The 57,671-nt window shown below is 60.7% G+C and carries 49 protein-coding genes, 1 tRNA gene and 2 rRNA genes (1 of these 52 running past the window's edge); 18 read left to right on the top strand and 34 right to left on the bottom strand.

The genetic code is table 11. The features are described 5' to 3' along the window. The 3 genes in view from KQI84_11455 to KQI84_11445 are tightly spaced (at most 10 nt apart) and all read left to right on the top strand, a layout consistent with a single transcriptional unit that may run on beyond the window. Positions 1-355: the 3' portion of a rhodanese-like domain-containing protein gene (locus tag KQI84_11455; protein MCB2155492.1), read on the top strand. 185 nt of this gene lie to the left of the window's left edge; 355 of the gene's 540 nt are visible here — the last part of the coding sequence; the start codon falls outside the window, past its left edge; it ends in the stop codon at positions 353-355. Next, positions 355-900: a DoxX family membrane protein gene (locus KQI84_11450; GenBank protein ID MCB2155491.1), complete on the top strand. Its 546-nt coding sequence runs from the start codon at positions 355-357 to the stop codon at positions 898-900. The genes KQI84_11455 and KQI84_11450 overlap by 1 nt, the downstream gene beginning before the upstream one ends. Before the next feature lie 10 nt (positions 901-910). Beyond that, positions 911-1,513 (top strand): hypothetical protein, encoded by a 603-nt coding sequence (locus KQI84_11445; GenBank protein ID MCB2155490.1) that lies wholly within the window; start codon positions 911-913, stop codon positions 1,511-1,513. Between the two features lies 1 nt (position 1,514). On the opposite strand, the gene KQI84_11440 is transcribed toward KQI84_11445, so the two are convergent. Beyond that, positions 1,515-2,810 (bottom strand): hypothetical protein, encoded by a 1,296-nt coding sequence (locus KQI84_11440; GenBank protein ID MCB2155489.1) that lies wholly within the window; start codon positions 2,808-2,810, stop codon positions 1,515-1,517. A 234-nt stretch (positions 2,811-3,044) separates the two neighbouring features. Between KQI84_11440 and KQI84_11435 the strand changes: the two genes are divergently transcribed. Continuing rightward, entirely contained in the window at positions 3,045-4,070 is a 1,026-nt protein-coding gene (locus KQI84_11435; protein ID MCB2155488.1) for a bifunctional oligoribonuclease/PAP phosphatase NrnA, read from the top strand. Positions 4,071-4,152: 82 nt separating this feature from the next. On the opposite strand, the gene KQI84_11430 is transcribed toward KQI84_11435, so the two are convergent. The 3 genes from KQI84_11430 to KQI84_11420 all read right to left on the bottom strand — a co-directional run bounded on the left by KQI84_11430 (position 4,153) and on the right by KQI84_11420 (position 6,900). Then, entirely contained in the window at positions 4,153-5,295 is a 1,143-nt protein-coding gene (locus tag KQI84_11430; GenBank protein ID MCB2155487.1) for an aminopeptidase, read from the bottom strand. 195 nt (positions 5,296-5,490) lie between these two features. Beyond that, positions 5,491-5,826 carry a hypothetical protein gene (locus tag KQI84_11425; protein MCB2155486.1) on the bottom strand — a complete coding sequence of 112 codons (336 nt, stop codon included), beginning with the start codon at positions 5,824-5,826 and terminating at the stop codon, positions 5,491-5,493. Positions 5,827-6,084: 258 nt separating this feature from the next. Then, the gene (locus KQI84_11420; GenBank protein ID MCB2155485.1) at positions 6,085-6,900 is read right to left on the bottom strand and encodes a dihydrofolate reductase family protein; all 816 of its coding nucleotides are present in this window, start codon (positions 6,898-6,900) and stop codon (positions 6,085-6,087) included. A gap of 321 nt (positions 6,901-7,221) precedes the next feature. On the opposite strand from KQI84_11420, the gene KQI84_11415 reads away from it, so the two are divergent. Together KQI84_11415 and dnaX are read left to right on the top strand one after the other, a co-directional pair. Further along, a complete protein-coding gene (locus KQI84_11415) occupies positions 7,222-8,076 on the top strand; it encodes a hypothetical protein (protein ID MCB2155484.1) in 855 nt (284 codons plus the stop codon). Positions 8,077-8,147: 71 nt separating this feature from the next. After that, positions 8,148-10,037, top strand: a complete 1,890-nt coding sequence (dnaX, locus tag KQI84_11410; GenBank protein ID MCB2155483.1) for a DNA polymerase III subunit gamma/tau — start codon at positions 8,148-8,150, stop codon at positions 10,035-10,037. A gap of 15 nt (positions 10,038-10,052) precedes the next feature. Here the strand turns inward: dnaX and KQI84_11405 are convergent, their stop codons facing one another. The 4 genes from KQI84_11405 to KQI84_11390 all read right to left on the bottom strand — a co-directional run bounded on the left by KQI84_11405 (position 10,053) and on the right by KQI84_11390 (position 14,753). Then, on the bottom strand, positions 10,053-10,481 hold the full coding sequence (locus KQI84_11405) for a hypothetical protein (GenBank protein ID MCB2155482.1): 429 nt from the start codon (positions 10,479-10,481) through the stop codon (positions 10,053-10,055). A gap of 77 nt (positions 10,482-10,558) precedes the next feature. Continuing rightward, complete coding sequence (locus tag KQI84_11400) at positions 10,559-12,388, bottom strand: peptidyl-prolyl cis-trans isomerase (protein ID MCB2155481.1); 1,830 nt, start codon at positions 12,386-12,388, stop codon at positions 10,559-10,561. A gap of 6 nt (positions 12,389-12,394) precedes the next feature. Next, positions 12,395-13,849 carry a glycosyltransferase gene (locus KQI84_11395; GenBank protein MCB2155480.1) on the bottom strand — a complete coding sequence of 485 codons (1,455 nt, stop codon included), beginning with the start codon at positions 13,847-13,849 and terminating at the stop codon, positions 12,395-12,397. Then, a complete protein-coding gene (locus tag KQI84_11390) occupies positions 13,842-14,753 on the bottom strand; it encodes a glycosyltransferase family 2 protein (GenBank protein MCB2155479.1) in 912 nt (303 codons plus the stop codon). Before KQI84_11390 ends, KQI84_11395 begins: the two co-directional genes overlap by 8 nt. A gap of 131 nt (positions 14,754-14,884) precedes the next feature. Here KQI84_11390 and KQI84_11385 point away from each other — a divergent pair, with 131 nt between their 5' ends. Both KQI84_11385 and KQI84_11380 read left to right on the top strand, forming a co-directional pair. Further along, positions 14,885-15,112 (top strand): hypothetical protein, encoded by a 228-nt coding sequence (locus KQI84_11385; GenBank protein MCB2155478.1) that lies wholly within the window; start codon positions 14,885-14,887, stop codon positions 15,110-15,112. Between the two features lie 24 nt (positions 15,113-15,136). After that, a complete protein-coding gene (locus KQI84_11380; GenBank protein ID MCB2155477.1) occupies positions 15,137-15,685 on the top strand; it encodes a DJ-1/PfpI family protein in 549 nt (182 codons plus the stop codon). 6 nt (positions 15,686-15,691) lie between these two features. Here KQI84_11380 and KQI84_11375 read toward each other — a convergent pair whose 3' ends face one another. Next, on the bottom strand, positions 15,692-16,573 hold the full coding sequence (locus KQI84_11375) for an AraC family transcriptional regulator (GenBank protein MCB2155476.1): 882 nt from the start codon (positions 16,571-16,573) through the stop codon (positions 15,692-15,694). 145 nt (positions 16,574-16,718) lie between these two features. Here KQI84_11375 and hslU point away from each other — a divergent pair, with 145 nt between their 5' ends. From hslU to KQI84_11350, 5 genes are all read left to right on the top strand, one after another. Then, complete coding sequence (hslU, locus tag KQI84_11370; GenBank protein ID MCB2155475.1) at positions 16,719-18,155, top strand: ATP-dependent protease ATPase subunit HslU; 1,437 nt, start codon at positions 16,719-16,721, stop codon at positions 18,153-18,155. A 20-nt stretch (positions 18,156-18,175) separates the two neighbouring features. Then, on the top strand, positions 18,176-19,183 hold the full coding sequence (pdxA, locus tag KQI84_11365; protein MCB2155474.1) for a 4-hydroxythreonine-4-phosphate dehydrogenase PdxA: 1,008 nt from the start codon (positions 18,176-18,178) through the stop codon (positions 19,181-19,183). Next, a complete protein-coding gene (gene rsmA, locus KQI84_11360; GenBank protein ID MCB2155473.1) occupies positions 19,176-20,042 on the top strand; it encodes a 16S rRNA (adenine(1518)-N(6)/adenine(1519)-N(6))-dimethyltransferase RsmA in 867 nt (288 codons plus the stop codon). The genes pdxA and rsmA overlap by 8 nt, the downstream gene beginning before the upstream one ends. After that, positions 20,039-21,313: an ABC transporter ATP-binding protein gene (locus KQI84_11355; protein MCB2155472.1), complete on the top strand. Its 1,275-nt coding sequence runs from the start codon at positions 20,039-20,041 to the stop codon at positions 21,311-21,313. Before rsmA ends, KQI84_11355 begins: the two co-directional genes overlap by 4 nt. Before the next feature lie 114 nt (positions 21,314-21,427). Then, positions 21,428-23,536, top strand: a complete 2,109-nt coding sequence (locus KQI84_11350) for a lamin tail domain-containing protein (GenBank protein MCB2155471.1) — start codon at positions 21,428-21,430, stop codon at positions 23,534-23,536. A 53-nt stretch (positions 23,537-23,589) separates the two neighbouring features. Here the strand turns inward: KQI84_11350 and phoU are convergent, their stop codons facing one another. The 8 genes from phoU to KQI84_11310 all read right to left on the bottom strand — a co-directional run bounded on the left by phoU (position 23,590) and on the right by KQI84_11310 (position 30,367). Continuing rightward, positions 23,590-24,276 carry a phosphate signaling complex protein PhoU gene (gene phoU / locus KQI84_11345; GenBank protein ID MCB2155470.1) on the bottom strand — a complete coding sequence of 229 codons (687 nt, stop codon included), beginning with the start codon at positions 24,274-24,276 and terminating at the stop codon, positions 23,590-23,592. A gap of 131 nt (positions 24,277-24,407) precedes the next feature. Further along, a complete protein-coding gene (locus tag KQI84_11340) occupies positions 24,408-25,178 on the bottom strand; it encodes a phosphate ABC transporter ATP-binding protein (protein MCB2155469.1) in 771 nt (256 codons plus the stop codon). Between the two features lie 7 nt (positions 25,179-25,185). Next, on the bottom strand, positions 25,186-26,037 hold the full coding sequence (pstA, locus tag KQI84_11335; protein MCB2155468.1) for a phosphate ABC transporter permease PstA: 852 nt from the start codon (positions 26,035-26,037) through the stop codon (positions 25,186-25,188). Further along, positions 26,034-26,924 carry a phosphate ABC transporter permease subunit PstC gene (gene pstC, locus KQI84_11330; protein ID MCB2155467.1) on the bottom strand — a complete coding sequence of 297 codons (891 nt, stop codon included), beginning with the start codon at positions 26,922-26,924 and terminating at the stop codon, positions 26,034-26,036. Before pstC ends, pstA begins: the two co-directional genes overlap by 4 nt. A gap of 43 nt (positions 26,925-26,967) precedes the next feature. Continuing rightward, entirely contained in the window at positions 26,968-27,852 is an 885-nt protein-coding gene (locus tag KQI84_11325; GenBank protein ID MCB2155466.1) for a phosphate ABC transporter substrate-binding protein, read from the bottom strand. 111 nt (positions 27,853-27,963) lie between these two features. After that, positions 27,964-29,325 carry a PAS domain-containing protein gene (locus KQI84_11320; protein MCB2155465.1) on the bottom strand — a complete coding sequence of 454 codons (1,362 nt, stop codon included), beginning with the start codon at positions 29,323-29,325 and terminating at the stop codon, positions 27,964-27,966. Continuing rightward, positions 29,322-30,020, bottom strand: a complete 699-nt coding sequence (locus tag KQI84_11315) for a response regulator transcription factor (GenBank protein ID MCB2155464.1) — start codon at positions 30,018-30,020, stop codon at positions 29,322-29,324. Before KQI84_11315 ends, KQI84_11320 begins: the two co-directional genes overlap by 4 nt. Positions 30,021-30,290: 270 nt before the next feature. Then, positions 30,291-30,367: transfer RNA gene (locus KQI84_11310), tRNA-Ile, on the bottom strand. A 212-nt stretch (positions 30,368-30,579) separates the two neighbouring features. Between KQI84_11310 and KQI84_11305 the strand changes: the two genes are divergently transcribed. Then, positions 30,580-32,145, top strand: a complete 1,566-nt coding sequence (locus tag KQI84_11305; protein MCB2155463.1) for a lamin tail domain-containing protein — start codon at positions 30,580-30,582, stop codon at positions 32,143-32,145. A gap of 817 nt (positions 32,146-32,962) precedes the next feature. Here KQI84_11305 and KQI84_11300 read toward each other — a convergent pair. Next, a complete protein-coding gene (locus KQI84_11300; GenBank protein MCB2155462.1) occupies positions 32,963-35,104 on the bottom strand; it encodes a DUF1926 domain-containing protein in 2,142 nt (713 codons plus the stop codon). Between the two features lie 32 nt (positions 35,105-35,136). Then, the gene (gene hprK / locus KQI84_11295) at positions 35,137-36,081 is read right to left on the bottom strand and encodes an HPr(Ser) kinase/phosphatase (protein MCB2155461.1); all 945 of its coding nucleotides are present in this window, start codon (positions 36,079-36,081) and stop codon (positions 35,137-35,139) included. Positions 36,082-36,493: 412 nt separating this feature from the next. Here hprK and KQI84_11290 point away from each other — a divergent pair, with 412 nt between their 5' ends. Beyond that, positions 36,494-37,729, top strand: a complete 1,236-nt coding sequence (locus tag KQI84_11290) for a 2,3-bisphosphoglycerate-independent phosphoglycerate mutase (GenBank protein MCB2155460.1) — start codon at positions 36,494-36,496, stop codon at positions 37,727-37,729. Positions 37,730-37,793: 64 nt separating this feature from the next. On the opposite strand, the gene KQI84_11285 is transcribed toward KQI84_11290, so the two are convergent. After that, positions 37,794-38,429 carry an arylesterase gene (locus KQI84_11285; GenBank protein ID MCB2155459.1) on the bottom strand — a complete coding sequence of 212 codons (636 nt, stop codon included), beginning with the start codon at positions 38,427-38,429 and terminating at the stop codon, positions 37,794-37,796. 181 nt (positions 38,430-38,610) lie between these two features. Between KQI84_11285 and smc the strand changes: the two genes are divergently transcribed. Beyond that, positions 38,611-42,471: a chromosome segregation protein SMC gene (gene smc, locus KQI84_11280; GenBank protein ID MCB2155458.1), complete on the top strand. Its 3,861-nt coding sequence runs from the start codon at positions 38,611-38,613 to the stop codon at positions 42,469-42,471. Between the two features lie 11 nt (positions 42,472-42,482). Beyond that, positions 42,483-43,376 (top strand): S1/P1 nuclease, encoded by an 894-nt coding sequence (locus tag KQI84_11275; GenBank protein ID MCB2155457.1) that lies wholly within the window; start codon positions 42,483-42,485, stop codon positions 43,374-43,376. Positions 43,377-43,385: 9 nt separating this feature from the next. On the opposite strand, the gene KQI84_11270 is transcribed toward KQI84_11275, so the two are convergent. Then, on the bottom strand, positions 43,386-44,846 hold the full coding sequence (locus KQI84_11270) for an oligosaccharide flippase family protein (protein MCB2155456.1): 1,461 nt from the start codon (positions 44,844-44,846) through the stop codon (positions 43,386-43,388). Between the two features lie 44 nt (positions 44,847-44,890). Between KQI84_11270 and KQI84_11265 the strand changes: the two genes are divergently transcribed. Continuing rightward, positions 44,891-45,712 (top strand): hypothetical protein, encoded by an 822-nt coding sequence (locus tag KQI84_11265; GenBank protein MCB2155455.1) that lies wholly within the window; start codon positions 44,891-44,893, stop codon positions 45,710-45,712. Here the strand turns inward: KQI84_11265 and KQI84_11260 are convergent, their stop codons facing one another. The 13 genes from KQI84_11260 to KQI84_11200 all read right to left on the bottom strand — a co-directional run. Continuing rightward, positions 45,713-46,966, bottom strand: coding sequence for a L,D-transpeptidase family protein (locus KQI84_11260; protein ID MCB2155454.1), 1,254 nt, complete (start codon positions 46,964-46,966; stop codon positions 45,713-45,715). Between the two features lie 136 nt (positions 46,967-47,102). After that, the gene (locus KQI84_11255; protein ID MCB2155453.1) at positions 47,103-47,654 is read right to left on the bottom strand and encodes a DUF2878 domain-containing protein; all 552 of its coding nucleotides are present in this window, start codon (positions 47,652-47,654) and stop codon (positions 47,103-47,105) included. Then, the gene (locus KQI84_11250) at positions 47,651-48,922 is read right to left on the bottom strand and encodes a cyclopropane-fatty-acyl-phospholipid synthase family protein (GenBank protein MCB2155452.1); all 1,272 of its coding nucleotides are present in this window, start codon (positions 48,920-48,922) and stop codon (positions 47,651-47,653) included. Before KQI84_11250 ends, KQI84_11255 begins: the two co-directional genes overlap by 4 nt. Further along, the gene (locus tag KQI84_11245; protein MCB2155451.1) at positions 48,919-49,695 is read right to left on the bottom strand and encodes a DUF1365 domain-containing protein; all 777 of its coding nucleotides are present in this window, start codon (positions 49,693-49,695) and stop codon (positions 48,919-48,921) included. The genes KQI84_11250 and KQI84_11245 overlap by 4 nt, the downstream gene beginning before the upstream one ends. Further along, positions 49,695-50,942: an FAD-dependent oxidoreductase gene (locus KQI84_11240; GenBank protein ID MCB2155450.1), complete on the bottom strand. Its 1,248-nt coding sequence runs from the start codon at positions 50,940-50,942 to the stop codon at positions 49,695-49,697. Before KQI84_11240 ends, KQI84_11245 begins: the two co-directional genes overlap by 1 nt. Beyond that, the gene (locus KQI84_11235) at positions 50,939-51,706 is read right to left on the bottom strand and encodes an SDR family NAD(P)-dependent oxidoreductase (protein ID MCB2155449.1); all 768 of its coding nucleotides are present in this window, start codon (positions 51,704-51,706) and stop codon (positions 50,939-50,941) included. The genes KQI84_11240 and KQI84_11235 overlap by 4 nt, the downstream gene beginning before the upstream one ends. Then, on the bottom strand, positions 51,703-52,656 hold the full coding sequence (locus tag KQI84_11230) for an acyl-CoA desaturase (protein ID MCB2155448.1): 954 nt from the start codon (positions 52,654-52,656) through the stop codon (positions 51,703-51,705). The genes KQI84_11235 and KQI84_11230 overlap by 4 nt, the downstream gene beginning before the upstream one ends. After that, a complete protein-coding gene (locus KQI84_11225) occupies positions 52,646-53,590 on the bottom strand; it encodes a helix-turn-helix domain-containing protein (GenBank protein ID MCB2155447.1) in 945 nt (314 codons plus the stop codon). Before KQI84_11225 ends, KQI84_11230 begins: the two co-directional genes overlap by 11 nt. 215 nt (positions 53,591-53,805) lie before the next feature. Continuing rightward, positions 53,806-55,254 carry an aldehyde dehydrogenase EutE gene (locus KQI84_11220; protein MCB2155446.1) on the bottom strand — a complete coding sequence of 483 codons (1,449 nt, stop codon included), beginning with the start codon at positions 55,252-55,254 and terminating at the stop codon, positions 53,806-53,808. Positions 55,255-55,400: 146 nt separating this feature from the next. Further along, complete coding sequence (locus KQI84_11215) at positions 55,401-56,327, bottom strand: SGNH/GDSL hydrolase family protein (GenBank protein MCB2155445.1); 927 nt, start codon at positions 56,325-56,327, stop codon at positions 55,401-55,403. After that, a complete protein-coding gene (locus KQI84_11210) occupies positions 56,320-56,838 on the bottom strand; it encodes an adenine phosphoribosyltransferase (protein MCB2155444.1) in 519 nt (172 codons plus the stop codon). The genes KQI84_11215 and KQI84_11210 overlap by 8 nt, the downstream gene beginning before the upstream one ends. 192 nt (positions 56,839-57,030) lie before the next feature. Beyond that, positions 57,031-57,146: ribosomal RNA gene (gene rrf, locus KQI84_11205) — 5S ribosomal RNA — on the bottom strand. Positions 57,147-57,247: 101 nt separating this feature from the next. Further along, positions 57,248-57,671 (bottom strand): 23S ribosomal RNA (locus KQI84_11200); the annotation flags it as partial.

Here is a 57,671-nt window from a genome sequence, read left to right as displayed (position 1 = left end):
CCCGGACGACGGGATGGGAATGACGTCGGTCCAGTTGCGCGACGCCATGCAAGCCGGCGACGTCATCGTGATCGATGCGCGCCCCGTGGAACTTTACACCGAGGGGCACCTGCCCGGCGCGTACAGCATCCCCTACCAGGCCTTCTCCGGCGGCAGTACGCCGGAAATCGTGAACATTCTGGATCCGATGCAGACCTACGTTGTCTATTGCGAAGGCGGCGACTGCCACTCCTCGCACATGGTCGCATCGATGTTGAAGCAATATGGCTTTGAGAGCGTTGCCGTGTTCGAGCGCGGCTATCCGGCCTGGGTGGATGCGGGATTCGAGGTGGAAGAAGGAGAGCCGTACCTGTGATGGCTGCCGCTGATTCTTACAAGATTCGCCGCTGGGCGTTCATTGCATTTACCTGTCGCTTTGTGGCGGGGGGTGCATTCCTGTTTGCCGCATTTCAGAAGTTGGCCGGCCCGCAGAAGTTCGCGCTCGATATCAACGCGCTGGGCCTCGTTCCGGAAGCCACCGTGCCAATCTTCGCCTTCCTGGTCCCATGGACCGAGATCGTGATCGGCATCTGTCTGCTGTACGGAATCTGGTCGCGATCTGCCGGCTGGCTGGCAACGATCGTCTATGCAGGTTTCACTGCGGTGCTGGCGTCGGCGATGATTCGCGGGCTGGATGCGTCCTGCGGATGCTTTGGCGATTCCTTCGGCGGCGGCGTCATCAACGTGTATTCGCTGCTTCGAAATTCCGTCTTCATCGCCGCCTCGCTGGTCGTTGCCTTGGGCGGCGGAGGTCCGGCTTCCCTGGATGCCGTGCTGGAATCGACGCGATCGGCGGAGCCCGAAAAGGTTGACGAAGACGAGCACGGAACGCTTGCCCACCCGGCGCCTTCCGCGGAGTAATCGTCTCACTATGGCACCCATCGGCTCTCGCGAAATTTGGTTCGACACGTTTCCCCAACTGGCTGTCCGGTGGTTCCGCCGCCAGCCCAAGTCGCTGCAGGAGGAGATCGGCTCCTCTGCGGAAGCCTCGCTGCGCGCGGAGGAGCGCGTTCGCACGCTGATCCGCTACGGCCGCATCAAGCCCAGCCGCGCCCTGAAGACCCCCCGCGAGTGGGAAGTCTGGTGGGATGCGTCCGAAGAATGGGCGCGCCTGCGCCGGATCCTGACCGGATTCGGCTGGGGCGTCGTGCGCCACCGCGGCGATGCGTCCCGTACCGAGGTTCTCCTCGATGCCCAGGAAGAAAGCGATCTGCCGGTTGTCGTGATCGTCGAACGCATCCTGCAGGAACAGGCCCGGATTGCGGTCGATGGGGGGCTGAATCTGCCGCTGAAGGCCGACGACCTGGCGCCGATGGCGCTGTCTCGGGAGCTCTTCCAGGTCATCGCCGAGAAGATCGGCTCGGCGCCCAGCCCCTGGGTCGACGAACTGGCGCAATTCGAGTTCAGCCGAGTCGTCCTCGGCCTGCCATTCCATCCGATGGTTCTGTGGTTGTTGAAGGACGGCGAGAAGTAGCCTAGAACAGCCGCTCGGGCTCCGCCGGCAGGTTTGCCCAGCGGGGCAGCAGCCCGTCGCCCTTGTCCGCGGGGAAATGCTGCGGATTCTCCACCCAATCCAAAACCGGCCGCAGTGTTTCGTGGAACGTGCATCCGCCGAGCCACGCACAGCCCTGGCGCGCCAGGCGGTTGCGATCCAGCGCCGTCGCCCGCAGCGAATGCCGCATCTCCGCGACGATCTCCTCCACATTGTCCGGGTCGACGCCACCGGCCAGACCCTCGGTGACAAGTTCCTGTGCCAGCATACTGCGCGGCGAGACGATCGGGCGAATTCCCCATCGAATCCAGGACAGCAATCGATTGCGCGACCCCAGGTAGGATTCCGGGATATCCCGATCGAGGAGCAGTGCCGTGCCGGCGTGGGCCAGGATCGCCGCCTCGCTGCCCTCGCCGGGCTCCAGGCGCACGACGCGCTTGGGCGGAACGTCACCGAGTTGCTCGAAAAAGCGGTCGGCGACGGCTTTGCTCGAGCCATCCTCCACGCCGCCGCGGATCACGATGCGGACGCGGTCGTTGACCTCGAGCAGTCGCCGCAACGCTCGCCCCATCGCGCCCTCCTTCATCCAGGGCGTCCAACTGCCACCGAGGAAGACGTACGGCGTACCGGAAACGATGCCGCGATCCCGCAGCGCCTTCGGGAAGGGCTGCACCGCGTACCCGAAGGACCATTCGCGCGGCACGCCAACGGGGATGGTCTCGATCCGATGGTGAAGCGGACCGGGTGCGGAAATCCGACCCAGGAGTGTGAGTTGGCCCAGGATGGCGTCGCGCTGGTGGTCGGACACGGCCGAGAACGCGTCGCCGGCCATCAGCGACTCGCGCAGGAACTTCCAGATCTGATCGCGGGCAATGTAGTTGGGTTCGCCGGGACGACAGACATCGCCGTGCCACTCCGCCAGCGGATCGCCGAACAGGTCCACCCAAGACGGGCAGCCAACCTTGCGCGCCACGCGGGTTCCAGCGGCCACGGGCATGATCGACCCCACGCCCAGAACGGCGTCGTACTTCGCGTCGCCGAGACCCCTGAGGACTTCGACCGGATCGCAGAGCTGATCTGGGGTAAAGGCCGCCGCTCGTGCCACGTCCGGCAGATTGACACTCCGCCGTGCGGCAGGCTCCAGGAGCGCCGCGTGTACCTCGTGTCCATCCTCGACCAGAGGCTCGATGAACTGGCGCAGCCGAATGGTCGGGCCACTGATGGCCGCGTTGGCTTCCAAGGGGTGAGGTCCGATTCCGAGAACCAGCAGCCGGGTCATTGCTCCCAGGGCCTTTCCAAGAATGTGCAAGGGCGTAGCACGGAGGGCTTTGCAAGCCAACCCCGAATCTGACTCCAGAGCCCGCCACGGAAAATCGGTTCGGCCCAAATTCAGGAGAGTTTCACGCTTGACGTCCGCCCCCGCCGCATCCCTAATGGGAGGTTTCAGCCGCGGCGAGAGGACTCCGCCTCGCGCCCCCGCTGGCGACAATTGGAAGTACCTAGAGGAGCCATCGTGAGTGCAAATTCGAGCTTCGACCCGATCGAAGCCCCGGAAAAACGAATGGGCTCGGCCGCCGATGTGGCCGAAGTCCTTAGGAACAGCGACAACATTCTGATCGTCAGCCATGTTCGGCCCGACGGCGACTGCCTTGGCTCCGCCACGGCGCTGTCGATGGCGTTAGAGCAACTCGGCAAGCGCGTCATCAGCTACAACCCCTCGCCGACGCCCGAGCGTCTGATGTTCCTGCCCTCCATCGAGAGCGTGCGGCAGCAACTGCCGGACTGGGAAGTCGAGCTCACGGTGTTCGTCGATTGCGGCGGACCGGGCCGCGTGACCCCGGACTTCAAGCCCCTCGGCAAGTCCTGTATCAACATCGACCACCACGCGACAAACGAAGTCTTTGCCGATCTGAACTACATCGACATCAAGGCCACGGCCGTCGGCGAGCAGATCTACTACATCGTGCAAGAACTCGGCGCGGAGATGACTCCCGAGATCGCGACCTCGATCTACACATCGATCGTCGCCGACACGGGCAGCTTCAAGTATCCAAACACAAACCAGCGCACATTTGAAGTCGCAGCGGAGTTGGCCAATGCCGGCGTGAATCCGTCTTTCGTTTGCCGCAACCTATACGAAACGCGTCCGCGCGAGGAAATCGTCCTGACCGCGAAGGTGCTGAATCGGTTGAACTACGAAACCGAAGGGCGCCTGATCTGGAGCCAACTCATGTGGGCCGATTACGCGGAAGTCGGTGGTGACGACTTCGAGCCCGAAGGCCTCGTCAGCGAAATCCGCGCAATCAACGGCGTTGAAGTTTCCGTGCTCTTCCACGAACTGGAAAACGGCGGCCTGCGCGCGGGATTCCGCGGCAAGGGCGACGTCGATTGCGCAGCAATCGCTCAGCAGTTCGGCGGCGGCGGGCATTTCAACGCGGCCGGTTGCTTCATGGACGGCGTCGACTTCGAGAAGGCCAAGGCCGACATCATCAAGGCTTCCATCGCCGAGATCGAGCGAGTCTTCGACGGGAAGAGCTGATCACCCACACAGACAGGCAAAAAACAAGGGACGGAGCAGACCAACTGCTCCGTCCCTCTTTTTTCTGGTGTCGCGTGCAGTCTTACAACCCGAATGCGTCCGGGTTCAAGCCCTTCAGTTCATCGACCACAAACACGCCATCCTTGCGGATCAGCACGTCATCGAAGTAAATCTCGCCGCCGCCGTATTCCGGCCGCTGGATACAGACGAGATCCCAGTGGATCATCGAATCGTTGCCGTTCGGAGCGTCGTCGTAGCACTGGCCAAGAGCCATGTGGAAGCTGCCGCCAATCTTCTCGTCGAATAGAATGTCGCGCATGGGCTCGCGCACGCCGGGGTTGAAACCGATGGCGAACTCGCCCACGTAGCGCGCGCCCGGATCCTGGTCCAGAACGTCGTTCAGCTTCTTCGTCTGCGCCGCATCCATGCCGCTCGCCTCGACCGCCTTGCCGTTCTCGAAACGAAGCCGGATGTTATCCATCGGGATGCCGTTCTTGACTGTCGGCGTGTTGAACTGCACGACGCCGTTGATACTGTCGCGGACGGGCGCCGTGAAGCACTCGCCGTCCGGGATGTTGTGGCTTCCGCAGCAATCGACGACGGGGATGTCCTTAATCGAGAGCGAGAAATCCGTCTCGCCCGGGCCCTTGATGCGCACCTTGTCGGTCTTCTCCATCAGCGCACGCAACGGCTTCACCGCCTCCGCCATCTTAGCGTAATCGACGCAACAAACCTTGTAGTAGAAGTCCGCAAACGCCGAGCGCGACGTCTTTGCCAACTGTGCCATGGCCTGGTTCGGGTAGCGCAACACGCACCAGCGCGTCTCGTTCACGCGAATGTCCAGGTGAACGGGCTTATAGACGATGCGCTGGAACAGGTCGACCTGCTCGATGGGCACATCCGACGTCTCGAAGATATTCCCCGAGCCGCGAATGCCGATGTAGCAATCGGCGTCCTTCATCTGGGCCGTTTCGTACTGGGCCAGACGCTTCAGCACGCCTTCATCGGCCCTCATGAGGAACTCGCGCTGGATTTCGTCGTCCTGGTAATGCAGCGCCGGCGCCGCGCCGGCTGCGATCGTCTCTTCGACCAGCGCCGCGCCCAGGCGCAGCGTGTCTCCGCCAATGCAATGAATGAAAACGAGTTCTCCCTTACCGGCCTTCACCGAGTGATTGATCAGCAGGTGAGCCAGCTCACGATCCCGCGGGTCGATAGTTCCAAGCATATGTCAGCCTTTCCGTATATTTATGACAAGTCACCACAGCCGCAGAGCCTTGCCCCTCCGCCTGCGGATTGCAAGGGAGAAGCGCAACGGGGGGAAGACTCCGCCGCCCGTTCGTGCTCGTGCTCGTTATCGCCCCGCGATCCTCGCCAACTCGAGGTGACTTGGACATCCTTGTCCAAGAGCAGTCCTGCTCGCCTAGTATTCGTGCCGCCACTCATCGCCATCAAGCCAGGCGATCTCGGATATCACGCCCCCGCCCTTCTGCGCCAGAATGATGCGATCGTCGCAGAATATGAATTCGAGACGCTCCTGAAAACGTGGGTCCGAATCATACACACTTTGCAGACACTCAGGCGTCGGGGAATTGCAGCGCTCCCTGACGGTATCGAAGAAATCGTTACGAACGCGGCGTTGAATCGCCGATTCACGCCTCGACTTCTGTGATTCTGCGGTCTGAACGGTGAACCAGATTCCCGGCGTCACGAATATCAGTAGTATCAGCACCCAGAATGTTCGAGAGAAGCGAATCATGCCGAAGGTATTGCATGATGCGGGCCTCAAAGCGGCCCCTGCCGCCTCTCGTGCTCGTAATCGTCCTCGATCCTCGCCCACTCGAGGTGACTTGGACATCCTTGTCCAAGAGCAGTCCTGCCAACCTCCGCCCTTGTCCTTCGCCCCCAGAAAAAGCGAACCCTGTGGCAGCCTCGAGCAACGGGGGCAGACTGCCCCATCACCCTCGGTCCACAGGGTCCACCGAGTTTCTTGTGCTCACCCGACTTGCGGGCGGTGTTACTTCGCGCCGGCCGCGGCCAGTGCTTCTTCCGCGATCTCCGGGTGCTGGACGCCGAGAACTTCGTAGCGCAGCCGCACGCGGCCGCCATCCTCGGGATCTGCCCCGATCAGACGCAGCATGAACGGACGCTCGTCTTCCTGGAGATCCTCTGCCCGCACCACCGTCGGTGTTTCCGGACCGCCGAGAATCGTCGGCAACACCACGATGCTGATCTCGTCGACGAGTCCCGAGTGCAGCAAGTGCCCGGGCAGTTTCGTGCACGTGGCGCACACGACGCATTCTGCGCCCAACTTACTGCGCAGCTTCTTCAGTGCGCGGCCCAAGTGCACGTGACGCTCGCCCGCCATCAGGTACGGGATGCGTTCGTGGTGCAGGAACTCCAGGTACTCCGCCTGAACGCTGTGGCTGACGATATGAATAGCGCGCCAGCCCGGCCAGCCGGGGGGTTCCTTCATCCCATCCCGCAGACGCCCGCCACTGTCGACGGCGGCGAACCACCCCTTGTGATCGGGGGCGTTCATCACCTCTTCGGGCAGGAAATCGCGATAGAGATCGGTGAGTTTGGACGTCGACGGCTTCAGCGGCCGTGGCGGACGCTCCTCGTCGACAAACAGGCTGCAGCACTCCAGCAGAACCTGAGGTTGGAACTTGGCCACCAGACGGGCCATGCACTCCTCGCGGCTCCCATTGGGGTGCCAGATGCGCGTCCATTTCGGATCGTCCGGTTCTCCCGACCCGGGCCGACCCGTTTCGGGCGGCACCCGGCCATCCACAGACGCCACGGTATGCACGATTACGCGCGGTCTTTCCATATTGCTCCCTCCGAGCAGATATCCTGGTTTGTGGACCTCCTCCTCCGGCTAGAAAAAACTCGGACCAAGCACGCGTAAAGATCTTCTGTATCTTTACCAAGTAGTCTGCCACTCGATTTGGACCATGTCTAGCAGAGATGGGCGTTTATGGCAGTATTTCCACAAGGGGATGGGGGAATCGAGTGCCGGAAAGAAGACTCTCTACTTCCTCAGACATATCCCACCCCGGATGGATGATTGTTGAATCCGATTGCACCTCCTGCAAACTGACACGATCTTCACTCCAGAGGAACTGCCAGACAAAGGAGAGAAGACGATCCCGTGTTTGAGAGACTATCTCGTTCACTGAACTTGGATGCAGGCACTGTTGAAAAACCGCTGCAATTACTTGCTGCCGTGCAGATATTCAGCGTGATCAGCGTAGTTGCGTTTCTCATCACTGCATGCCAGATACGATCGCCATCCTTGTCGAATATTCTGGTTTGGGCATCGGTGGGCATCGCGATTTTGGACCCTATCGGCACTATCGTGGCCTTGGTTCGGTTTCGAGGTCAGTTTTCAACGGATGAGCACTTCAACACTTACGAAAACAGAGTAGAGGAAGTCACAGGAGACATACGAGGGGCCCCTCAATTAGCTACTGCAGAAGGCACCACCCGTTCAATCAAGTCATCCATGTCACCTCGAGATGAGATCACAAGGCTGCCAGAATCCCTACTAACTGTGGCGAAGCAGGAAATAGGAATCCACGTAAATGATCTTCTTGAATCGCATGATCAAATTCGGCAAATGCTGTTGGACACAGGCTTATCAGTTGCCAGTTCGTTTGGTTCGACATCAACTTACGGCGGCAGGCCTCAGGAGTTCGTGATCTCGTTTTCTGAGAACACAAATGTCCGAGTCCTGCAGACTGTCTTACGAATCGGGATTCACTCTGGAGCAAAGTGGGTATCTCTCTCTGAAAAACCCAAGTCGCCTGACAAGCAAAGCATTCACATAGGCGCGTACACGTACCGAAGGAGAGACTCCAGAACAATACCATTAGACGAAGGAATTCGAACTGTACTCCTGTCTCCACTCTTGGACAGGGAGAGGCTCCTTCTTACCTTCGGCGTCCCGATTGAGAGATCAGTCCACGATCTCGACGATCCCGAAAAGGGCGAAGAAAAAACATAAACAATGCCGTTGACCATCCCGGGCCCGCTGCGCACACTGGCCGTTAGCTCGTTCCCGGGAGTCCCCTTCTCATGGCTGATGGTTCTCGTTCGGATTATGTCGTCATCGCACGCCGGTATCGGCCCCAGGTCTTCAAGGACGTGGTGGGCCAGCGCGCCGTTGTGCAGGTGCTGCACAACGAAATCGAGGATGGCCGCATCGGGCACGGGTACCTCTTCTGCGGGCCGCGCGGGACGGGCAAGACGTCCATGGCGCGCATCTTCGCGAAGGCGCTGAATTGCGAGCACGGCCCAACGACGGCGCCTTGCGGCAAGTGCCATCATTGCCTGGAAATCGCCGAAGGCACCGCGCTGGATGTGATCGAGGTCGACGCCGCCACCTACACGAAGGTCGAACAGACGCGCGAGTTGCTCGAAGGCCTGCGCCGTGCGCCCTTCAGCGCGCGCTACAAGGTCTACATCATCGACGAAGTCCACATGCTGTCGAACCACTCCTTCAACGCGCTGCTGAAGAGCCTGGAGGAGCCGCCGCCGCATGTCGTCTTCATTCTGGCCACGACCAACCCGGAGAAGTTGCCGGATACGGTGATTTCGCGCTGTCGGCGCTGCAACTTCGAGCGCATCAGCGTGCCGGACATCGTGGCAAACCTGGGTGAGATTCTCGATCGCGAGAAGGTGACGGTGCGCGAGGACGAGCGCGTGCAGGTGCTGACGGCGATCGCGCTGGCGTGCGAGGGCGGTCTGCGCGACGCGCAGGTGTTGCTGGACCAGTTGATCTCGCTGTCGCCGGAGGAAGTGACACTGGAGGACGTGCGGTCGCTGCTGGGCGTGGTCGAGAGCGATCTGTTCACGCGACTGATCACGGCGCTGATCGAACGCGACACAAAGGCGTGCCTGGAGATCGTCGGCGACCTGGTGGATCGCGGCCGCGATCTGAGCCGGTTCGTGAAGATGTTCCTGAGTTTCCTGCGCGATGCGATGCTGATGAAAGTCGGCGGCACCGGCGAACTGGTGCGCGTGGCGGATGCGCAATCGGAAGAATTGAAGAAGCTGCTGGAGAAAGCGAGCCTGCAGTACCTGCTGAATTGCATCCAGCAGTTCCTCGACCTGGAAGAACGGATGCGTGGCGCGGCGCCGCCGCGATTCCTGTTGGAGTTTGTGCTGATCAAGCTGACGGCGATCGATCCTCGGCTGGTGATCGACGCGCGGCTAGGCGGCGACCCGGACGGTCCCGATGGCAGTGGCGGTGGAGGCGGCGCGTCTGCCCGACGCGGCACGGCTGCTCCGAGCCGGCCGGGCTCGACGGCGCCCGGCAAGTCGACATCTCCGCAGCAACCCCGCGCGCAGCGCAGCTCCCAGCCCGCCGCGGCGCTGATGCGCGAAGCCGCGCCGGAGCTCGAACCCGAGTATCCGGAACCGGAAGCCATTCCGACGACCGACGGCGATCGCTGGACGGCGCTGGTGGAGCGGCTCGGGAAAGTCGCGCCGACAATCCAGGGGGTGATTCGCAACGCGCGCCTAGTCGAAGTCACCGAGAGCAAGCTCTTCATCGAACTGAGCGCCGGCGATCGCGCCATGCGCCAGCAGATGGAACGGCCGGAGATCTTTGGCGGAGTTCGCGAAGCCGCGCGCGCAATCTGGCGCCGCGGGCTTGTGCCGCATATCAGCGTGGAAGAAGTCGCCCCCGCACCCACGCCGGTTTCCGTGATGGAGCCCGACGCTCCCCCGCCGATCGAAGAGGATTACTACGAAGAGTACGAAGAAGAGCCGGTCGATCTTGCGATGCAGACGACGCTCAATGCTCCGCCGGAGCCCGTTGCGGCGCCGGCGCTGTCGAAGCCGATGACGCTCGACGAAGCGCGCGAGAAGTTCCCCGAGTTCCGCGAAGCATGCGAACTGGTCGAGCGCCACTTCAACGTGCAGCCCACGCACTTCAACGGCGAAAAAGTCGCCGAGGCGTAGTCTCTTTCAAAATGTCTACGGGATCGTTAGAACCGTGGTGTGCGTAACATGCCATTCGCCTTTGCGGCGTTCGAGCGTGTTCATCAACTTGATGGGCTCGACGACAGTCGGGTCTTTCGGCAACTGCGTCTCCAGATAGATCTTCACCCAGACCTGTTTGCCAGTGAGTGAACGGCGATATTCGCTGCGCGACAAGTGCGCAACGAGCCGGCCGCGCGAGTTGTAGCGAATGACTTCCTCATCGAGCGCCGCCGTCTCGGACGAAGGCGCCGCGCCCTCCCCGACGAGAACGATCGAGTAGGGCGTCAGGCTCGCCGCATCGCGTTCCGCCCACAGGTTATACGCGATGTATCGCCACGTTGCGAGCCCGGCGGCGAGCACAACAACCGCCAGCCCCGCCAGGGCCAGCAGCTTCACTCGGCGATTCGCGAAATCTCGTGCCATGGTTGACATTCGTCAACGCAGGTCGAAGCGTCAAGCGGGGATGGTTCTCAAAACAGTCTTACGCAAGAGCGGTGAGATCAGGGCGTATTGTACACACCCTCGACGGGGATGTTCCATTTCAAGGCACCGCTTTGATCCATCTGACGAACGGCGGCGACGCCTGGTTCGCGCGCGGTTTCGAGGATGAAGTCGAGGCTTGCGCGTGCACGAAGTTGGTCGTTGTCGAGCGATGGCGGCATGTCGATGCGCTCGATGTAGAAGGCGCTGACGGTGCCGTCCGCCTGGGCACGCGGATCGGTGAAAACGCCGGCGCGCAATGACTGCGGATCCAATCCGAAGTCCCGCTTCACGGCCGACCCCTCCATCGCTTCGAGCTTGTTGTAGCGCAAGCGCAGACGCGAATCTTCCGGCTGGGGCACGCGACGCAGAACGACACTGGGCGTGGCGTAGATCGAGTCGCCGGTGATCGCGGCACGCTCGCTTAGTTGCTGCTCCGCGACAGTCAACTGCTCGCGCAGGTAGCTCATCATCTGCGGTGTGAGATTGCGAAGCGCGGAAGCGCGGATCGAGTCCTCGTTGCGCGGCGCGACATCGATGCGCCACAGGGTCACTTGCGGCTCCGGCAACAGCTCGGAACGGTGTGCCATCAGGTACTTGGTGATCTGTTCGTCCGTGGGTTGCACCAACGCGCGACGAACACGAAGTGCTTGTGCGGCCAGCGTCAGGTCCCTGCCCATTTCCTTCGCGATGCGATATGCCTCTTCACGTTCGAGTACCATCTCCTCGAGCCGCTGCGTGATCACTTCGCCCGTGACAATTTCCTGCACGTGAGGGAACAGCGCGCCGGGCACACGGCCTTCCGCTAGAACGCGTTCGGGGAAAAGGTCAGCGTACTCGCCCTTGTTCAGGAAGAACTGCCGCACGCGCAGGATTTCCGCTTCGTCGTCCATGTAGGGAAAACGCGCGGCACGATTGATCGGGTGAGCCTTCGCGCTCGCTTCGGCCAGTTGATACTGATACTGCTGTGGCAGGAACTGCGCGCGCAGTTTCTCGCGAATCTGATCCTGCACGTCGGTGATCGGCTGGGCTTTTCCTGCGCGACGTTCTACGATTTCCACCAACAGCAAACCGTTCGGCGTTTGGATCGGGGTGCTGATCTCTGCAGTTGCCAATTCGAAGATGCGTTCGCGAACACGCGGGTCCACTTCGCTGCCGGTCGCCGTCACCGTCTTCAACCCATCGACGGGACGATCGAGCTGATACTCGGGATACTCTCTCAGCAGAGGAAGCAATCCGCCCTGGCTGACCGCACGCTGACGCAATGATTGAGCGGTGCGGAAGATCTCCTGCCGCGCGGTTTCAGTCATGTTCTCCGGAAATGGAATGCGAAGGCGACGCACATCGACTTCAGCGGGGCGAAGGAATTCCGATTCGTGTGTGCGGTAGTAGTGCGCGATATCGATCGGTGAGATCTCTAGCGACAACATGATCAGTTCATCGGTCAGCACATACTTCGCGCCCGGCGCGGCATAGATGCGCGTGCCCTTTGCGAGTGTATCCGCACTGAGAGCCTTACGCCCTTCGGGCAGTTGCGCCAGCGCGCGGTACTCGATGATTTGACGAACGGCTCTCTCAATGTCTCGCAACTGATTCGTGCGGCCGGCGGTGATGGCTTCCTGCCAGTCCTTCACGATCAACGGATCGGCGGAGACGATGAGCTGCCACAAGTAGACGTCGAGTTCGCTGATCGCCCGATCGCTGGCCACGGCAATCACCGCATCCGGATCCGGACGCCACGTGTCCCTCAAGAATGCCAGGTCCGAATCCGCGGCAGGCGCCGTCGAAACCAGCAAAATGATCGCGGCCATCAGCGGCCAGATTGTTCGCAGTGTCGGGAACTTCTTCATCGTTCGTCAGCCTTTCAGGCGAGACTTGATCGAGCGCCACAGGCGCAAGGGCCACTTCGCGCGCAGCCGGCGCAGAGATTCACGGTCTGTCAGCAGCGGCCCAACCTGGCCTTCGACCTTCAGGCGCGCCCACAGCAGCGCCTCGACGTCTTCCGCCAGATCGGGACCAGCCTTGCGCGCCCCACGGCGCCGGGTCAACCGGGGGTCCCGGTCAGGAGCCCATTTCGGCTCTCCGCACCACTCCAGGAAATCCGCCAGCGTCTGCTGCGGGTCGAAGGCCTCGCGGACGCGTTTGCGGGCGCGCTGGGCGCGGCGCTGCCACCGATTCGGATCGGCAGCGCTGTCGATCAACGCATCGGCGAATGCCGCCACGTCGCCGCTGGCCACGACTTCGCCGGCGCGATTCTCCTCGATCCACTCGGCGATCTCGGTGCCGCGAGTTGTCAGGACCGGAAGGCCCGCGCCCATCATGTGCGTCAGTCGCGTGCGCGCGCCGAAGTGGGTTTCCGTGTTGCGGCAATCCACGTTGATCCCAACGTCCGCGCGGGCATGCAACGCGACGACCAGTTCGGTTTCCACCCAGCCCAGCAAATGAACTCGATCGGCAGGCAACTGCTCCGCCGCCAACTTCTGAAAGCGCACGTAAGACTTGTCGTCGTGCCCAACCACCGCGCCACCGGTCGCGACCAGGTGGATGTTGGGATTGGCCTCCATGGCGCTCCGGAAAGATTCCGCCAGCAAGTCCACGTCGGTCCAAGTATTGAAGCCGCCGCTCCACAGTATCATGTGCGCGTCGTCGGGCACCTTATCTGCCAGGGCCGGCGGCGTCTTGCGCGTGCGTTGCAGTTGATCGTAGATCGGCGAAGTCGCCGTCGGGATCGTCGTCGCAAACGGCCAATCGAACGTGTGGCGATTCAGCCGCCCCACCATTGCCAACTCGCCGTACAGCGCATTGCCCTGGCGTGCGCTTGCCGTCGAGAAGCGATCCGCCGCCAGAAGCGCCGCGACCTCCAGACGCCAGAAGTGATCGTAGTACCGGTCGCTGTTCACGAGAGCGGCGCGCGTCTGTCCCTCCGCCATCGTCCAACCATACAGGTCTGCCCAGAAAGGCAGTTCAGGCGCGGCCTGCGCGACGAGGTATGCCGGATACGCGTTGATGCCGACGACGGCGTCGAAATTCGATTTGTGCAGCACGCTGCGCAACGCGTTGATGATGTACGCTTCGTCGTGGCTTGTGAATGCCTTGTAGTAAAGCAGATCCTTGTAGCGGCGCTTCTCCACCGAGCAGCGGTCGTCCGGATCGCTGGCGCCGGGAATCGGAACCGTCAGCAGCCGAACCTGGTGGCCGGCGGCTTTCATCGGCTCGATGAAATGCGACGTGCGCATGCACTGTCCGCTGATCTGCGTCGTGCCGGCCTCTTCGAGCAACGGCCCGGCCGCAACGACTAGAATCTCAGCCATGAGAACGCTTCCCTTCGCGGCGCACGGCGGCCTGAATCTCGCGCCACTGGATCGCCGCCCAGGCGTACGCTCGCGCGCACGACCACAGATTATCCCACGGAGCATTCTGCGCTATCCAGCGACCTTCCGCGCGGATCGCCCGCAGCAGGTCCAGACCACGCCGGTTCTTCAACAAGTAACGCCAGCGATTGCGATTGTACATGGTCAGGAAACGGCGACTCAGCCGCTCGGTCGTCTGGGATTCGTGATGGATCACTGTCGACGTCGGAAAAACGCGGACCTTCCAGCCCGCCCGCCAGGCGCGCGTGCAGTAATCGATCTCCTCGAAATAGATCGGCCAGAATCCCTCGTCGAGCAACCCAATCCGTCCGATTGCGCGGCGGCGAATCGCCATCGCCGCTCCGGTGACATAGTTCATATCGGTCGGTTCGTGGATCGTCTGCTCGGCCACCGGCACGCCGTAATCGATGTGATTCGTCAGCCCGTTCGGGTGGATGACGCCGCCGAGGTGCTGGATCGTCTCACGCCCCGGATAAAGCAACCGACAGCCGGCGATCCCAAGCTTCGGGTCCGCGGCGAAGGCCTCCGCCAGCGGCGCCAGCCAGTCCGGATCGGGCTCCGTGTCGTCATTGAGCAGGATCACCACGTCGCCCCGGGCGTTCAGGACGCCGAGGTTATTCCCGCCGGCGAACCCCAGGTTGTGCGGCGAGCGAACAAGAATCGCCTCCGGACACTCGGCGGCGACGAACTCGCTGGTGCCGTCGGTCGAGCCATTATCCACAACGATCGTCTCGAACGGGACCGGGTCGCAGCGCCGCAGCGCCTCCAACGGCAAAGCCAGCCGCTGGCGCCCGTTCAGCGAAACAATGACGATCGAGAAGGTGATGGATGATCCCTTGCCCATAGCCCCCACACGCAACGCCGCGAGGCCCGCCGGGCGCAAAGAGAATCTGGCGCGGCGCCCCGCCCCACTCCGCCCTTGCCCTTGCCCGCGCGGATTCGCACAATCAGCGGACCCTGCCGAAGGAGCCCGCCGTGACGAACAAGATGAAGCGCAACCTGACCGGTCCGCCCGGGCGAGCCATCGTCTATCTGATTCTCGGCCTTGTCCTGTTCTCCTTCGTCGTGCAGGGCAGCATGCGAGCTTACGTCTACGCCTACGAGGGTCTGCCCGGCGACGGCCGCAGGGCCCGCGTCGAGAAGAAGCCAGCCGCGCCGGAGCGCTACGTTCCACCTGCCGACGTCACCTACCCGATTTACTGAGTTCCAATTTCGCAGGAGATCGCCATGCCCACCGCCCTGGTTCCACTGATCGATGGCTTTGAGGAAGTGGAAGCGATCGCTGCGATCGATCTGATGCGCCGTGGCGGGATCGACGTGACCACGGCGGGCATCGGAAAGCAGACCGCCACGGGTTCCCACGACATCCAGGTTCAAACGGACGCCATCTTTGCGGATGTTCAGGAGGGCGAGTTCGACGCCGTGGTTCTTCCCGGCGGTCCGGGCGCAGCCAAACTGAACGATGTCCCGGGGTTGCATGACTTGCTTCGGCGACAGGCGGCGGCCAGCCGCGTGGTCGCGGCGATCTGTGCCGCGCCAACAGTGCTTGCCGCGGCGGGATTGCTCGAAGACCGACGGGCGACGTGCTTTCCGAAGTGTGAAGGCGCCATGGCCGGCGCCACGGTCGTGCGAGAGCCGGTTGTCGAGGATGGCAATTTCATCACGAGCCGCGGCGTCGGAACCGCCGTGGACTTCGGGCTGGCGCTGGTCGCACGCCTGGTCGATCGGCAGACGGCCGATCAACTGGCGCAGTCTATCGTCTTCGAACACGCCTGATCCCCCTCATTCCAGCGCCACGCAGATCTCCATCCGAATGTCCTCCGGGGGCGTGCTGCTCGGGTCGTTCTTCGGAAATTCGAGGCATGGCCGGTGGGCCAGCTCTCGCCCGCTGTGAGGCGCCCACTGGCCGATGATGTACGCGTAGGTCTCGCCGAGGCGCTCAAGCGGCCCCTCGTGGAGGACGCGGGCGTACTCGCCCCCGCCGATCTCCTGAATCTCAACGCCTTCGTCGTCTGCGCTCGGCTCAAACTTCTCATCCACAGTCACACATGCGTCGTAGTTGATCGGCCCATAGGAAACGCCGACGAAGACGGTCTTGTTGTTCACGAGTCCGCGGCGGCGGGCCCACTTGTCCAGGCTGTCGACGACGGGACCGCAATCGGGCCCGGGGCCGGTGTGGCGCATGCAGGCAACGCGCATGCGCGGGATTTCGACGATTGAGACTTCCATTTTCGTTCCTCCCGAGATGATCGGAGTGAATCCGTGGAGAACGCCGGCGGGCTGGTAGTGGATGATGGTCGGGACCTGTCTCGGCTGGGGCGGCGACGGGGTGCGGCGGTAGCTGCTCGGCGCCATCCCGAACCAGTCGCGGAATGCCCTCGTGAAGGACTCGTGCGTTTCGAATCCGGCATCGAAGGCAATCACGGTGACCGACTGGTGCGTCGACAGAAGGCGATACGCGGCGCGCTCCAGGCGGATTCGCCGGATGTGCTCGCCGATGCTCTCCCCCACCATCCCACTGAAGATCCGGTGGAAGTGGTGGGGCGAGAAGTGGGCGATCCGGGCGAGATCCCGCCACCCCAGATCCTCATCCAGGTTTTGCTGGATGTGATTGAGGACGGCGAGAATCCGATCCTGATAGTCCTGCCATGTCGTTGTTCTCACGGCTCACTCCCTGAGTAGTGACGGGAGACTGGCACACAACGGGGGAGAATGCTTGATCCGTGTTGCGAATTCCACGGCTTTTTGGGGCCGCGTTGGCACTCCGGGCGCTACATTTGGGACCAATGCGAACCGGGAGGCTCCAACTGTGTCACGATTCCTCGATAGCGAACTCACTCCACGCCAGATTGTTGCGGAACTGGACAAGTACATCATCAGCCAGGAACGGGCGAAGCGCGTGGTGGCGATCGCACTGCGAAATCGCGCCCGGCGGCGCCAGTTGCCGGATTCCCTGCGCGACGAAGTCTCCCCAAAGAATATCCTGATGATGGGACCGACGGGCATCGGCAAGACCGAGATCGCCCGGCGATTGGCGCGCCTGGCGCGGGCGCCGTTCGTCAAGGTCGAGGCCACCAAGTACACCGAGGTCGGCTATGTCGGCCGGGACGTCGAGTCCATGGTCCGCGACCTGGTCGAGAACGCCATCAAGATGGTTCGCGACGAGAAGGTCGAGGACATGCGCGTCTGCCTGGAGCACGTCGTGAACAACCGGCTGATGGATCTGCTGATGCCGGTGCCCAGCGATGTGCGCAAGGAAGTGACACGCAAGGACGGTCGTCCAAAGGTGGAGTATGTCCTGCCCAAGCTGAAAGGCGAAGAGTCGGAGGAGAGCCACGCGTCCTACGTCTGGTGGCGGCGGCGCGAGAAGTTGATGGGCCAGTTGATCCAGGGCGTTCTCGACGATCGCGAAGTCGAAGTGACTGTGACGGAGAGGGGGCAAATGCCCTTCGGCATGATGGGCGGTCCGGGGGGCGGCGGCATGGACATGATGGGCATGGAGCAGTTGCAGGGCCTGATGGACAAGTTCGTCCCGAAGAAGAGCAAGCAGGCCAAGCTGCGCATCGCCGAGGCTCGCAAGGTTCTGATGGAGGAGGAGATCGACTCGCTGCTGGACATGGAGAAGATCAAGCTCGAGGCCCTCGAACGCGCCCAGCAGGAGGGCATCATCTTCATCGACGAGTTCGACAAGGTGGCGGGCCGTAGCATCGAAGGCCGCGGGCCGGACGTTTCCCGCGAAGGCGTGCAGCGCGACATCCTGCCAATCGTCGAAGGCTCCACGATCATGACCAAGCATGGCATGGTCACGACCGAACATATCCTCTTCATCGCCGCCGGCGCGTTCCACGTGGCCAAGCCGAGCGACCTGATCCCCGAGTTGCAGGGCCGCTTCCCGCTGCGCGTCGAGCTCATCCCCTTGACGCAGTCGGATTTCCGCAGGATTCTGACAGAGCCGGAGAACGCCCTGACCCTGCAGTACACGGAACTGCTGCAGACCGAGGGGGTCGAGTTGGTCTGGGAAGACGACGGGATCGACGAGATCGCCCGCATCGCGGCACACGTCAATTCGTCCACGGAGAACATTGGCGCTCGACGCCTCCACACGATTCTGGAGAAGATTCTGGAAGACGTGAGCTTCGAGGCGCCGGATATGGGCCAGGGGCGAATCGTCATCAACCGCGGCTTTGTCCAGCAGTCTCTCGATGAAGTGCTGAAGAACGAAGACTTGAGCCGCTACATCCTGTAGAATCGACCGAGACGACGGACATGAGTCCGGATGCAAGCAATCCTGTTCAAATCGGGCTGACAATCGGCGATCCCGGCGGTATCGGCCCCGAGGTTGCGCTCAAGGCGCTCGCCCACTGGAATCGCCCAGGCGTGGAATTCTCGCTCATCGGGCCACGCGAGCTGTGGGGATACCACGCCGGCCTGCTGGGATCCATCGACCCGGAGTTGGGCCAGTCGATCCGGACCGCCATGGAGAGGGCCTGCTACTTCCGCACCTTGGACCCCGGGCAATCGGACGCACTGCAGATCGGGCGCACAAACGCCCGGCATGGCGCCGTAGCCGAAGGGGCGATCCGCCGAGGCGTCGAGCTCTGTCTTGCTGGAAGCCTTGACGGCATTGTCACGGCCCCAATTTCTAAAGAAGGTCTGAAGGCCAACCACTCCCCATTCCCCGGCCACACAGAGATGCTCCGCGAGCTGACGGGCACCGACGAAGTGGTGATGGTACTGGCCGGAGGCGGCCTGCGTGTCGGCCTGGTGACGATTCACGTGCCCCTGCGTCGCGTTCCTGAGCTTGTCACCCCTGAGCTGGTTGCGCAGCGAGGGCGAATCTTTGCCGAATTCCTAAAGCTTCTGCTGGATCGCGAGCCGAGAATCGCGGTCTGCGGCTTGAATCCGCACGCCGGCGAGGGTGGGATGTTTGGAACGGATGAGGAAGATGCGATCCTGCCGGGGATAAAGGAAGCAGAGCGTCATGGTTTTAAACTAGACGGCCCATTCCCGGCAGACACAATCTTCCACCAGGCGCTATCCGGGCAGTATGATGGCGTCTTGGCGATGTATCACGACCAGGGCCTGGTCGCAGTCAAAACACTCGCCTTCGATTCAGGGGTCAACATAACCGCTGGTTTACCAATGGTCCGCACCTCTCCGGATCATGGGACCGCCTTCAACATCGCAGGCGAGGGCGTTGCCAAGCACGATAGCGTGACATCAGCCATCGAAATGGCTGTCGAGTTGGCTGTCGCGAGGAGGAAGAATGCCTGAGGGTCCCCCCGACTTCGTCTTCCCACCCATTCGCCCGCTGCTGAAGGACCTCGGCATCTGGCTGACCAAGGGAAAAAGCCAGCACTTTCTGGTCAGGCCGGAGCGGTGCGAGGCCATTGCCATGGCGTGCGACTTGACGGACGAGCATCTGGCTCTCGAAATCGGCGCGGGATTGGGGAACCTCACGGTGGAATTGGCCCGGCGCGCCGGCCAGGTCACCTCCGTGGAGATCGATCCTGCATTCACCGTCTGGCATAATTCCTTGACGCACTATTTCCCAAATCTGGATTTCGTCCATGGGGACTTTCTAAAGGTCGATATGAACGATTTGACAGCGCGCTATCCGCAGACGCGACGTGTCGCGGTCGGCAATCTGCCCTACCAGATCACAGCACCGATCCTGTTCCGGCTGGTTGAGAGCTCGATCGAGTGGGAGCGGATCGTCATCATGATCCAGCGTGAAGTCGCCGAGCGCCTCGTCGCCGGCGCCGGCACCCGCGAGGCCAGCGCGCTGACCTACAAGGTGGCCTACCTGTATGATGCGGAGATCGTTCTTCGCCTGCCGCCCGAGGATTTCTTCCCGCCACCGAAGGTTCATTCCGCCGTGGTGGTCCTGACCCCTCGGAAGGAGAAGTTGCTGACCGATCTGGCGCATCGGGACCGCGTGTTCGATGTCGTGACCGCGTCATTCCGACACCGGCGCAAGACGATGGCGAATTGCCTGGCGATGAGCGGCATGGCCCCGGATCGCCCTGCCGCAGAGGCCGCATTGACAGCCGCGGGCATCGACCCGAAACGCCGCCCCGAGCATCTGTCGCTGGAGGACTTCCTCCGCCTCGAGGAGGCGCTCCGCCCATGACCGAATCCGCCCCGATGCTGCGCGTCGCCAACGTCAACAAGACGTTTGAAGTCTATGCTTCCCAGGCAACCACGCTGAAGGAGATGGTTCTGAAGGGACTGTTCGCTACGGACGAGAAGGTCGAGCACGTGGCATTACGCGATGTGTCCTTCGAAGTCGGCCGCGGCGAATCCGTGGCGATCATCGGCGGCAACGGCTCGGGGAAGTCCACGCTGCTGAAGCTGATCTCGGGCATTTCGGAGCCGACGGGCGGCGAGATTGAGCTGAATGGCCGCGTCGCGGCCCTGCTGGAGCTCGGCGCCGGCTTTCAGCCCGAGTTGACCGGCATGGAGAACATCTTCCTTCAGGGCGGCATTCTCGGCATGCCGCGCGAGCGCGTGATGGAGCGCCTGCCACAGATCCTTGAATTTTGCGAACTTGGCCCGTTCATCCACACGCCCATGAAGCGCTACTCCAGCGGCATGGTCGTCAGGCTTGGGTTTGCACTGGCCGTCTTCTCGGACGCGGACATCCTGCTGATCGACGAAGTCCTGGCCGTCGGCGACGTGGCGTTTCAGGAAAAATGCCTGCAGAAGATCGCCCAACTCCGCCGGCATGGAAAGACGATCCTCTTCGTCAGCCATGTGATCGAACACGTCGAGCTGATCGCCGAACGAATCCTCTGGCTAGACCAGGGAGACACGGTGGCCTGGGGCCCAGCCGAAGATGTCCTGGAGAAGTACATCGAGCGCTTCCAAGGTCAGGTCCACCAGGACCCCAAGGAGGTGGAAGAGCAGGATATTCAACGCTCTATCCGGCTGTCGACGGCACTGAACACCATGCGCGTCACACCTCGGAAGGCTCGGATCGACAAGTTTGAAATCCTCGACGAATCCGGCGAACCCCGCCGTGCTTTTTCACCCGGCGAGAAAGTCCTGATGCGGTTTCACTTCACGGTGATGGAGCCGCTGGAGGACATGAACATCCATATCGGGTACGGCGGGACGGGCGGCCAACGCGTCGCCTACCAGCGCTCCGACCTCCAGGGCCTCGATCTGCGCAACCTGGAGCCTGGGAAGTACGAGGCCACCGCCGAGATGGAGAACTTCCCGATTCTGCCGGGTCGATACAGCATGTCCGTCGGTTTCACACCCCCAAACCAGAACTTCGATTATCTGGACGCCCACATCCGGGGTTACTCGATCCAGATCCGCGGCGAACGGACCTCCGAAATCGGCGCCCTCGTGCGGGCGCCGGGCCAATGGGACTCGGATGGGACCGAGGATTCCTGACCGGATTTTTGCACGTTCTTTCCTTTACAGCCACTCAGCGTTTGAGCACAGTGTGCGGTTTGCTTGGGTGGGGTGAATCTCCGCGCCCTCTTTACAATCACCAAGGATGTCTTCATGAAACACGAGAATGGTTTTTCTGGTAACTTCGTTCGGCGGATGATTCTGCCATGTCTGCTGCTCCTGGTTGCGAGTGTTTCGTTCGCCCAGCAGCGCGCGACAGAGGAACGGATCCGCTTGATGGCGGCTAACATCACGAGCGGCAATCTTCAGAGCTACGATCCCGGCGAGGGAACTCGCATCTTCAAGGGTCTGAAGCCGGACATTGTGATGATCCAGGAATTCAACTATGGAGACAATTCATCCACGACGATACAGGGTTGGGTGGAATCGACGTTCGGCGCGGAATACACCTACTATCGCGAGGGCGGTAACGAGCAAATCCCGAACGGCGTGATCAGCCGCTGGCCGATGATTTCATCCGGTGAATGGAACGACTCAGAGGTTTCCAATCGCGACTTTGCCTGGGCAAAGATCGACATCCCGGGCGATACGGACCTGTGGGCGATCAGCGTTCACTTGCTGACGTCCGGATCGGGGGTTCGTAACTCCGAAGCGATCGCACTGCGCAACTATATCCAGGCAAACGTCCCCGCGGGCGACTTTCTTGTGATCGCCGGCGACTTCAATACGGACTCGCGCTCGGAATCCTGTATCTCCACGCTCTCCTCTGTCGTCTATACAGGCACGCCCCATCCCGCTGACCAGAATGGCAATGACGATACGAACGCGTCCCGGTCGAAGCCCTACGATTGGGTGCTTGTCGACTCGGACTTGAATGCCTACAAGACGCCGCTGACCATCGGGTCGAGCACCTACACCAATGGTCTCGTATTCGACAGCCGCGTTTACACACCGCTGTCTGAAGTCTCGCCTGTCCTCTATGGCGACAGTGGCGCCACGAACATGCAGCACATGGCCGTCGTGAAGGATTTCCTGGTCCCGGCCGGTCCGCCGTCGCCATCATTGACGCTGAGCACGGATCCGGTCACGCCACGATTCGACATGCCGACGGATATCGTCGCCAACATCAATTCGACGATCGGCGTCGATGCAGCGACTGCGAAAGCCTACTGGCGCATCGGCACGACGGGCGATTTCACGGAAGTTGCTCTTCAACTCGAGTCGGGCACAGCCAACAGCGGGTCGTGGCGCACGGCCAGTTCAATTCCCGCGCAGCCCTCTGGCACGCGCGTCGAGTACTATGCCGAAGCAGCAAACACCGACGGTACGATGAGTCGTGAGCCCGACAGCGGCGCCGACTACTATATCAGCTTCGAGCCGTCCGCTCCCGTGATTTCTGCGGGGCTGGATCCTGCCGCTCCCGTCGTGGGACAGGACATTCGCGTGACCGCCCAGATCACGGCCGATGCCGGTATCGACAGTACGACGGTTAAAGCGCCGTACTCCGCTACTGGCGGACAATCGGGAACGCTGGAGATGACATTGGTCACCGGCACAACGACGAATGGCACGTGGCGTTCGACCGTGCCGATCAGTGGCCTGGCCGTCGGCGAGGTATTGAGCTACCACGTCGAGGCGGAAGATGTGGAAGGACGCACGGCTCGCAATCCGAACACCGGCGAATACTCCGTCACAATCGCCGAGCAGCCGCAGGAAATCGACATCAGCGGTTGGACTCTGACGGAGACAGATGCGGGGATTACTGCAACGTTCCCGTCCGGCACGAAGATTCAGGCCGGCGGTTATTTGGTGATGACGCGCGATGCGGATCAGACCTCATTTGAATCCACCTGGGGCGCGCTGCCCGCAGGAGTGACCTTCGTAAATGGTGGTCCGATTTCGACCGGCTCGAACGGAATGGTGATCAACGGCGGCGAGATCTTCGAACTGCGGGACAGCTCAAACACGTTGATCGATGGCCCGACGGATACCAGCGGCGTGAACGCGAAGAATGCATCGACGTATCGCGAAGCTACGAATGGCAACTCGTGGGTCGCGACAACGGATACGGCCGCAACGCCGGGCGATGGCCCTTACGGCGCAGCCCCGCATGGCATCGGTGTCGTTATCACGGAGTTCGCCGATCCGGCGGACGGTTATCTCGAAGCGTACGTGGAACTCTACTACGACGCGGCAGCGCCAACTCCCACTCCAACACCTACGCCAACGCCGAGTTCTGAGACTGGCTTTGTCATGTACTGAGAGAGAATGGTCGGCCTGCATGCGAAGACAACGCATGCAGGCCGATTGAATTCCTAGTCGTCGTCCTGCTCGCCGTCTTGCTCCAGGTAATGGTGGCGGATAATCTCGCCGCGGACCAGGTAGATAACGTCTTCAGCGATGTTTGTGGCCAAGTCGGCCAGACGCTCGAGGTGACGCGGGACATCCATCATTTTCAACAGAACGCGCAGGTTTTCGGGTTCTTCGCCCATGCGCGCTCGGATGGCTTTGATAATCGCGCGCTTCATCCGATCGACTTCATCGTCGGCTTCGCACACACTCTTGGCGAGTTTCTCGTCCGAGTTGACCAGGGCATCGAGGGCGCCCTTGATCATCTTCTGAACGGCTGCAACCATGTCGTCGATCTTTGCAGGAAACAGAATATCCGGACCGCGCCGAGCACGATAGTCGGCACGTCGTGCCAGACTCACGGCGATATCGCCCATGCGCTCGAGGTCGTTATTCATTTTCAAGGCAGCGACAATGAAGCGCAGATCGACGGCGACGGGCTGGTGAAGCGCAAGGATCTTCATGCACTCCTCTTCGACCTCGATCTCCTCGCGATCGATTTCCTTGTCGCCTTCAATGACTTCCGCCGCCAGTTCGCGATCTCGTGTTTCAAGGGCGCGAATCGCCTTCCGAATGGCATCCTCCACCAAGGCACCTTCGCCAAGTAGGCGCTTGCGCAGTTCATCCATTTCCCGCTGCAAGTGAATTGACATAATCCGTTTCTCGCTGGTGATTGGTTCTGGGGGCTCGACCGCATTCATCAGATGCTCGCTTCCCGGCCAAACGGAGTTCTATCGCACGCAAGGCCGTTTCGGTTCAAGCAATTCAGAATGCTCTGGATCGATTATCCGAAGCGACCCGTGATGTAGTCCTCGGTCTGCTTGTTCGAGGGCTTGGTGAAGATTTTCTCCGTCTCGTCGAATTCAATCAGATTCCCTTCGTAGAAAAAAGCCGTTGTGTCGCTGACACGAGCGGCTTGCTGCATATTGTGCGTCACAATGACGATCGTGTACTGGCCACGCAATTCCGCGATCAGGTCCTCGATCTTAGCAGTCGAACGCGGATCCAACGCCGAGGCCGGCTCGTCCATCAGGAGAATCTCCGGATCGACGGCGAGGGCGCGCGCGATACAGAGGCGCTGCTGCTGGCCACCGGAAAGGCCGAGGGCGTTGTCGTTCAGGCGGTCTTTCACTTCGTCCCACAGGGCGGAGCGTTCAAGGCTGCGCTCGACGATTTCCTCCAACTTCTCGCGCGACCGAATCCCGTGAACGCGCGGGCCGTAAGCCACGTTATCGAAGATCGATTTTGGAAAGGGGTTGGACTTTTGGAAGACCATGCCGACGCGCTTGCGCAGCTCCACAACGTCGATGCCGGAGGAGTAAATGTCTCGCCCATCGATTGCGATGCTGCCGCTCAGCTTCGTGTCGTCGATCAGATCGTTCATTCGGTTGATGCTGCGCAGGAATGTGGATTTGCCGCAACCCGATGGGCCAATCAGCGCAGTGACTTCGCGGGCTGGAATGTCCATCGAGATGGAAAACAGCGCCTGCTTGTCGCCGTAATAGAAGTCGACGTTTTCGGCGAGGATCTTGGTTTCGCGTTTGGCCTTCGTCATCTTGTCCTTACCAACGATACTTACGAGAGAAATAGGATCGCAGAAGAATCGCGATCAGGTTCATCCCCAAAACCAATGCCAGTAGCACCATCGCAGTTCCGTATTGCATGTGGCGTGCTTCCGCGGGATTGGGCAACTGCGTGGCCGTGACGTAAAGGTGATACGGCAAGGCCATCACCTGGTCGAGGGCCGACTTTGGCAAGCGCGGCAGGAAGAACGCCGCGACCGTAAACAGAATCGGAGCCGTCTCGCCGGCAGCACGACCGAGTCCGAGAATCGAACCGGTCATCATGCCCGGCATCGCGTACGGCAGAACGTTTGTTCGGATCGTGTACCACTTCGTTGCGCCGAGCGCCATGCTGGCCGCACGGAAGGAGTTCGGCACCGCGCGAAGAGATTCTTCGCTGGCGACAATGATTGTTGGCAGTATCAGGCATGCGAGCGTGAGACTGCCGGCGAGAATCGACTGGCCGAAGCCGAAGAAGAGCACAAACAAGCCCAGGCCAAACAAGCCAAACACGATCGATGGCACACCGGCCAGAGTCGTGATTGCCAGACGGACGAAATTCAGAAAGCGCCCCGGCTTCGCGTACTCGGTCAGGTAGACCGCGCAAGCCATGCCGAATGGCAACGCCACGGCGATCGCTCCGGCAACGAGCCAGAACGTACCAACAATGGCCGGAAAGATACCGCCCTTTGCACCGCCGCTTGTCGGACGCGTGGAAAGGAACTTCCAATCGATCACCGGCAGACCATTCCAAACGATGTCGAAAACGATGTAGCCGACGACGAGGATAATCAAGTAAGTCGCGCCTCGCATCATCGCGTAAATAATCGCTTCTTTCGCGCGTCTGCTCATGATCGCTCCACCCCGTACTTCTTAAGGACTTTCTGAGCGATCACGTTCAGGCCGAACGTGAAGAGCAGCAGCACAATGCCGACGCAGAACAACGCCGCGTAGTGCTCGCTGCCAAAGGGCACTTCGCCCATTTCCGCTGCAATCGTTGCCGTCATGGTGCGCACTGAACTGAAGGGGTTTGCCGTGATCATCGGTGCGTTTCCGGTCACCATCATCACGGTCATTGTCTCGCCGATCACGCGGCCGATTCCAAGCATCGTCGCGGCAATGATTCCGGAAAGCGCCGCGGGCACGGTCACTTTCCAGATCGTCTGCAACCGTGTCGCCCCGAGTGCCTCGGAGGCCTGCTTGTAGGAGCGCGGAACGTTGCGAATCGCATCTTCGGATATTGTCAGAATCGTCGGGATCGCCATGAGTGCCAGTAGCGCGGCGCCGGTGAAGGCGTTGAGCCCACTGCTGAGGCCGAAGACGTTCTTGACGATCGGGGCGACGACAATCAGGCCGAAGAATCCAAGGACAACAGAAGGGATTCCGGCCAGCAGTTCGATGAATGGCTTGACGATCTCGCGCTCGAGCGGACGGGCGACTTCCGCCAGGTAAATCGCGCCAACGACGCCGAATGGAACCGCCATCAGTGTCGCCATTACTGTCACAAGCAAAGACCCCGCGATGAGCGGGAGAATCCCGAACTGTTCCTTCTCGAACGAAACGGGGATCCAGTTCGTCCCGATCAGTTCGCCCAGGCCGGGATGCTTTGCGAAGGGAAGGGCTTCTTTGCCGATGAAAAGGAAGATCAGGAAGACGATCAGAATCGACGTGGAGGCCGCCCCGGTGAAGATCACTCGGGCGGCCTTGTCACTGAACTTCTTCGGCGTACGGTTTGGCATAACGTCCTTCGCGGCAGAAAGATGTCGATTCAGCTAAGACGGATTATTCAGGCATTCCACCTGGCGGAACCGGAACGTAGCCAATCTCCGTCACAATCTTCTGCCCCTCGGTGCTCTGGCAGAAGTCGATGAACTGCTTCGTCGCACCGGTCGGCTGACCGTTTGTGTACAGATACAGCGGCCGCGCGATGGGATACTCTCCAGACATCACGGTCGGAATCGTCGGAATGACCGCGTCGGAATCCGCGTCCTTCTTCACGGCGACGATCTTGACTTCCGCGTGCTCGGCATAAGCCACACCGACGTAGCCGATCGTCCACTGGTCGCTCTGAACCGATTGTGTGATCGCCGCGTTCGATGTCATCAGGCGCGCGTCCTTGCGATAGTCCTTCTTCGCCATCACGTGTTCCTGGAAGAAGACGTACGTGCCGGAGTTACTCTCGCGCGATAGCACCACGATCTCTTGATCCGGGCCGCCGACTGCGCTCCAGTTGCTGATCTCGCCAGTGTAGATGGCGCCGATCTGGTCCATCGTCATCTCACCCACGGGATTCTCCGGGTTCACGACGACGGCGATGCCGTCCATGGCGACGATCCATTCGACCGGCGTAACGCCCTGCGCGGCGGCCTGTTCTTTCTCTTTCGGCTTCATCGCACGCGAAGCGTTGCAGATGTCTGTCGTGCCGTTGATCAAGGCAGCGATTCCGGTCCCGGATCCCCCGCCGGTCACGGAGATATCGATATTCGGGTGGGTGTTCATGAATTGCTCGGCCCACGCGCTGGAAAGGTTGACGATCGTATCGGAACCCTTGATGATCACGCTCTGAACTTCTTCCTGCCCCTGTCCGTCTTCGCCGGCGCCGCCGCAGGCCACGGCCATCAACGCCACCGCCAGAATTGCTGCCATTCGGGTAATCAATCGTTGCATAGTGTCCCCCATGCAGAATTGTTGAGAGTGCCCTACCTGTTGGTTGCAGTTCTCCTGCGGATTGTTACCGAGGCTTTGCTAGCTCTTCACAAATGAATTGTTAGGATTCTGTCAGTTCGGCGATTCGGGCAGTTGGATCGTGAACGTCGTTCCCTCCCCAAGCGTGCTCTCGATCGACACGGTTCCGCCGTGCAGTTGCGCGATGTGCTTGACGATCGACAGCCCCAGGCCCGTCCCACCGGCGTCCCGGCTGCGCGCTTTGTCCACGCGGTAGAAGCGCTCGAACAGACGCTCGTGATGCTCCGGAGGAATTCCCGGGCCGTTATCCGCCACACGGATCGTCAACGTTCCGCCGTTCGACTCGCCCGACACATCGACGCAAGCCTCTTCACCGGAGTACGCCACCGCATTGTCGACCAGGTTCACCACGGCTTGCTCCAGCAGGCGACGGTTGCAGGTGATCGAGATCGTCTCGGCGCAATCGACGTTGATGGCCGTCTTGCGGCTCTCGGCGCGGGGAGCGCACACGTCGATGGCCGACTCCAGGACCGAACGCAACCGGCACGCGCCCATCTCGATTTCTTCTCGCCGCTCCAGGCGCGAGATCATCAGCAAGTCTTCGATCAGGTGGTCCAATCGTTGGGCCTGGCGCGCAAGGATTTCAACGAACCGGCGTGCGTCATCAGGCTCGTCCAGCGCGCCGTCCAGCAGCGTTTCCGCGAAGCCCTTGATGGAAGTGACGGGCGTGCGGAGCTCGTGCGAGACATTGGCCACAAATTCTCTCCGGAGATTCTCCAGCCGATGCAGGCGTGTGACATTCGCCAGGATCAGCACGAGGCCCGCCTCGCGCCCGGTGCTGTCCAGCAGCGGCGCAGCGTGAATCTGCAGCAGCACGCCCGACACACCAGTCAGCATTGCCGTCTCGTCCGCGGTGACCTTTTCGCCGTGCAAGGCCCGCGCAATGTAGCGCTGCAGCTCGACGTTTCGGAAAGCCTCCTGCACGAGGCGTCCGCGCGCCTCCTCGACCGGCCGCCCCAACATCTCTTCCGCGGCGCGGTTCAGATTCAGAACGCGTTCGTTACGATCGATCGCCAGGACGCCCTCGCCCATGCTGGCCAGGATCGCCTCGCGCTCGTTGCGCTGGCGTGTGATCTCGGCGATTCGCTCGTCCAACTGCGACGCCATGTGATTCAGGGATTGGGCTAGCGCGCTGAGATCATCGATCGGCGAGTCGGGCACGCGACGCGAGAGGTCGCCCCGGCCAAAGCGCTCCGCCCCGCGGCGAATCTCCTCCAGCAGACGGACGAACCGCCAGGCCATGAAGTAGGCCAGCGCCACGCCGAGCACGACCGTCGCCGCCATCCCGCTCACACCTGGCAGGACATGCAGAAAGATCTCTGCGGCAACAATGCTGATCAGAATGGCCAGAAGGTAGGAGCGGAAGACGCTCCCGAGAAGCCGCCGTTTCGTCAATCGTCGATCTCCGCGAAGCGATAGCCGACCCCGCGAACCGTCTCGATCAGGTGGGCGTGTTCGCCCAGCTTCTTACGCAGCGAAACGATATGCACGTCGACCGAGCGATCCGTCACGCCCACGCCGACGCCCTGGGTGGCTTCGACGATCTGGTAACGGGTCAGCACGCGGCCGGGATGCTTCGCCAACGCTGCCAGGATCCGCATCTCGAGAGCCGTGGGCGAGACGCGCTCGCCGGCCACGGCCAGTTCATGCCGATCCATGTCGATCGTCAGCGGCCCGCGGGTAATCAGGCGCTGCTCGACAGGTTCCGCGGCGGCCTCGCGGCGGCGCAAGACGGCTTTGACGCGGGCGATCAGAACGCGCGGACTGAAGGGCTTCGTCACGTAGTCGTCGGCGCCGAGTTCCAGCCCGACGACGACGTCCGCTTCCTCTCCCCGGGCGGTGAGCATAACCACAGGAATATCAGACGTCTTCTTGTCCGCTTTGAGGCGCTTGCAGACCTCCAAACCATCCAGCCCGGGCAGCATGAGGTCGAGAATCACAAGGTCGTACTCATTGACCCGAACGCGACGGAGCGCATCTTCGCCGGTCCCAACGACATCGGCGCGCATGCCGTTCTTGCTGAGGTTGTAGGATACCAACTCCTGAATATCCGCTTCATCGTCGACGACAAGAATCGAGTATTTGTTCATGGGCTGCGGTGGCCATCCCCCGTCAGAGTCGATTGCAGACGGCCCTGGGGGATCACCCCATGCGGACCCTGCACGCTTCGACTCTGCACTCAGCAGCCCGAGCCCACCGATCGCAAGCCGGTTTTGAGGCATTAACTAGGTTCTAACAGAACCGCTTGATTGAAATGGAAGGGAACTGGGATGGAGGGCAAGATCGGCAGCCAAGCAAGTGCACTTGTCAGCCTCTGATTCAACTAGCCACTCGCCACTAATCACTCGCCACTGCTGTTGTGGTGGGCCCACCAGGACTCGAACCTGGAACCTACCGGTTATGAGCCGGCTGCGCTAACCAATTGCGCCATGGGCCCACTGATCTGGCGTGAGCGAGAGGATTGTTGAGTGATAACTGGGGTGCAGATCAAGCGAGAAAGCCACGGGGGCTTCACAAAGAAAAAACGCCCATCGCGCCAATAATCCTTTACGCGACCCGAAGTGCTATGCAGCATGATGGGTTTCGAGGCGAGGAGGGCACGCGTCTCGGGCACGCCAAAAACTCTTGGGAACGAAAGAGGTATCCAATATGAAGAAACGCTTTCTTGTAGCATGCGGGCTGGCGACGGCGCTGTCCGTTGGTTCCGCCCAGGCAACAGTCCTGATCAACGAAATCGATGCAGACACACCCGGCACGGATGCCGCTGAGTTCGTCGAACTCTACAACGACGGCGCAAGTGCGGTCGATCTCGCCGGCGGTGGATACGTGCTTGTCCTCTTCAACGGCAGCAACGACGAGGTCTATGCTTCTATCGATCTGACAGGCTCTCTGGCAGCCAGCGACTACCTCGTCATCGGAAGCTCGACTGTCGCAAATGTCGACATGACGGAGTTCACCACAAATGGCCTGCAGAACGGCGCCGATGCGGTCGCTCTGTACTCGGGAACATCGGCTGCGTCCATTCCTGCGACCACGCTGGTCGGCGATGTAACCGCGACCCTTGTTGATGCGGTGGTTTATGGTACCGGTGACGCCGATGCAACGAACCTCATTAACGCATTGACCCCCGGCCAGGCCCAGGTTGACGAGTCCAGCAATGGTGCTAGTGCCGATCAATCCAGTCAGCGCATTCCGGATGGTGGTGGTGGCGCGCTGAACACCGGCAGCTTCGAGCAGGCGGCCCCGACACCCGGCGCTGCAAACTCCGTCCCGACTGACCCGATCATCGACGTCAGCCGCACAGAGATCGACTTCGGCACGTTCAACACCACGAACAGCGGCAGCCCCGTCGAATCGACCATCGAAATCACCAACGTCGGTGGTGGAACGCTCAACGTTTCGAGCTTCACCGTGGCAAACACCTCTGGAAGCGCCTTCAGCGTTTCGACGGTGACTTCTCCGAATCCCGTTCCGGCCATCCCGGCGGCACTCGCTGCCGGCGAGAGCGTCACGCTCGTCGTGGCGTATGAGAACGCGGTCGACGCCGACGCGAACTTCACTGGCACGGTCGACTACGTGACCGATGCTGCGACTGGTGGCAGCGGCTCCGTTCCCATCACGGCCGACTTCGTGACCATCGCCCAGCTTGCCAGCGTTGGCGACGTCCTGATCAATGAGTTCAGCTACGACCCGAACCCGGGCACGCCGAACCCGATCCAGGACTACAACAACGACACCGTCGGCGACTCGATCCAGGATGAGTTCGTTGAACTCTACAACACAACTGGTGCGGCGATTAATCTGAAGGGCTGGTCGCTGAGCGCGAGCTCCACGATGATCATTCCGGACGGCGTTTCGATCGACGCAGGTGGCCGCCTGGTGATCTTCGGCGGCGGTACGCCGAATCTGCCTGGCATCAATGCCATCACCGGTGGCCCAAGCCTGGGCAACAGTGGTGGGACGATCGCTCTGAGTGACGGCGTCTCGGTCATCGACTCCGTTTCCTACATCGTGACCGGCGAAGGCGCGATCCAGGAAACTGCCGCGACCTCCGATGGTGGCTCGGTTGGCCGCTACATGGACGGTGCTACGGACGACGTTCCGACCGCCCGTGCGGACTCCTTCGTTGAGTTCCCGTGGGACAGCGCCACCAACCCGCCGACCCCCGGCACGTCCAACGACCCGACCGCAGTCAAGGATTGGACGCTGTACTAATCAAATCCGAGCTTCGGCTCGAACAAGTCTGACCAAACGAATCCCGGCCTCGCGAGAGGCCGGGATTCTTATGTCCGGGATCCGATGAAGAAGGAAAGACGAGTGCGAGTTCCGCTTCGCTGAGTACGAGTACGTGTACGGGAAGAGCTGTGGGTGTCAGGGCGAGGTGCGCTGAGCATCCCTGGGCTACATTGCCATTTTCGTACTCGCTCTCGTACTCGTACGCGTACTCGACGCCTTGGAAAGCTCGAGAACAAGACAAGCCGAGTACGAGTGCCGCTGCGCTGAGTACGAGTACGTGTACGGGAAAAGCTATGGGTGTCAGGGCGAAGGGCGGTGAGCGTACCTGGGCTACATTGCCATTTTCGTACTCGCTCTCATACTCGTACCCGTACTCGACGCCTTGGCAGGCTCGAGAACAAGACAAGCCGAGTACGAGTTCCGCTTCGCTGAGTACGAGTACGTGTACGCGAAGTGCTGTGGATGTCAGGGCGAAGGGCGGTGAGCGTACCTGGGCTACCTCGCCACTTTCGTACTCGCTCTCGTACTCGTACGCGGACTCGACGTCTTGAAATACTCGAGAAGGAGGAAAGACGAGTACGAGTGCCACTCCGCTGAGTACGAGTACGTGTACGGGAAGAGCTGTGGGTGTCAGGGCGAGGTGCGGTGAGCGTACCTGGGCTACATTGCCATTTTCGTACTCGCTCTCATACTCGTACGCGTACTCGACGCCCTGGCAGGCTCGAGAACAGGACTAGCCGAGTACGACGAGTTCCGCTTCGCTGAGTACGAGTACGTGTAAGGTACGAGTTGCTTGTTACAGGTATTCCGCGCCGTACTCGATCTTGACTTCGAAGGTCTTCTTCGGCGCGAGGTTGATGTCCCAAACCGGCATGACGACGGTGCTTTGGTAGACGCGTTCGAAACCGGCTTCGGAACTCGAAACGGTTTCGATCGGCAGGCGCCAGTGAGAGGCCGGTTTGGAGACATTCCATCCGATCCGCACGCCCAGCCATTCGTCGCAGACGGCGAACTTGCTGACCTGCTGCACGGCGCCGACGCTGTCCATGCGGCGATCGGTGTCGGGAATGTCCGACCCGGCGATCTCGTGCAAACGATCATGCGCATGGCCGGCTAGGAGGTTGACGTTGAACTCGACTCCGAAGCGCGTCAGCAGATCCTCGTCGGAGAGATTCGTCACTCGATAAGCAATGGAGGCCGTTGGCTCGCCGGCCTTCATGGTGACGATCTTCTCCACCTCGACGGGCTGGCCGGTGTCGCTGGGCTGGACGTTGGCCTCGCGGACCATGCGAACACGCGCACCGCCGCGAACCTTCTTCCACTCGCAGGCGTAGGGCTTATTCACGAAGTCGCCGATTTCCGGATAGTGCGCCGTGCGGAAGTTCTCCGGCGTGGCGTCCGGATCGAGGAAGTGATCGATCAGTGAACCGCGGCGGTACCAGTCGAACACGAGGAAGCGCTCGAGGCCGCTTTCCTTGACGCGAAGCGGTCCCTGGTCTCCGGCGTTCGGTCCGGCAGGATTGGAAATCTGAGACAAGCGCTGGTGGTAATACTCCGGCCGGCGCATCAGCGTATCGAGTGCATTGAAGCTGATCTGGCGCAGGTCGTGTTCGACCATCATCCCGCCACTGCCTGGCTTCAACATCATCATCTGCGCGGGCGTCTCGACCAAGAGATCGACGCTGCCATCGATGTCGAAGTCGGTCGCCACGAAGTCGACCCACGCGTCGCCGTCGTGAGTCAGCGCGTCGATGCGCTTCTCCGCTTCAATCAGGTGCTTGTACAGCGCATTGCGAATATTCGACAGGTACAGACCGCCGAAGACACCGTGCCAGTACGCACAATTGCACTGGGCCTGCCAAAGATGATCGAGGGCGAGTTCGTATTCGGGGTGGTCCCACAGTTCTTCGGGCGCGGCGTTCAGTTTATTGCTGATCCGCAGCATCTTCTTGTGAATGTGGTTCGACTCGTCGTACTTGCTGAAGAACGAACGCCAGAACCCGCCGCGGATGAAGATTTTCCGGCTCTCGTACTCGCCGCGCATCTTCATGGTCTGCACGAGGTCGCGATACTCGACGATGGCGCTGGCCGGCATGGCCCACTCCATCATCTCGATGTAAGACGCCGTCGGCAGATAGACGCGGCCGATCGGTGCCGTCTCATCGAGGACCTCGCTGAAGGTCTTCATCTTGATCCAGTCGGAGTTCTCCTCGATCTTGCAGAAGAACTTGTCGAGCCATTCATCCTCGTAGCAATGTTTGTAGGTGTTGGGCCAAACGCCGAACTTTTCGCCGTCGTCCGCCATCACAACGGTCGGCGCGGCGTACTCGCTGGCAAGCCCACGAAGATACTCGAGCGTCTCGCCGATTTCCTGGAATGGAATCGAGTAACGAAGGGACTCGTTGATTGGGAAGATCGCGATCGAATCGCCCTGGTCTTCTGTCAGGTAGTACCCCGTCGTACCCTCGTCGCCAATGCCGACGGACTTGAAATGCGAATCATCCAGAACCGTGAATTCAATGCCTGCAGCCTTGATCGCACGGGGCAGCGTCGGCTCCCAAACGCGCTCGGCCAGCCACATGCCGCGCGGGCGACGCCCGAAGCGCGCCTCCAGCCAATCGGACATCTTCACGATCTGACCAATGCGGTCGTCCTCAGGAATGATCGGCAGGATAGGCTCGTAGAATGCGCCACCGAGAAGTTCGACCTGATCGCGCTCGACCAGCATGCCCAGGCGGTCGAGGTATTCGCTGCGGTGCTGCTCCAGCCACTGCAGAAGAGGCCCGGTGTGGTGCAGGGCCACGCGAATCCCGGGGTGCTTCTCCAGCAGACCCAGGAACGGATCGTACGCCGTGTTGAATGCGTCCTCGAACACCGTGTCGAAGTTGCCGACCGGTTGGTGGTTGTGCAGTCCGAAGACGAATTGAATCAGTTTCATGGGCGAGGGCTTTTCTTCTCGGTTTGGATTCCTCAGACGAGCCGCGAGCGGGTCATCTGCTTGATCAGTCGATCGTTCAATTCCTTGGCTGGGTTGCGGCCCTGGGACTGGATGCGGTGCTGCAAAGCCGCGACCTCGACAAGAATCGAGATGTTGCGGCCGGGCTCGACGGGGATGCGGAACTCGCGAATGTCCACGCCGAGGATGTTCGTATAGTGCTCATCTATACCGAGGCGGTCCAGGATGGTTTCTTCGGTCCAGCGCTCAAGACGCACAACGAGGGCGATTCGCTTTTCCTCGCGCACCGATCCAGCGCCGAATAACAGCTCGACGTCAACGATACCGAGCCCGCGGACTTCCATGTGGTGCGCCACGTTGCTGGCGGCGCTGCCGACGACGAGGTTTTTCGCGAGGCGCTTGATGATAACGACATCATCGGCGACCAGGCGATGGCCGCGCTCGATCAGTTCCAGGCCGCTCTCCGATTTTCCCACGCCGGCCGAGCCGGTGATCAGCACACCGATGCCGAACACGTCCACCAACACGCCATGCACGGTAGTCTGGGGAGCGAACTCACGTTCGAGGTAGAATGACAACATGCCCCAGAAGCGGGACGTTGGGTGATTCGTGCAAAGCAGCGGAATCGCACGTTGCTCGGCCAGTTCCACCATCTCATCCGGCGGCGTCAGCCCCGTGGTGACAATAATGCAGGGGATTTCGTAGGCCATCGCGCGCTCGAGATTCGCACGGCGCTCGTCTGCGCCCATGCGCTGGAGGAAGGCGATCTCCGTGTTGCCGAGAATCTGAATGCGATCGTGGGAGTAGACGTCCAGGAATCCGGCAAAGGCCAAACCAGGCCGGTTGAGCTCGGCGCTCTGGATCGAGCCGTCGAGACCCGATTCCCCGGCGACGGAGCGCAGGCCGAACTGCCTGCCCTTATCGCGCAGGAGACGAGAAACGGTGAGTGAAACGCTCACAGCATCACCCCGGGCCAGCGAATTCTGGGGGAGGATTGATACCCCCGAGTCCCCCTTCGTGCCGTCCTGGCTCAACGGCGGGTGGCGCGACCTGCAAGTCCGGCGGCGCCTGGCCGGACGGGATCTCCCCAAGATTCCCGTCGACAACGGTCTGTGCGCGGACATTGCCGTCCCGCAACAGGATTCCTTTGTCCTGAATGGCGGCCCAATGGGTCAAGCCCCACCTGGAGCGGTTCGACCGTTTGCGGAATAAAGGGGTTGTTAGAAAGCAGGCCTCGCCATGTCCTCCCGCCTGAGTGCTCTGTGCCCCTCGCTGCGCGGGGTTCTCCGTTGACGCGTCGGCCCTCGTGCCTGTTGACTCTGCGCCGAACCGCGACCGGGAGGGAGCGGAATCTCTTACGGAGCAATCTTCATGGCTGAAATCGCCCTTTCGGAAGTCATCAAGAGTGTACTCAATCCCAATGGCAGCAAGATTCTGATGCTGGTCATGGACGGCGTCGGCGGCATGCGGACGGCCGACTTCCCGACCACCGAGCTTGAGGCTGCCAACACGCCGAACCTGGACAAATGGGCCAAGAACGGCTCCTTGGGACGGACAATCCCGGCCGCGCGTGGCCTGGCCGTCGGATCCGGACCGGGGCACCTGTCGCTGTTCGGATACAATCCGCTCGAACCTGCTCACGTAATCGGCCGCGGTGTGCTCGAAGCCGCCGGTATCGACTACCCGTTGAAGCCCACCGACGTGGCGATCCGCGGCAACTTCGCGACGCTGGACGCCGATGGCAAGATCACCGACCGCCGTGCGGGCCGGATCTCCAGCGAGGAAGCCGCGCCGGTTCTCGAGAAAATGCAGAAGGCCGTGACCGAGCCGATCGACGGCGTCACGATCAAGGTCCTGCCCGTCAAGGAATATCGCTTTGCAATCGTTCTCGATGGCGAAGGCCTTGGCTCGGACATCCATGACACCGACCCCCAGAAGGTCGGCGTGGAGCCCCTGCCCGTGACGGCGACGAACGATTCGGCCGACAACGCCAAGACGGTCCGCGTGATGACCGAAGCCATCAAGAAAATGCGCGCCGCAATAGCCGACGAGCCCAAGGCTAACGGCTTCTCGCTCCGCGGCTTCGCGAAGGACCCGGGCCTCGAGTCCTTCAAGCATCGGTACGGGCTGAAGGCCGCCGCGATCGCGACCTATCCGCTCTACCGCGGCGTCGCGCGTCTGTGCGGCATGGATGTGTTGAAGACGGGCCAGACCGTCGCCGACGAGTTCCAGACGCTGAAGGAAGTGTGGAATGACTACGATTTCTTCTTCCTGCACGTGAAGAAGACGGACTCCAGCGGCGAAGACGGCAACCGCGAGGCGAAAATCAAGGTCATCGAGGAGACGGACAAGGCGCTGGCCATTCTCGACGAGCTGCAGCCAGATGCACTGATCGTGACCGGCGACCACAGCACTCCCCCGCCGATGAAGAGCCACAGCTTCCACCCGGTTCCGTTCCTGGTGACGTCCAAGCTGTGCGATATCGACGACGCAACTCGCCTGACTGAGCGCGAATGCGATAAGGGCACGATGGGTGTGTTCCCGGCGTACGAGATCATGAACGTCGCGCTGGCTCACTCGGGACGGCTTCAGAAGTTCGGTAGCTGATCGAACCCAGATAGAATGATCGATCGTCGGGCCAGCCGCGCAAATCGGGCTGGCCCGACTTCATTTAACGCCGCAGGTACTCTCCAGCGATGTCGTCGATCTTCTCGGCGACCTTCGCATAACCCGCATCGTTCGGGTGGATCTGATCGGACATCAAGTCGCGATCGAACATGATTCCGCCCAGGATGTTCGGCACGAGCACCGAACCCGTCTCGCGTGCCAGTACCTTGTAACGACTATCGTAGCCGCCCTCCGTGAAGAAGCCGATCTCCTTCAAGCCAACCAGCACAACAAGCGCGCCCTCCGCCTGGATGGACTCCACAATCTCGCGAAGATTGGCGAACTGCTCGTCCTGCGAAACGCGGCGCAGCATGTCGTTCCCGCCGAGCAGCACGATCACAACGCGCGGATCTTCCGACAGGACATCCCGATCCAGTCGCTTCAGGGCATCTCCAGTGGTTTCTCCCGGAACGCCGCTGTTCAGGATCGGCCGGCCGATCATATCCGACAGGACGTCGACGTAGGTATTTCCCTCAGAAGCCCCCACGCCGGACGTCAGGCTGTCCCCGAGAGCGATGATGGCCTCGCCCGTGGGAGGATCATTGGTGATCGGCCAGTTGTTGGTTCGCCGCCCCATCCAGAGCATCAGGATGGGTACGAGAATGACGATGGGGATCAGGAATTTGAGTTTCGACTTCATGGGCGCAGGTTCCTCCACGCATTGTCCAGGGGCGATGCAAATGTCCTGCCCGGTCTGGAGGCGGGAAGCTCAACTCATGCGTCCACAACGCCCTTGCTTTCGGGGCGGGGGTATCGTTTCCTCTGAAGTCGCGCCGGGGTGCCTACCGGTGCCGTGAGACTGCCCCGCCCAGGATAGACGGATGTTCTTTAAGAAACTTGAACTCCAAGGCTTCAAGAGCTTTGCACACCGCACACCCATCGACTTCCAGGAGGGCTTCACGATCGTCGTGGGTCCGAATGGTTGCGGAAAATCGAACGTGCTCGATGCGATCCGGTGGGTGCTCGGCGAGACGTCGGCGAAGTCGCTCCGCGGCGGGCGGATGAGCGACGTCGTCTTCCGCGGCAGCCAATCGGTGAAGCGCGCGGGCCTGGCGCAGGTGACACTGACGCTGGACAACACCGATGGCCATTTGAAGATCGACCAGTCGGAAGTGGCAGTGACTCGTCGGCTGTTTTCGAACGGGGACAGCGAGTACCAGATCAACAAAGTCACCTGCCGCATGCGCGACATCCACGAACTGTTCCTCGATACGGGACTCGGCGCGGATGGCTATTCGATCATCGAGCAGGGCCAGATCGGCCAGATGGTGGCGGCGAAGCCCGACGAGCGTCGCGACATCTTCGAAGAGGCTGCGGGGATTTCACGTTACAAGGTGCGCCGCGCAGAGACGCAACGGAAGCTGAAGCGCACAGAAGATGACCTGGTTCGCGTCCAGGATCTCGTGTCCGAAGTGGAGCGCCAGTGCAATTCGCTGCGCTATCAGGCGCGCAAGGCACAGCGTCACCGTCGCCTGAGCCGCCGGCTCCATCGCCTGCAGCAGCGACTGCTCGTGCTGCGGTACAACAAGCAGACGGCAGAACTGGGCGAATCGAACAAGAAGTTGGAAGTGGCGCGCGCCGAGTTCGAAGAAGCGGCCGCCAAGGCTGCGAAGGGCGATGCGCGTTCGACCGAACTGCAGCAGGAACTTGAGAATTTCCAGCGCGAGTTGCAGGCGCTGCAGCAGAAGCGATTCGATGTCCGGTCGCGACTCGACAAGCAACGTCACCGCGCCGAATTGTGCGGCCAGCAGATCAAGACCATCGATGAGCGCATCGAGGCGATCGACAAGGAACTGGAATCGCGCAAATCGCGCGCGACGGTTCTCTCCGGAACGATCGACGCGCTACAAACGGACCTGGAAGCGGAAGAGAAGAAGCTGGCCGCCAGCGATGCGGACCTGCGCGAGAAGGTACAGCGCCTGGAAGCCATGCGCGCGGAAAACGAAGAGACGGTTCGCGAGACAAATCGCCTGCGAGCCGAACTGTCTGACTTGCGCGCTCGCGAGAACACACTCGCCAACGACAAACGTGTCGCCGAGACGCTGATCGCTCGCCTGGAAGATGAGCTGGGCGCCACCGAGTTCCAACTGAAGGAACTGAACGACGCGATCGAGAAGCTGGACGAGCAACTGGAGTTGCATCGCAAGCAGGACGAAGAACTCAAACTGAAACTCGCGGAGCTTCAAAAGGAGGGCCGTGAGATTCAGGAGCAAATCGGGCGTGACGATGCGACCAAGGCCGATTTGAATCGCCGCCTGGAATCGCTGACGCGTGAATTGAATCAGGCGACGTCGCGACTGCAGGCACTGCGCGAACTTGAGGACAGCTACGAGGGCTACTATCGCGGCGTGCGCGAGGTGATGCTGGCGTCCGGGCGAAAGGAAATCCAGGGCATCGTCGGTGTAGTTTCTTCGCTTGTTGGCGCGCCGAAGGATCTTGAAATCGCAATCGAAGTGACTCTCGGTTCCGACGTTCAGGACATCGTGACGGAGCGAGTGGACGATGCGAAGCAGGCCATTGCGTTCCTGAAGCGCAAGAACCTCGGCCGCGCGACGTTCCTGCCGCTCGATTTCCTGCATGCCGATTTCCCGACAAATCACCTGCAGAAGATCTGGGGACGCAATGGTGTGCTCGGGCTCGCCCGCGACCTCGTGAACTATGACGACAAGATCTCGCGCGCAGTGCACTATCTCTTCGGCAACACGGTGATCGTGGAGCACCTCGACATCGCCGTCGACCTCGAGCGCGATGGCATCCGGAATCGCTTCGTGTCGCTGCAGGGCGACGTGGTGAATCCGCGTGGTGTCCTTTCCGGCGGCAGCCACCAGACGCGCGGCCTGCTGACGCGTCAGCGAGAAATCCGCCAGTTGCAGGAAAAGGTCAAGACGCTCGAAAGCGATCTGAAACGTCTGCACGACGAAATGGAAGCGACGAAGAGCCGCCTCGGCGGATTCTACGCACGCGCGGCAGAGATTCAGTCCGAAGTCCACCGTCTGCAGATGGAAGAGGCAAGCGTTGCAAAGGACTTGCAGCAGGTGGAACGCGAGCGCCGCGACAAGCGCAACCAGCAGGCTTCCGTGGAGGCGCGTACAACGCAGCAGCGCCTCGATCGCGTGCGCCAGGGCGAAATCATCGAGAACGCCGAAACGGGCCTGGTCGAACTGGCCGGCAAGGTCAAGGAACTCGAAGAAGCACTAAGCGGACGGGAAGAGCGCACGTCTGAGATGCTTGCGAAGCTGCAGACGATGGGCGAAGACGTTGCGGTTTCGCGCGAAGCCGCGAACAGCATGAGTGCGCGCGTCGACAGTTTCCGACAGCGCCTGGAAGAAACGCGCAGTTCCCTGGAGGAGTCGAAGTCGGACCAGCAGGCGCGAAACATCGAGCGCGAAACGCTGCTGTCTGATCGGCAGAATGCGATCCTCGAACGCGAAGAAGCAGAGAATCTGATCGGCGAGTTGTCTCGTGAGTTCGAGGCCATCGACAACGAGGTCGGCGATCGCACGAGCGAAAGCGAAACGCGCGGCGCAGCTCTGCGCCAGCACGTCAGCGAAGTGCAGCGCCTCGTTCGCGATCGCAACGAACGCGACAATGCCTTCCGCGAGGTGGAGTTACACTGCGCCGAATTGCGTGCACAGATCGAGTACATCGAGGCCGAAGCGGAAGACGAATTCGGCCAGAAGATCGAAGACATCATCGTCGAACTGCGCGAGGCTGAAGAGGAAGACCGCCGGCTGCGAGAAGAGCAGGAAAAGCGCAAGGAAGAGGAGAAGGCTCGCAAGCGCGAAGAGCGCCGGCTGGCTCGTCTCGCCAAGAAGGCCGCAGAGGAAAGCGGTGAAGACGGCGAAGATTCCGACGAGGATGAAGAGGATGAGTTGCCCGATTGGGCGAAGCCGGAGGACGAAGACGAGGACGACGATTCCGAAGATGAGCAAGAGACCGAGGAACTCGGCCCTGCAACGACGGAAGAGGACGACCAGATCACTGATCCGGCGGAGTTGCGTCGCCTGGTAACCGATTTGCGCGGTAAGCTGTCGCGCATGGGCGCGGTCAACGAAGCCGCGATCGAAGAGTACTCGACGCAGAGCGAGCGCCTCGGCTTCCTGACGACGCAGCGCGACGATCTGGTCGAGGCCACGCGCCAGTTGGAAGAAGCGATCGCGAAGATCGACGAGACGACCAGCAATCTCTTCACGACGGCGCTGGATGCGATTCGTGCGAACTTCCAGAACATGTTCCAGAAGCTGTTCAACGGTGGCAAAGCGGACCTGATTCTCGTCGAAGATGAGCGTTATCCCGAGCCGGGCATCGACATCTACGCGCAGCCCCCAGGGAAGCACATCGGCGGTTCGATCACCCTGATGTCGGGCGGCGAGAAGGCGCTAACCGCGATCGCGCTGATGTTCTCGCTTTTCCAGTTCCACCCGTCACCCATCTGTATTCTGGACGAGATCGACGCGCCGCTCGACGATGTGAACGTCTCGCGTATGTGTCAGGTCGTCAAAGAGTACGCGCGCACAACGCAGTTCCTGATTATCTCCCACAACAAAATCACAATGTCTCTTGCCGATACGATCTACGGTGTTACCATGCAGGAGCCGGGCGTCTCCAAGGTCGTCAGCGTGAAGTTTGACGAAGTCGAGGAGCAGGGCTTGCTGGACGAGCAGCAACCTTCACCGGCCTGAGAGGAGCAGTTATGAGAATCGAGAATCGTGGGACGAGGAAGGTATTTCCCGCACTGGCTTTGGCTATCCTGCTGGCAGTTGGATCTGCCTTCGGCTGGAGCGGCGATGGACATCGGGTTGTCGCGGATGTGGCAACGAACCACCTGACGCCCGAGGCGAAGGCAGGCGTGGCCGAACTGCTCGGCCCCGGCGTTTCGCTGGCCGACGTGTCAACGTGGGCAGATCAGGTTCGGCGTGAACGTCGCGATACTGCACCGTGGCACTACGTCAATTACGCGCTGGAGTTGGATGAGCCTGACTTCGACATTATGGAACAGGAAGGTGGAAACGTCGCCTGGGCCGTCGAGGAAATGACGCGCCGTGTGCAAGACGCGGAGCTTCCCAAGCAGGAACGCGAGGAGGCACTGAAATATCTCGTACACCTTGTCGGCGATCTTCATCAGCCGTTGCACTGCGGAACTGGCGATGATCTCGGCGGCAACAAGATTAAGGTTCTCTGGAACGGAGAAGAGACGAACCTGCACAAGGTGTGGGATTGGAACATCATGCACTCCCGCAACCTGTCCCGGGAGGAAATCGTCGAAGATATCGAGTCGAAGATCACGCCGGGTGGGATTGCCAGCACGCAGCGCGGAAGACCATATGACTGGATGGTCGAGTCGCACAAGTACGCCCGCGACTTCGCATATGCCGGCATGCAGAAGTACGGAGAACAGACGGAGAATGGCGTGGATCTTGGCGGTCGTTATGCGGACGCGATGTGGCCGCTGACCGAGCGCCGACTGGCCGAAGGCGGTCTGCGCCTGGCGATGATCCTGAATCATTTGTTTCCAGATTTCGAGACCGCAGCGAACGCGGAGGAACGGCCAGACTGGCCGCAGGGCGATGTCGAGATTGGATCGTAGTAAGGACGCCTAAGCTGCCTTGCCTAATACGCGCCGAATTTCGGAAGCGCACAGCCCCAAAATCACAAGACCATACACGGCGCCGCCGGCGATCAGACGCACGGCGGCGCCGATGTCTGTTGCGGGCGTGACGTATCTCCCCGCGATCAATACGAGCAGCGAAGCCAATGTCGCGTAGATGACCGGCGAAAGCGCTTCGCCGTAAGAGAATTTGAGAAGGCGCTTCAGCAGCACATTGCAGCAGAACGCCAACGTTGCCAATGACGCTGCCGTGACGCCGATTGCGGCGCCTTCGATACCCGCGAGTCGAACGCCCAACCACGCGCTGCCCGCGATCAACGGCAGATTCACGATGCTGATCCCAAGCAATGCCTTTGTCCGCCCGCGCGCAATATAGACCTGCCCCCAATGCACGAACGCCAGGCGCATGGCCGCAAGCGTCGTGAAACACTGGAATGGGAAGAGCGCAGGAATCCACTTCTCGCCAATCAGCCATCGGATTAGCGCATCGCCTTCCGTCCACATCAAGATGACGGGAAGGAATGCAATCACCGCCGCATATCGCGTTACAAGCCGGAGCCCGCGAGCAAGGTGTGCATCGTCCCGCGTCTTCGTGAAGGAGGGAAACACGACGCCCGTGAGGATCACGTTGAACTGATTCAGATAGTGGGGATAGCGATACGCCGCATAGTACAAGCCGACCATCGTATAGCCAACGGCTTGTTCGACAATCAGGTAGTCGACGTTCGTGTAGGCGAATGTCAGCGCCGTCGTGAACATCAGCGGCCCGCCAAAAACGAACAGCCTGCGGAGAGTCTCCCGATCGAAAGCAAGAAGTGGAACGAATCCCGCCGCAATCCACATGAATGTGGCGGTGGCAACAGTGCGGGCGATCAAGCCAACGATGAATGTCCAGGCTCCGAGCCCAGCGAGCGCAGAAACAACCAGGGCGCCGCTGCCGATGGCGACGCCGCTGAATTGCGCGAGATTCACTCGTCCAAATCGAAGTGCCCGATCGAGCACAGCCCGAGGTAGCATCAACCGCTCGGCGACGATCCAGATTGCCAATGCCCGGGCGAAGGGAATCTGCTCGGGCTTGCCAAGGAACTCAAGCAGCGGAGCACAGGCGATCGCCCACGCGCCCGCGACGAGAAGACCAAGTGACAGCTCGAACCAGAAGACCGTAGAGACCGCCCGGCGATCGTCGTCCTTGTCGCGAATCAGAAACTTGAGACCGGAGACTTCACTGAAGCAACTGATGAACCCGGTCAATGCCTGGGCGATGGCGAAAACACCGAAATGCTCCTCGGCCAGAACGCGAACGAGCACCAATTGCGCCGCCATGTCCACGGCGGTCTTGCCAACGGTCCCGAAAGAAGCGAACTTGAGTCCGCGCACAGCTTTCGCGCGAAGGGCCGTGGCCGGCCCTGCAGCGTCTTGCCCGCGAGCGCTGTCGTCCGAAGAAATCATGCGGCCATCGACACCGCGAACGGCCAACAACGTCAAGGACTGCCATGATGGCGAACGACAATTCGAAGCCGATGTTCGGAGGGCGCCCCGAGGGACTGACGCCGCTCGGGCGGCTGAGCCAGTACATGAACTTCCGCCGGGTCTGCGACGAGCCGCCCACCATGGCGATGGAGGATCATCGCGCGGTGCTGGTGGCGGCGTGGGCGGCGCAGCAGCAAGGCCTGTTCGGTGAAGAACCGCCGCTGCTCTTTCGGTTCGATGCTCACCCGGACGTCGGCGAGCGCCCCCGCCCTTGGGCTCACGAAGCCGCGCAACTGACGGATCTGGATTCCGTGCATGCAGTCGCAAACGACCAGCGCCACGACGATGGCGGCTGGGTGATCAGCGCGCTGCAGTTCGGCCTGGCGGCGGATGTCGCGACGTTCTTCGTCCACGACTACCATCGCTTTCCCGGCGACGATGGCGCCTACACCGATCACCGTGATCGCCGTCACGAGATGTGGAGCTACTCTACGTTGAGCGAGTGGAAAGCGGGGCTCGACGCCGATAGCGCAAAGGCCTGGCGCCTGCAGGCGCGCCTGGATCGCGCACTGCGAACGGGCAGCCTGTGGGTGGACTTCGATCTGGATTTTGCGACCGCGCGCGAGGACGACGACGCGATTCGCCTGTGGACGGAAGAGGAATGGAGTGCGGCCTTTGGCCGTTCGGAGTTGGAGATCCTGGCGAAGGCGCTGGCCGGCGCAAACCTTGTCACGATCGCCAGCGAGCCGGTCTTCTGCCTGGGACTGAAAGGGGCCGGCACCGTTGCCGAAAGGCTGAAACGATTGCCGGCCCCGATATTCGGCCAGTGTTTTGGCGCGCTGTGATCAGCGCGACGCGATCTTGCGATCCTGCTGCGGCGGCGGAATCTCGCCCGCCTGAATGACCTTGTGGCGCGTAAGATCCTGCTGTCCGGTGATGCGCAGCGGAGTCCCAATCGTCAGCAGGTCGAAGAGTTCCTCGACATCTTCCTTTGCCAATCCGATGCAGCCGTTGCTGGCGTACTCGCCGACGGTTTCGGGATGAATCGTGCCGTGAATGCCGAGGATATCGCCCTCGAAGGCCATCCAGCGCGTGCCAAGTTCATTGTTCGGATCGCCGGCGGTGTAGACGCGCCCGTCGCCGGGCCGCCAGACGGGGTTTTCCTTCTTGTTCAGAATCTTGTAGTCGCCGGTCGGCGTGGTGCCGGCGACGCGGCCGGTGCGGACGGGATAGCTCTTCACGAACTCGCCGTGGTTATACAGGGTCATCTCGTTCTCTGCGATGTCGCAGACGAGGGAGAAGTCAACCGACGGAATCACCAGGGTCTGGCCGACGCGCAGCTTGCGGGGATCGTCGATGTTGTTGGCTTCCATCAGCAATTCGGGCGTCAGATCGTGCGCGCGAGCGATGTCGTATATCGCGTCGCCGCGCTCCACGGTGTAAATGGCGTCCTGGCCGGTGCCGCTCTGGCCGCGCATCAGCGACTTGAGATTCATCTCGCCCAGGTGCTGGCGAACGCGGCGCTCGACATCCGGGGAAAGCCCATCGGTGGAAACGAGGCGCGTCAGGCGGCGACGCGCGGCGGCATTGTCGCCGAGCGCAAGTTGCTGCTCGGCCAATGCAAGCTTGAGTTGTCCCGTTCCGGGGTGATCGGGGTGCTCGTCGATGAAGTCTTCGACGGTCTTCAGCAGACCCGGCTTCGACAGCCCTGCCGTGGCGACCTCCGCAGACAGGCGATGCAATTCGACAGTCGTGCGTGAGGGGGCATCAGGGAATTCGTCCAGATACTGCTCGGCAGCGACGACGACCTCATCCTGGCGGCCCGTTTCGGCCAGCGCCATGATGTTCACCAACTGGGCATCCTGGCCCAGCTTGGCGGTGCCGTCTTCGCCTCGCAGTTCATCGATCACTGCCAGTGCCTTGTCCGGCTGATCCTGCTGCAGGAATTTCCGTGCGAGTGCCATCTGCTGATCTGCGCCGGGGCGCTGCTCGGCGGGCGTCGTGCCGCGCTTCAGGCCGTAAACGACAACGACGGCGCCGAGCGCAACGAACACGACGAAAACGATGGCAATTTGCTTCAGGGGATCCATGCGCCTCATGGGACAAACCTCTCAAGAACGGGAGTTTGCGTCGGCCAACGGGAGCGTGAGTTGGAAAAAAAGGAGCCGACGCGGGCTTGCTCCCCGAGTCAAAAAGGCCCGCACGGAACAACGTCAAGATTGAAGTGCGACAGATTCATGATTCGAGCGACTGAAGTTCGCATTCTTCGCCCCGATTGCACGCCTCGCAGCGCTCGCTGACCATCATCGTCAGCGGAAAGACCACCGCCCAAACGACGAAGAGAACAGCGAGTGACGGCCAAACGGTCTCCGGGAAGTCCAGGGCCCCGAGGCGGGCGCCCGCCAGGTAGGAGAACGCGCCGCCCGGAGCGCCAAGGACAGCGGCCAGGATCGGGCGCCCTCTCAGCCAACCGAGTGAGCCGCGCAGTGTCGTTGCGAAGGCCAACCACAAACCTGCCAACCACGGCGGACAGATCCACGCCGGCCCGAGGGCACCACGCGGCTCGAAGACACCCGCAAGCGCCAGTGCCGAATCCAAAATGATCCCTCCCCCCGTGATGGCCAGCAGCAGACGCGTCTCTCCTCGCGGGTCGCTCGCCTGAGCAATACGAACGACGGCACAGAGAAGGACGAGCGGCAGGCCAATCCAATAATGCCCTGCCGCCGCCCCGAGAACGCTCGGCCACCAGGCCGCCTGAAAGAGCAGGAAGTTCAGTGCGTTCTTCATCTGATCTCCGCCAGGATTGGATCGCGACGATTCGCCGGCCGGGCGAATGTCATCTGGGTCACCGCGATGTTGCGCTCCAGGAAACCACCTTCGCAGTAGCAGAGGTAGTAGTCCCACAGGCGGATGAACTCCTCGCTGAAGCCAAGTCCGCGGACCTCGCCGAGGCGCTGGAAGAAACGCTCGCGCCACATGCGCAACGTTCGCGCGTAGTGCGGTGCGAAATCCTCGAAGTGAACCATCTTCATGTCTCCGACGTTTGTTGCCGCCTGCAGCAAGGCCGTCGTCGACGGAATGCAACTGCCAGGGAAGACGTAGCGCTGGATAAAGTCCACGGATCGACGCGCACTTTCATACACATCGTCACGAATCGTGATTGCCTGCATGGCGCAAAGCCCATCGGGCTTCAGGAGCTTGCAGCATTGTTCCATGAAGGTCTCGTAGTACTGCCAACCGACAGCTTCAATCATCTCGATGGAGCAGATCTTGTCGTACTGCCCCTCGAGGCGACGGTAGTCTTTGAAGAGAATCTCGACCCGATCCTGCAGACCTGCCTCGCGGACTGCGTTGACGGCGTAGTTGAATTGCTCCTGCGAGATCGTGGTCGTTGTAACCCGGCATCCGTATTCGCGCGCGGCGTGGATTGCAAAGCTGCCCCAGCCGGTTCCGATTTCGAGAACGTGATCGGTCGGCTGCAGGTCGAGCTTTTGGCATAGCCGATCGATCTTCGCGATGGAGGCTTCTTCCAGCGTCGCCTCTTCCGATTCGAAGAAGCCGGACGAATAGGTCATCGTCTTGTCGAGGAAGAGTTCGTAGAACTCGTTGCCAAGATCGTAATGCGCCTCGATGTTGCGGCGACTTCCTTCGATCGAGTTCTGGCGCAGTTTGTGGAAGAAACCGAGGATCGACTTCCCGATTCTCGATGCACCGCCATCGACCGATTCAAGGACTTCGCGATTCCGAACGAACAGACGCACGAGAGTCGTCAAGTCGTCGGCCGACCAGTAGCGCCTCATGTAGGCTTCACCCGCGCCGACACTTCCCTCGTAAGCGGACATGGAATAGAATCGCGTATCGTGAACGCGAAGGGTGGCCTGCAAGCCTCCGGGCTGACCAAATGTATCGGTCCCGAATTCGTCTTCGACTGTTAGTTGCCCTTCGGTGATCTTCGCAAGCGTCGCGAGGATTTTCTGGCGAGCGATCTTCTGCAGGAAAGGAAGTCGCGCACTCAAACGTGTCTTGGTAAGATTGGGGATAATGCTTTCACTCATGATCTGGACTCCGAAAGTTGAGTTCTTTTCTTGGGATGCGTGTGGAATGTGGCGCCCTTCATGCGCAGCCGCAGGGCATTCCAGTAAATGCCTGCAATAACCTGCATCGTCATGAAGGGGTACTTGATCAGTCGAAGGTTCAGAGCGCCTGGCGTAATTTCATGGCGCTCCAGGTTCATTGTGGCGTCGAAGATCGTTCGATCTCCCTTGTGGTTTTCCATGTGAATCAGGATGTTCTTCGCCGGATCCATGAATCGCCATTCATACCGGTGTTCCATCTCCATGAAGGGAGAGACGTGGAAGTCCTTGTCGAAACGGAAGACCTTGCGCTTCTCCGTTCCCTCATTGTCGCCCCTGGGGTGAACGTAACAGTGACGCTCCCCCCATGGGGTATTCGTGATCTCGGTGACAATCGCGTCGACGTTTTCACCGCTCTCGTCGAAACAGTAATAGAAAGAAGCCGGATTGAAGATGTAGCCGAAGTATCGCAGATGCGTCAGCAAACGGATCGGACCCCGAGGGCGTGGCGCGCCACTCTCCTCGACAAGGTCACGAATGGTCTGATCCAGGGGTTCGTTTGGATCGCCGACGTGATCCGCGCGAGAAAAGCGCGCAAGGGCAGCCCTGCGGGCAGACCACAGCCGCATCCCGTCGAAGAGCTGCGGGAGCTCTGCAAGATCCAGGTACATCATGAACATCTTGTACCGGAAGGCGTGCTCGACAGGTTCGAACCGTCGGTGGCGCACCCAGCCTTCGAAGATCGCGCTATGCATCACAGTTCCTTCCCGAAGGCGTGACAGACGCGCAGAGCGCTCTTCACCCCGTCTTCGTGGAATCCGTAGCCCCAGTAAGCGCCGCAGAAGAACGTATCGCGTACGCCATTAACTTCTTCCCAACGCTGCTGCGCTCGAGTGCCTGCGGGCGTGTAGATCGGGTGATCGTAGTCGAAAGCTCGAAGCCTCCGAGTTGGATCGATTTCGTTTTCGCGGTTCAGTGTCACGCAGTACGTCTGCTCTGTGCGCAAACTCTGGAGAATGTTCATGTTGTAAGTAATCGCCGCCGTCTTTCGTTCCGGCGAAGTTACGTGATAGTTCCAGGCTGCCCAAGATCGCCGCAGTTTCGGCATCATGCGCGCATCCGTGTGCAACACAGTCCGATTCGGCTGGTATGGGATTGCACCAAGGACTTCGCGCTCTGCATCGGTGGGGTCTTCGAGCATCCGAAGAGCCTGGTCGCTGTGGGCGGCAATGATCACTCGATCGAATCGCTCCTCACCTCTTGCACTCGAAATCCAGACGCCATCCTCTGCGCGTCGGATTTTCTGCACGGGGGTTTTCAGGCGAATTCGATCCTCAAAAGGCCGAATGATTTTGTCCACGTAGCGCGAGGAACCGCCCTTGATAACACGCCACTTCGGGCGATCGTTGACCGAGAGCATCCCGTGGTTTCGAAGGAATCCAGCAAGGTACTTCGCCGGCATCTGATCGAAGTGTTGCGGATTGGCAGACCAGATCGATGAGCCAATCGGAATCAGATAGTGCTCCAGGAATTCGGGCGAGAAGTTCTCATGCGCAACGAATTCCCCAAGCGTCATTGCCTCCTTACCCACGCCATTGCTGGCAAGCCTGGTCGCCTCCTTGTTGAAACGGAGGATGTCGAAGATCATCCGGTGGAAAGAAGGACGCAGGGCATTCATGCGCTGGGAGAACAAGCCGTTCAGATTGGTTCCATTGTACTCCAGGCCGTTCATCTCGTTGCGCACGCTGAAGCTCATATCGCTTGTCTGGGACTCAACGCCGAGTTGATCGATCAGCTTGATGAAATTCGGGTAGGTCCAATCGTTGAAGACAATAAAGCCCGTATCGACAGCGTGCTGCCCATCTTCGGCGTCTACATCTACGGTGTTAGTATGACCACCGATGTAACCGTTCGCTTCGAAGATCGTGAGGTCATGTTCGCCATGCAGCAAATGCGCACAGACGAGTCCGGAAATTCCTGATCCGACGATTGCGATTCTCATTTGCTTACCGCCATTCTGGTCATCAACGCCGTATAGGTAGAATCCGGCAAGTGCGCCATCAGCTTCATCATCAGGATAAACTGCCACGGAAACTTGATTTCGCTGCGCCGCTTCGCGATGCCATCGGCAATGATTCGAGCGGCATCGCTGGTCTCCATCAGGAAGGGCATCGCGAAGTCATTTCGGTCGGTGAGGGGCGACTTGACGAATCCCGGCATCACAATGGTCGTCGGGATGTCGTGCGGCTTCAGTTGGCACCGAAGTCCCTGCAGCATCGCGCGCACCGCAGACTTCGATGCGCAGTATGCTTCCGCGCGCGGCATGCCGCGATAGGCCACCGAGCTACTCATTCCGACAAGATGGCCACTCTTGCTGCGCATCAGTTCCGGCAGGACGGCTTCGATTCCGTGGACGAGACCAAGGTAATTCACGGTCATGATGTGCTCGAAGAGAGCGGAATCGAACTGATCCAGATCCATGTCCTGCCATGTTCCCGCATTCAAGAAGGCCGTATCGATGCCACCCATCTTGTTGGTAATCCGGGCTACCACTTCCTTGAGCGATTCTTTGTCCGTCACATCGCACGGTGCGGCAAAAGCCCTGGGCCCCAGTGCTTTTGCAAGTTTCGAGAGTTTCTCTTCGCTGCGTGCAGAGAGGGCAACGTATGCGCCGCGGCGAGCAAACTCCTTTGCGCAGGCTGCACCGATTCCGGTAGACGCACCGGTGATCCAGATGCGTCGTCCCATGAAGTATCGCTTGCTCATTGCAGCACCTCGCTACCGGCGGCGACGCGTCTCCGCGCGGAAAGACCTTCCTCCAGAATGCGTTCCGGAACAGGCTTCAGCTCGGAGATCAGACCAGCAAAGCTCAGCAGCTTCAGCGTGTAATAGGTCGGATCGAACTCCCACCAGTAGAAGCCCTGGCGCGTTGCTGCCGGATAATGGTGATGGTTGTTGTGCCAGCCTTCGCCCAACGTAATGAACGCGAGCAACAGGCTGTTGCGGCTGTGATCGTCTGTGTCGAATCGCTTCTTTCCGATCATGTGAGCGAGTGAATTGATCAGACACGTTCCGTGGAACAGCACGACCGTGGAGACAAAGAACCCCCACACGAGCATCTGCAGCCCACTTGTTCCAAGGCCGGGCGCAAGGGCATTGAGCCCGGCGCCCAGTCCGAACATTGCGCCTGCAAACACGACAGGGACGACCCAATCGTAACGATCCAGCCAGAGCAACTCGGGGTACTTCGTCAGATCCTTGACCTGCTTCATGTCCGTCGCGAAGTTGCGCGGAGTCGTGATCCAGAGCATGTGGCTCCACAGCAGGCCATGCTGATGCGGAGAGTGAACGTCGTCCTCTTGATCGGAGTGTCGGTGGTGATGCCGATGGTGGGCCGCCCACCAGAGGGGACCGCGTTGGCACGACGTGTTTCCCCAAACCGCCATCACAAACTGAAACCAGCGCGATGTCTTGAATGTGCGGTGCGAGAAGTAGCGGTGGTAGAAACCCGTGATCGCGAACATGCGAACGAAGTACAAAGCGATCGCCACGCCCACGGCAACGGGGCTCCAGCCCACCCAGAGAACGGCGAGACACGCGATGTGCATCGCCCAGAATGGGGCGGTACGAATCCAATCGACGCGGTCGCTGGAATCGCTTTCGGCCGCGCCTTGGTATGCGGAATTATCAAGCCACCCGAGAAGACTACGCTTCATCGTCGGCACCTCCCTTTGTGAGTTTGCTGAATTGATCGCCGGCCGTTTGAGCGAGGCGGGTCATGGAGTGGAGTCGGTAGATGTTTGAGTGCGAAGTCGAATCGAGGCCTGCCGGCAGACCGCGTCCACCGCAGTAGAGCGCACCGTTCCAGCCGGCAAGTCGATCTGCCAGATCCGTCATCTCGCGCACGGGATCCCCGAGCTCGAGGTTCTCTTCAGCGCGACCGCTGATGGCCAGCCAGACGGCGCCCGGTTTGAATTGCTCGACCGCCAGGGCGAGAACTTTCCACGGAACGTCCGGGCCGAAGTTTGTGTCCTGCCAGCGCATCTCGCGAAAGACCATCGCCACGGCAAAGGTCGGAACCTGGTATACGTCGCCGGCCGGGGCACAACCGAAAGCCTTCGGAGCATCCGCCGCCGGCACCGGCAGCAGATCGTAGATCCGTCGCAGAATACGCAGCAGGATCTCGGTGGCGCGGTGTTCGATGTAGATGCCTTCGCCCTTGTGCTTCCAGAGTTCGCCGATCCGGGCGAGCGTCCCCGAGACCGGTCCGTCGATCAGCTCCGCCACTGAGCGGCCTTCGAGGAAGAGCGAAATCAGGAGCGCATTCGCGTCCTGCTCTGCCCCTTCGACCAGGGCGGCGTAGAAGAGTTCCTCTGCATCCGCCCGCTGGGGGGAAGACAGGCGCGGAGCCAGGCCGATCAGTTCGGGATTCACGAACTCCAGATCTGTTTCACGGGTGAAACGAACGGCTTCCGTAAGTGGAATCCGGCGATGGCCACCCGGCGTCCGAATAGCGCGGATCTTCCCACCATCCGCCCATCGTTTGATTGAGGATTCGCTGATGCCAAGGGCATCGGCCAGCTTTCTGGTTGTCAGGACTTTCTCAGTCTCTTGAGGCCTTGAGATCATGTTGTCTGGGGTCAGCACCATTTGATGTCCAGTTTTCTTGGCGTTATCGCCATCAAGTCTGGTCGTACGTGGAGCATGGCGACCGACCGCTTGGCAAGGAAAATATGAACGCTTTGACTGATTTTGTCGAATTAGACGATTCAAAACCTGGACAAACTGGCGTTGTGTATAGAAAAAGGGGGCAAACCAAGTGTCTGGCTCGCCCCCTGAAGGAATACGGATCTGTGAGTCAGCAGCTACACGATGCGGAAAGAGTCCACCAGGGTACAGCGGCGCTTGCGGGTGAAGGTGCGGGCGCTGGTCAGGCCCTCGCCCGTCGGCGAGGCGATCGAGAAGCTGGTGTAGCCCTCGCCGCCGGCCGCCAGGCCCTGGGCGCTGGAACCGTTCTTGACGAAGATCGATGCATCGCATCGCTTCGCCATCACCGACATGTTCTCGATGTTCCGGCTGTGCATGCATGCCGTATGACGATAGCCGTGCTCGGCTTCGATGGCCATATCGATGGCCTCCCAAACGTCCTTGCAACGAACGAGTGGCATGAAGGGCATGAGTTGTTCTTCCTGCACCCAAAGGTGATCGAATTCGACTTCGCCGAAGAGCAGCGGAACATCGTCGCCGACGCCGGTCATGCCGATCGTTTCGGCAAGCACACGCGCGTTTCTCCCGACGAGATCGCGATTCGTGATGACCGAATCGCCTTTGCGAATGAACGCCTTTTCCGCCAACTGATCGATCTGCTGGCGCGTCAGTTCGACGTTGCCCTTGCGACGCATCGCTTCGCGCAATTGTTCAAAGACGCTTTCGACACAGAAGACTTCCTTCTCGCCAATGCAGAGGACGTTGTTATCGAATCCGCCGCCCTCCGTAATGCAATGTGCGGCGTTGTCGATGTCCGCCGTTTCATCCACAACGACGGGGGGATTCCCCGGTCCGGCGGTGATCGATTTCTTGGGAACGGCCAGAGCGGCTTTCACGACACCGGGGCCGCCAGTCACCATGATGATACGAGTCTTTGGATGGTTAAACATCACGCCCGCGGATTCGATTGTCGGTTCGGCAATACAGACGATCAGGTTCGGCGGAGCGCCAGCCTGCATCATCGCGCGATTCAGAGTTCGCACGGCATCGGCGAAAACGGCCTTGCCGGCGGGATGCGGATTGAAGACGGCCGTGTTACCTCCCGCGATCATCGAGATCGCGTTGTTAATCAATGTCGGCACGGGATGTGTGCTCGGCGTGACGGCGGCAATCAACCCGTAGGGTGCGGGCTCTTCGAGCACCAGGCCGCGGTCGCCGGTACGCGCCCACGGCGCCAGGTCCTCGGTGCCGGGCGTCTTCTTGCAGACCACGTCGAACTTAATCATCTTGTGCGGCACACGACCCATGCCGGTTTCGGCCACGGTCATCTCGGCCCAGCGACGTGCTTCGCGCAGACCCACTTCGCGCAGCACGGAGATGTACGTTTCGCGATCGGCGACGGACTTCTCGCGCAGCGCATAGAACGCGCGCTCGCCTGCCTCGATGGCGGCATCCATATCGGGAAAGACGCCGTAGTCGCCCGTCGGGCCACTGTCGGTCGGCGGATTGTACTTCGGATAGATGGGCGATGGAGGCGAGGCCGGCCGTGGGGCCGCTCCCCCGCCGGAGGATCCATTCGCGCGCGGCAACGAGCCGCCCTTCACCATCCGTCCTACGACTTCTTCGACGATCGATTGAATCTGTTCCGAATTCACGGTCCATCTCCTGTGGGTCAGAGCCTGCGACCCGCCAGAGTAGGAAAGCAAAGCCCGAGGACTCAAGGGCGAAGTGGAGCCGGGTCAAGTGGGTGCGGCTAGTACACCAGGAATCCCGCGGGTGCTGCCGGCCTCGGACCGAGAGCATCTTTGTAGAACTTGTCGAAGCAATTCAGCGCCATGTAGTAATAGCCCTGATCGCTGATGTGAATGCAGTCGTCGCCATCGCTGTCCATGGCCTCGGGAGGAGTCGGCAACGACGGGTCGCCAGGCGGGGTGATGGTGAACGGATCGATGTTCTGGGAGGGATAACCGTACCAGTACTGCATCAGTCCGAGCGTGCTGACGAACGTCACTCGATCCTTGGTCGCTGCATAGGCGGTGATTTCCGCCTCGAGACCGATCAGCGCGTTGTTCAGTTCGAGCGTCGTGGGATGTCCGGCGTTGAGCCAGATCAGCCAGCAGGAATACTCCGAGCCGTCGAGTGAGTCCTCGAAGTTCGGATAGTCGTACGCCGTCAGGAGAACCTGGACATCCGGCCGCGCGTCGAGCGCCCGATCCACCACGGTATCGATGTCGCCCACGATGCGATCGAAGAGCGCCTGCTCATCCTCATCGCTGAGATCCGCCGACCAGCCGTTCCCAGCCTGGCCGGCCAGAAGATCGTTTCCGCCAAGACTGATGTGCACGATATCGATCGATGGATTCTCGTCCAGTTCATCATCGATCATCAGAAGGAATGGCTCTGTTTGCCATTCGGAAGCCGTTGTTCCGCCGATCGCGGTCTTATCGCCCTTCTCCAGAATTCCGGTGTAGCCGTTTTCGGCGAAGACTGTCCGAAGGGACTCTGCATTCCAGAGATGCTCGGCCCAACTATCGCCGACGAGTAGTACACGGTACGTATCGGCGCGAGATGCTTGCTTCCCGCCTTCTCCGTTTGCTCGCAGAGTCGCGACCGTGCAGACAGCCAAGACAAGAATGACCGCGAGCCAATGCGCGGACTTTCTGGAAGATCGATTAATCATCGATCACGACTTCACAGTGGATTTCGAAGTCCTTCAGGCGGTCACGGCCTTTCAGGAACGCGAGCTCGATGAGAAGCCACATCCCGGCGATCTGGGCGCCGGATTTCTGGACAAGTTTCGCCGCGGCTTCCAGTGTCCCGCCGGTTGCCAACAGATCGTCGACGATCAGAACACGATCATCGGCGGAGAGCGCGTCTTTGTGCAGTTCGACGGTCGCCTCGCCGTACTCGAGCGCGTATGACTCGGTAAAAACATCGGCGGGGAGTTTGCCGGCTTTGCGGACCGGGACGAATCCAAGTCCAAGCGCATGCGCGAGGGCCGCGCCAAAGATGAATCCACGCGATTCGATTCCAACGATCTTCGTGAGACCCGCGGCGTGATAGCGTTCGGCGATTCCGAAAATGACCGCGTTGAATGCCGCGGGATCGCCCAGCAGGGGCGTGATATCTTTGAATTGAATACCTGGCTTGGGGAAATCGGGGATGGTGCGAAGTTTACTGGCAATGTCCATGGGTGAGCGCGCTCCGTGTTGGTTGGTCACTGGAGCGAGATTGCGCGGAGGGTCGATCAGGCGCAAGAGCGGAAAGGCGGGGGGATGGGACGAATAGCTCGCAGCGGTCACTGTGCTGTGCCGCCGGTACGTGAAGTAAAAACAGAAAATCGCCCCGCGGGAAGGGGTTCCCAGCGGGGCGATTTTCGAAGGATTTGGCGATTACCTACTCTCCCACGCCCAGAGAGCGCAGTACCATCGGCGGAGCGAGGCTTAACTGCCGTGTTCGGAATGGGTACGGGTGTGACCCTCGCCCTATTGTCGCCAAAAGTTTTGAGACAATTTCCATGTGCGTAGAAAAGATGCGTGTACCGAGCAATCGAAGTGCACGGATTGTATTGAGAGAATTGCGGCGATGGCGGAAAAATAATCCACCAAGCCTCACGAGTGATTAGTACGGGTCAGCTCCACGCATTGCTGCGCTTCCACATCCCGCCTATCAACCTGGTAGTCTTCCAGGACTCTTTAGTGGCATAAGCCAAGGGATATCTTATCTTGGGGCCCGCTTCCCGCTTAGATGCTTTCAGCGGTTATCGGATCCGAATATAGCTACCCGGCGATGCACCTGGCGGCACAACCGGAACACCAGAGATTCGTCCAACCCGGTCCTCTCGTACTAGGGTCAGAACCCCTCAAATATCCTACGCCCACAGCAGATAGGGACCGAACTGTCTCACGACGTTCTGAACCCAGCTCACGTACCACTTTAATTGGCGAACAGCCAAACCCTTGGGACCTGATACAGCCCCAGGATGTGATGAGCCGACATCGAGGTGCCAAACCTCCCCGTCGAT

Source organism: bacterium, from assembly GCA_020444065.1.
In the GTDB taxonomy this organism is placed as follows: domain Bacteria; phylum Sumerlaeota; class Sumerlaeia; order SLMS01; family JAHLLQ01; genus JAHLLQ01.
This window is presented reverse-complemented; position numbering and strand designations above follow the sequence as displayed.

Coding starts and splice junctions, on each gene's coding strand:
- KQI84_11265 (MCB2155455.1), top strand. CDS start 44,891: ATGATGGCGAACGACAATTCGAAGCCGATGTTCGGAGGGCGCCCCGAG.
- KQI84_11350 (MCB2155471.1), top strand. CDS start 21,428: ATGAAACACGAGAATGGTTTTTCTGGTAACTTCGTTCGGCGGATGATT.
- pstA (MCB2155468.1), bottom strand. CDS start 26,037: ATGAGCAGACGCGCGAAAGAAGCGATTATTTACGCGATGATGCGAGGC.
- KQI84_11390 (MCB2155479.1), bottom strand. CDS start 14,753: ATGGGCAAGGGATCATCCATCACCTTCTCGATCGTCATTGTTTCGCTG.
- KQI84_11315 (MCB2155464.1), bottom strand. CDS start 30,020: ATGAACAAATACTCGATTCTTGTCGTCGACGATGAAGCGGATATTCAG.
- KQI84_11250 (MCB2155452.1), bottom strand. CDS start 48,922: ATGAGTGAAAGCATTATCCCCAATCTTACCAAGACACGTTTGAGTGCG.
- KQI84_11445 (MCB2155490.1), top strand. CDS start 911: ATGGCACCCATCGGCTCTCGCGAAATTTGGTTCGACACGTTTCCCCAA.
- KQI84_11245 (MCB2155451.1), bottom strand. CDS start 49,695: ATGCATAGCGCGATCTTCGAAGGCTGGGTGCGCCACCGACGGTTCGAA.
- KQI84_11305 (MCB2155463.1), top strand. CDS start 30,580: ATGAAGAAACGCTTTCTTGTAGCATGCGGGCTGGCGACGGCGCTGTCC.
- KQI84_11260 (MCB2155454.1), bottom strand. CDS start 46,966: ATGAGGCGCATGGATCCCCTGAAGCAAATTGCCATCGTTTTCGTCGTG.
- KQI84_11450 (MCB2155491.1), top strand. CDS start 355: ATGGCTGCCGCTGATTCTTACAAGATTCGCCGCTGGGCGTTCATTGCA.
- KQI84_11230 (MCB2155448.1), bottom strand. CDS start 52,656: ATGAAGCGTAGTCTTCTCGGGTGGCTTGATAATTCCGCATACCAAGGC.
- KQI84_11215 (MCB2155445.1), bottom strand. CDS start 56,327: ATGATTAATCGATCTTCCAGAAAGTCCGCGCATTGGCTCGCGGTCATT.
- KQI84_11380 (MCB2155477.1), top strand. CDS start 15,137: ATGCCCACCGCCCTGGTTCCACTGATCGATGGCTTTGAGGAAGTGGAA.
- KQI84_11220 (MCB2155446.1), bottom strand. CDS start 55,254: ATGGTGAAGGGCGGCTCGTTGCCGCGCGCGAATGGATCCTCCGGCGGG.
- KQI84_11285 (MCB2155459.1), bottom strand. CDS start 38,429: ATGAAGTCGAAACTCAAATTCCTGATCCCCATCGTCATTCTCGTACCC.
- KQI84_11430 (MCB2155487.1), bottom strand. CDS start 5,295: ATGCTTGGAACTATCGACCCGCGGGATCGTGAGCTGGCTCACCTGCTG.
- KQI84_11240 (MCB2155450.1), bottom strand. CDS start 50,942: ATGAGAATCGCAATCGTCGGATCAGGAATTTCCGGACTCGTCTGTGCG.
- pstC (MCB2155467.1), bottom strand. CDS start 26,924: ATGCCAAACCGTACGCCGAAGAAGTTCAGTGACAAGGCCGCCCGAGTG.
- smc (MCB2155458.1), top strand. CDS start 38,611: ATGTTCTTTAAGAAACTTGAACTCCAAGGCTTCAAGAGCTTTGCACAC.
- phoU (MCB2155470.1), bottom strand. CDS start 24,276: ATGTCAATTCACTTGCAGCGGGAAATGGATGAACTGCGCAAGCGCCTA.
- KQI84_11325 (MCB2155466.1), bottom strand. CDS start 27,852: ATGCAACGATTGATTACCCGAATGGCAGCAATTCTGGCGGTGGCGTTG.
- KQI84_11395 (MCB2155480.1), bottom strand. CDS start 13,849: ATGGCTGAGATTCTAGTCGTTGCGGCCGGGCCGTTGCTCGAAGAGGCC.
- KQI84_11235 (MCB2155449.1), bottom strand. CDS start 51,706: ATGAGCAAGCGATACTTCATGGGACGACGCATCTGGATCACCGGTGCG.
- KQI84_11225 (MCB2155447.1), bottom strand. CDS start 53,590: ATGGTGCTGACCCCAGACAACATGATCTCAAGGCCTCAAGAGACTGAG.
- KQI84_11425 (MCB2155486.1), bottom strand. CDS start 5,826: ATGATTCGCTTCTCTCGAACATTCTGGGTGCTGATACTACTGATATTC.
- dnaX (MCB2155483.1), top strand. CDS start 8,148: ATGGCTGATGGTTCTCGTTCGGATTATGTCGTCATCGCACGCCGGTAT.
- rsmA (MCB2155473.1), top strand. CDS start 19,176: ATGCCTGAGGGTCCCCCCGACTTCGTCTTCCCACCCATTCGCCCGCTG.
- KQI84_11405 (MCB2155482.1), bottom strand. CDS start 10,481: ATGGCACGAGATTTCGCGAATCGCCGAGTGAAGCTGCTGGCCCTGGCG.
- KQI84_11400 (MCB2155481.1), bottom strand. CDS start 12,388: ATGAAGAAGTTCCCGACACTGCGAACAATCTGGCCGCTGATGGCCGCG.
- pdxA (MCB2155474.1), top strand. CDS start 18,176: ATGAGTCCGGATGCAAGCAATCCTGTTCAAATCGGGCTGACAATCGGC.
- KQI84_11290 (MCB2155460.1), top strand. CDS start 36,494: ATGGCTGAAATCGCCCTTTCGGAAGTCATCAAGAGTGTACTCAATCCC.
- KQI84_11255 (MCB2155453.1), bottom strand. CDS start 47,654: ATGAAGAACGCACTGAACTTCCTGCTCTTTCAGGCGGCCTGGTGGCCG.
- KQI84_11300 (MCB2155462.1), bottom strand. CDS start 35,104: ATGAAACTGATTCAATTCGTCTTCGGACTGCACAACCACCAACCGGTC.
- KQI84_11355 (MCB2155472.1), top strand. CDS start 20,039: ATGACCGAATCCGCCCCGATGCTGCGCGTCGCCAACGTCAACAAGACG.
- KQI84_11210 (MCB2155444.1), bottom strand. CDS start 56,838: ATGGACATTGCCAGTAAACTTCGCACCATCCCCGATTTCCCCAAGCCA.
- KQI84_11440 (MCB2155489.1), bottom strand. CDS start 2,810: ATGACCCGGCTGCTGGTTCTCGGAATCGGACCTCACCCCTTGGAAGCC.
- KQI84_11275 (MCB2155457.1), top strand. CDS start 42,483: ATGAGAATCGAGAATCGTGGGACGAGGAAGGTATTTCCCGCACTGGCT.
- KQI84_11420 (MCB2155485.1), bottom strand. CDS start 6,900: ATGGAAAGACCGCGCGTAATCGTGCATACCGTGGCGTCTGTGGATGGC.
- KQI84_11340 (MCB2155469.1), bottom strand. CDS start 25,178: ATGACGAAGGCCAAACGCGAAACCAAGATCCTCGCCGAAAACGTCGAC.
- KQI84_11270 (MCB2155456.1), bottom strand. CDS start 44,846: ATGATTTCTTCGGACGACAGCGCTCGCGGGCAAGACGCTGCAGGGCCG.